The sequence below is a fragment of the Thalassotalea agariperforans genome, from assembly GCF_053470345.1.
The window spans coordinates 170,595-228,265 of the sequence record NZ_JBQMWH010000001.1 but is presented as its reverse complement, the minus strand read 5'-3'; the positions used below and the strand labels follow the sequence as shown (position 1 = coordinate 228,265).

At 38.5% G+C, this 57,671-nt stretch carries 39 protein-coding genes and 1 other RNA gene (2 of these 40 cut by a window edge); 26 read left to right on the top strand and 14 right to left on the bottom strand.

The genetic code is table 11. The features are described from left to right. Positions 1–521, bottom strand: the start of a protein-coding gene (locus tag ACSLUO_RS01115) for a sulfatase-like hydrolase/transferase (RefSeq protein WP_448245474.1). 892 nt of this gene lie to the left of the window's left edge; 521 of the gene's 1,413 nt are visible here — the first part of the coding sequence; the start codon lies at positions 519–521; the stop codon falls past the left edge of the window. Between the two features lie 326 nt (positions 522–847). Between ACSLUO_RS01115 and ACSLUO_RS01110 the strand changes: the two genes are divergently transcribed. The 7 genes from ACSLUO_RS01110 (at position 848) to ACSLUO_RS01080 (ending at position 13,531) form a co-directional block, all read left to right on the top strand. Then, the gene (locus ACSLUO_RS01110) at positions 848–2,032 is read left to right on the top strand and encodes a hypothetical protein (RefSeq protein ID WP_448245473.1); all 1,185 of its coding nucleotides are present in this window, start codon (positions 848–850) and stop codon (positions 2,030–2,032) included. Between the two features lie 306 nt (positions 2,033–2,338). After that, entirely contained in the window at positions 2,339–3,847 is a 1,509-nt protein-coding gene (locus tag ACSLUO_RS01105) for a sulfatase family protein (RefSeq protein ID WP_448245472.1), read from the top strand. A gap of 27 nt (positions 3,848–3,874) precedes the next feature. Continuing rightward, positions 3,875–5,683 (top strand): glycoside hydrolase family 43 protein, encoded by a 1,809-nt coding sequence (locus tag ACSLUO_RS01100; protein WP_448245471.1) that lies wholly within the window; start codon positions 3,875–3,877, stop codon positions 5,681–5,683. Between the two features lie 239 nt (positions 5,684–5,922). After that, positions 5,923–9,363 (top strand): glycosyl hydrolase, encoded by a 3,441-nt coding sequence (locus ACSLUO_RS01095; protein WP_448245470.1) that lies wholly within the window; start codon positions 5,923–5,925, stop codon positions 9,361–9,363. Between the two features lie 10 nt (positions 9,364–9,373). Further along, complete coding sequence (locus ACSLUO_RS01090; protein WP_448245469.1) at positions 9,374–10,300, top strand: hypothetical protein; 927 nt, start codon at positions 9,374–9,376, stop codon at positions 10,298–10,300. Positions 10,301–10,559: 259 nt separating this feature from the next. Next, positions 10,560–12,035, top strand: coding sequence for a BNR-4 repeat-containing protein (locus ACSLUO_RS01085; protein WP_448245468.1), 1,476 nt, complete (start codon positions 10,560–10,562; stop codon positions 12,033–12,035). 56 nt (positions 12,036–12,091) lie between these two features. Beyond that, the gene (locus ACSLUO_RS01080; protein WP_448245467.1) at positions 12,092–13,531 is read left to right on the top strand and encodes a sulfatase family protein; all 1,440 of its coding nucleotides are present in this window, start codon (positions 12,092–12,094) and stop codon (positions 13,529–13,531) included. A 131-nt stretch (positions 13,532–13,662) separates the two neighbouring features. On the opposite strand, the gene ACSLUO_RS01075 is transcribed toward ACSLUO_RS01080, so the two are convergent. Next, a complete protein-coding gene (locus ACSLUO_RS01075) occupies positions 13,663–15,831 on the bottom strand; it encodes an alpha-L-rhamnosidase-related protein (protein WP_448245466.1) in 2,169 nt (722 codons plus the stop codon). Positions 15,832–15,999: 168 nt separating this feature from the next. After that, positions 16,000–18,570: an endo-acting ulvan lysase-like protein gene (locus tag ACSLUO_RS01070; protein WP_448245465.1), complete on the bottom strand. Its 2,571-nt coding sequence runs from the start codon at positions 18,568–18,570 to the stop codon at positions 16,000–16,002. 239 nt (positions 18,571–18,809) lie between these two features. On the opposite strand from ACSLUO_RS01070, the gene ACSLUO_RS01065 reads away from it, so the two are divergent. The 12 genes from ACSLUO_RS01065 to ACSLUO_RS01010 all read left to right on the top strand — a co-directional run bounded on the left by ACSLUO_RS01065 (position 18,810) and on the right by ACSLUO_RS01010 (position 37,595). Continuing rightward, positions 18,810–19,865: an NHL repeat-containing protein gene (locus tag ACSLUO_RS01065; protein ID WP_448245464.1), complete on the top strand. Its 1,056-nt coding sequence runs from the start codon at positions 18,810–18,812 to the stop codon at positions 19,863–19,865. A gap of 76 nt (positions 19,866–19,941) precedes the next feature. Next, positions 19,942–23,031, top strand: a complete 3,090-nt coding sequence (locus ACSLUO_RS01060) for a PSD1 and planctomycete cytochrome C domain-containing protein (protein WP_448245463.1) — start codon at positions 19,942–19,944, stop codon at positions 23,029–23,031. 4 nt (positions 23,032–23,035) lie between these two features. Then, positions 23,036–24,568, top strand: coding sequence for a DUF1501 domain-containing protein (locus ACSLUO_RS01055; RefSeq protein WP_448245462.1), 1,533 nt, complete (start codon positions 23,036–23,038; stop codon positions 24,566–24,568). A gap of 17 nt (positions 24,569–24,585) precedes the next feature. Continuing rightward, positions 24,586–25,533, top strand: coding sequence for a c-type cytochrome domain-containing protein (locus tag ACSLUO_RS01050; RefSeq protein WP_448245461.1), 948 nt, complete (start codon positions 24,586–24,588; stop codon positions 25,531–25,533). 5 nt (positions 25,534–25,538) lie between these two features. Next, positions 25,539–26,186 carry a cytochrome b/b6 domain-containing protein gene (locus ACSLUO_RS01045; RefSeq protein ID WP_448245460.1) on the top strand — a complete coding sequence of 216 codons (648 nt, stop codon included), beginning with the start codon at positions 25,539–25,541 and terminating at the stop codon, positions 26,184–26,186. Positions 26,187–26,272: 86 nt separating this feature from the next. After that, positions 26,273–27,721, top strand: coding sequence for a sulfatase family protein (locus ACSLUO_RS01040; protein WP_448245459.1), 1,449 nt, complete (start codon positions 26,273–26,275; stop codon positions 27,719–27,721). A 17-nt stretch (positions 27,722–27,738) separates the two neighbouring features. Further along, the gene (locus ACSLUO_RS01035) at positions 27,739–30,582 is read left to right on the top strand and encodes a family 78 glycoside hydrolase catalytic domain (RefSeq protein WP_448245458.1); all 2,844 of its coding nucleotides are present in this window, start codon (positions 27,739–27,741) and stop codon (positions 30,580–30,582) included. Between the two features lie 318 nt (positions 30,583–30,900). Continuing rightward, positions 30,901–31,779, top strand: coding sequence for a substrate-binding periplasmic protein (locus ACSLUO_RS01030; protein ID WP_448245457.1), 879 nt, complete (start codon positions 30,901–30,903; stop codon positions 31,777–31,779). Positions 31,780–31,993: 214 nt separating this feature from the next. After that, a complete protein-coding gene (locus tag ACSLUO_RS01025) occupies positions 31,994–32,713 on the top strand; it encodes an ABC transporter ATP-binding protein (RefSeq protein ID WP_448245456.1) in 720 nt (239 codons plus the stop codon). Then, the gene (locus tag ACSLUO_RS01020; RefSeq protein WP_448245455.1) at positions 32,713–34,146 is read left to right on the top strand and encodes an ABC transporter permease; all 1,434 of its coding nucleotides are present in this window, start codon (positions 32,713–32,715) and stop codon (positions 34,144–34,146) included. Before ACSLUO_RS01025 ends, ACSLUO_RS01020 begins: the two co-directional genes overlap by 1 nt. Then, a complete protein-coding gene (locus ACSLUO_RS01015) occupies positions 34,146–35,429 on the top strand; it encodes a DUF3526 domain-containing protein (RefSeq protein ID WP_448245454.1) in 1,284 nt (427 codons plus the stop codon). The genes ACSLUO_RS01020 and ACSLUO_RS01015 overlap by 1 nt, the downstream gene beginning before the upstream one ends. A 105-nt stretch (positions 35,430–35,534) precedes the next feature. Further along, positions 35,535–37,595, top strand: coding sequence for a TonB-dependent siderophore receptor (locus ACSLUO_RS01010; RefSeq protein ID WP_448245453.1), 2,061 nt, complete (start codon positions 35,535–35,537; stop codon positions 37,593–37,595). 84 nt (positions 37,596–37,679) lie between these two features. On the opposite strand, the gene ACSLUO_RS01005 is transcribed toward ACSLUO_RS01010, so the two are convergent. From ACSLUO_RS01005 to ACSLUO_RS00995, 3 genes are all read right to left on the bottom strand, one after another. Next, a complete protein-coding gene (locus ACSLUO_RS01005) occupies positions 37,680–39,038 on the bottom strand; it encodes an alkaline phosphatase PhoX (RefSeq protein WP_448245452.1) in 1,359 nt (452 codons plus the stop codon). Between the two features lie 109 nt (positions 39,039–39,147). Continuing rightward, positions 39,148–41,010, bottom strand: a complete 1,863-nt coding sequence (locus tag ACSLUO_RS01000; protein ID WP_448245451.1) for a phytase — start codon at positions 41,008–41,010, stop codon at positions 39,148–39,150. Between the two features lie 97 nt (positions 41,011–41,107). After that, positions 41,108–43,906, bottom strand: a complete 2,799-nt coding sequence (locus tag ACSLUO_RS00995) for a TonB-dependent receptor (RefSeq protein WP_448245450.1) — start codon at positions 43,904–43,906, stop codon at positions 41,108–41,110. Positions 43,907–44,294: 388 nt separating this feature from the next. Between ACSLUO_RS00995 and ACSLUO_RS00990 the strand changes: the two genes are divergently transcribed. After that, the gene (locus tag ACSLUO_RS00990; protein WP_448245449.1) at positions 44,295–45,167 is read left to right on the top strand and encodes a GGDEF domain-containing protein; all 873 of its coding nucleotides are present in this window, start codon (positions 44,295–44,297) and stop codon (positions 45,165–45,167) included. Continuing rightward, complete coding sequence (locus ACSLUO_RS00985) at positions 45,167–46,240, top strand: helix-turn-helix transcriptional regulator (RefSeq protein ID WP_448245448.1); 1,074 nt, start codon at positions 45,167–45,169, stop codon at positions 46,238–46,240. Before ACSLUO_RS00990 ends, ACSLUO_RS00985 begins: the two co-directional genes overlap by 1 nt. Before the next feature lie 530 nt (positions 46,241–46,770). Here the strand turns inward: ACSLUO_RS00985 and ACSLUO_RS00980 are convergent. From ACSLUO_RS00980 to rnpB, 8 genes are all read right to left on the bottom strand, one after another. Continuing rightward, positions 46,771–47,058, bottom strand: coding sequence for a type II toxin-antitoxin system RelE/ParE family toxin (locus tag ACSLUO_RS00980; protein WP_448245447.1), 288 nt, complete (start codon positions 47,056–47,058; stop codon positions 46,771–46,773). A gap of 2 nt (positions 47,059–47,060) precedes the next feature. Next, positions 47,061–47,327 (bottom strand): type II toxin-antitoxin system Phd/YefM family antitoxin, encoded by a 267-nt coding sequence (locus ACSLUO_RS00975; RefSeq protein WP_448245446.1) that lies wholly within the window; start codon positions 47,325–47,327, stop codon positions 47,061–47,063. A gap of 117 nt (positions 47,328–47,444) precedes the next feature. After that, positions 47,445–47,678 (bottom strand): hypothetical protein, encoded by a 234-nt coding sequence (locus tag ACSLUO_RS00970; protein WP_448245445.1) that lies wholly within the window; start codon positions 47,676–47,678, stop codon positions 47,445–47,447. Between the two features lie 126 nt (positions 47,679–47,804). Beyond that, complete coding sequence (locus ACSLUO_RS00965; RefSeq protein ID WP_527241806.1) at positions 47,805–48,449, bottom strand: RHS repeat domain-containing protein; 645 nt, start codon at positions 48,447–48,449, stop codon at positions 47,805–47,807. A 9-nt stretch (positions 48,450–48,458) separates the two neighbouring features. Continuing rightward, on the bottom strand, positions 48,459–48,677 hold the full coding sequence (locus ACSLUO_RS00960; RefSeq protein ID WP_448245443.1) for a hypothetical protein: 219 nt from the start codon (positions 48,675–48,677) through the stop codon (positions 48,459–48,461). Beyond that, positions 48,671–48,892 carry a hypothetical protein gene (locus ACSLUO_RS00955; protein ID WP_448245442.1) on the bottom strand — a complete coding sequence of 74 codons (222 nt, stop codon included), beginning with the start codon at positions 48,890–48,892 and terminating at the stop codon, positions 48,671–48,673. The genes ACSLUO_RS00960 and ACSLUO_RS00955 overlap by 7 nt, the downstream gene beginning before the upstream one ends. 371 nt (positions 48,893–49,263) lie before the next feature. Continuing rightward, on the bottom strand, positions 49,264–49,404 hold the full coding sequence (locus ACSLUO_RS00950; protein WP_448246151.1) for an RHS repeat-associated core domain-containing protein: 141 nt from the start codon (positions 49,402–49,404) through the stop codon (positions 49,264–49,266). 1,094 nt (positions 49,405–50,498) lie between these two features. Further along, positions 50,499–50,890: RNase P RNA component class A (gene rnpB, locus ACSLUO_RS00945), an RNA gene on the bottom strand. Between the two features lie 509 nt (positions 50,891–51,399). Here rnpB and ACSLUO_RS00940 point away from each other — a divergent pair. The 5 genes from ACSLUO_RS00940 to ACSLUO_RS00920 form a co-directional block, all read left to right on the top strand. Beyond that, the gene (locus tag ACSLUO_RS00940) at positions 51,400–53,766 is read left to right on the top strand and encodes a TonB-dependent receptor (protein ID WP_448245441.1); all 2,367 of its coding nucleotides are present in this window, start codon (positions 51,400–51,402) and stop codon (positions 53,764–53,766) included. A gap of 42 nt (positions 53,767–53,808) precedes the next feature. Then, positions 53,809–55,107, top strand: coding sequence for a hypothetical protein (locus ACSLUO_RS00935; RefSeq protein WP_448245440.1), 1,299 nt, complete (start codon positions 53,809–53,811; stop codon positions 55,105–55,107). Between the two features lie 434 nt (positions 55,108–55,541). Then, a complete protein-coding gene (locus tag ACSLUO_RS00930; RefSeq protein WP_448245439.1) occupies positions 55,542–56,237 on the top strand; it encodes a tetratricopeptide repeat protein in 696 nt (231 codons plus the stop codon). A 118-nt stretch (positions 56,238–56,355) separates the two neighbouring features. Then, on the top strand, positions 56,356–57,450 hold the full coding sequence (locus ACSLUO_RS00925; RefSeq protein WP_448245438.1) for a sensor histidine kinase: 1,095 nt from the start codon (positions 56,356–56,358) through the stop codon (positions 57,448–57,450). After that, a protein-coding gene (locus ACSLUO_RS00920; RefSeq protein WP_448245437.1) for a response regulator transcription factor crosses the window boundary here: on the top strand, positions 57,447–57,671 show its beginning. Its footprint extends 390 nt past the window's final position; only the first 225 of its 615 coding nucleotides appear in the window; its start codon is at positions 57,447–57,449; its stop codon lies beyond the right edge, outside the window. The genes ACSLUO_RS00925 and ACSLUO_RS00920 overlap by 4 nt, the downstream gene beginning before the upstream one ends.

Below are 57,671 nucleotides of genomic sequence, written 5' to 3'. Positions count from 1 at the left end.
GTGATTCGAATTTTTTTACCGTCACGCCACATAATTTGCGGGTATTGTCTATGTCCCTCTAAAATAGAGTACATGCCATACCAAGTATCAAACCCCATTGCTAATGGATCTGTTACACCCATTTGTTGGCCAATAGAGTATTTACCAAATAACGCTGTGTCGTAATCTGCATATTTTAAAATGTGTGCAAGGGTAATATCTAAATGAGTTAATTCTACGGTGTTTGAATTATTTGCCATATAACGGCCATCTCGACCAGTAAATAATGAAACTCGAGAAGGTGAACATACCGTATTGCCCGCATAAGCTTGATCAAAACGAATGCCGTTTTCAGCCATTTTATCTAAGTTAGGCGTTTTAATCGGAGTTTTGCCGTAAGCACCGATTTGGTTAAATCCAAGATCGTCCGTTAAAATAAAAATAATATTCGGTTTTTCTTCGGCTTGGGTGAACGAGGCACAACCCACAGCTAATAAGATACTAGATAAAGCACCTAGTAGTTTTTGTTTTTTTATTTTCATTTTTACCTCTTTTATTTGTATAGATAACTTTATATAGCAAGGCAAATGAACATAATCATGTTCCTAAACGCCCCTCGATTTATAAAGCTTATATTGCCAGACTTTACCGGTAGTGACCCTCTATGTGATCTATGAATACCAGCTGCCAAAACGCCATTCACGCAATTTTCATGAGATATATTCGCGCGACAATTCTCAAGATTGTACCAGAGCAATACCGAAACAAAAAGACTAAAAATGACCAATCTTGATTAAAAACATTCATTTTTATACAATCAAATTAAATTCAAGGTTAATAAATTAACTCACTCAAGAAGATTAACGTAATGAAAATTATAAAAATAGCGCTTATATTTTGTTGTACCATCACTACCCTAGCCGTTGCAGCAAAAGCTAATAACCTCGCTAAAAGTTATCAAGAAAAAAATGGCGTAGTTGTTATTGAAGCCGAAGACTTTAGCGCTCAACATTTAGATACTAAAAGACGATGGTTGACCTTTTCTACCAATACACCACAACACAATTATCCTGATAATGACCATAACCATGCTATAAATGCTAGCAATGCTAGCTATATAGAATTATTACCTGATACTCGTACTAATCATGTTGAAACCTTAGTGCGCGGTGAAAATTTTACCGATATACCAGGTACTGCTGCAGTATTAACTTACCCTGTCTATTTTAAAACTGCGGGTACCTATTATGTTTGGGCGCGGGCATATAGCACAGGCAGCGAAGATAATGGTGTACATTTTGGCTTAAACGGCACTTGGCCAGAATCAGCACAACGCCTGCAACTATGTGAAAACAAACATCAATGGACTTGGTCTTCAGCACAGCGTACGAAAAAAAACCACTGCGGTATTGCCAATACAATTACTTTGAATATACCTCAACCTGGCGTGCATACCATCATGGTATCAATGCGCGAAGACGGTTTTGAATTAGATAAATTCTTATTAACTCAAGATAAAACCTACCAGCCACAAGGGCTTGATTTAGCAGCTACAACGGTTGAAAAGTCAGCTTTAGCTGAAAAAGAAACATTAAAAGGCATTACTCAATATAAAAAACTACTACGAGCAATAGATGACTTTACTATAGAGAACACCGGCACTATTCCTTTTTATCAACACAAGGCAAAACAAGCGTTAGCTATTAATGCTGTCAAAACTGAATACCGAAATAAATATGCCTTTGCTGAATATATCGTTACCGCAAAAGACGCTGGTACACACCAACTTACTTTAGTCACCTTAAGTGAAATCGACGGTGAGTGCCCTTATCAAATATTATTAAATAACAAAGTTATAGCTCGTTTTACTAACCCTGAAACCGAGGTTGATTATCAAGAGGTATATTTCAACATTGATAACGTTACATTAAAAAAAGGAGATGTTTTAAAAGTAGCCTCTATGGCTGTAACCAATGGCAAAATTCCTGAAAATGGTGGTACAGCCTTCGCCAGAGGACGATGGCGCGCGCTTGCTATTGGTACACAACAATAGTAATTAAACTATAGTTAACTAATCGCTTCTATATCCTTATTAACCATATTAAATTTAAGGATATAGAAGATTATTAATACACAAACCACTTAACTAAATAAATAAAAAATAGCCAATACTTACAATAAGATAACAATTTGAAAAGATAAAAAAGTTGAAAAATGATTTGTTTTGAGTTTATATGATTAGTTAAGTAGGTTAGCGTTAACATTTTTGGTAAATAGCGTTGTCATTATCGGCTACTGCCTAAGATAAACTTTTTATCAAATAACCTGACTTTAATTCATCAGATAATAGCGAAAAATAATGAAAAACTTATTGAATCTATATTTACAAAAGCGAGCAAGCCGATTACAAAAAAATAGTCGTTTAGCTGCTTTATTTATTAGCTGCGGTTTATTAACTGCTTGTGGTGCTAATGATCATAAAAGCCCTGATATAGCAGCTACACCAGCTAAAAAACCGAATATTATCTTTATCTTAGCAGACGATCATCGCTGGGACTTAATTGGTAAATACCACCCTATTATCCAAACACCAAACTTAGACAAATTAGCTAACAACGGCACAGTATTTAAAAATGCCTTTGTTACGACACCAATTTGTGCCACCAGCCGCGTGAGTATTTTAACCAGTTTAACTGAACGTACCCATGACTTTACTTTTAGTCGCCCAAAAACTGGCATCGCCGAAAGTAACAGCATTTACCCAAAAGTATTAAAAGATAATGGCTACCGCTCAGCGTTTGTTGGTAAATACGAAATCGGTTTATCAGGTAAAGCTGAAGACAAATTTGACTATTTTAAAGAACTATTACAAACCAAAACCGTTGAATACAAAGGTAAAGAAATTCCACAGACTTACCATATTGCGGAATTAGCAAAAGAGTTTATCGCACAGCCTGAAAACAATGAAAAACCTTGGGTAATGGCCGTAAACTTTTGGGACCCGCATGCTCATGACAGAGATTTAGAAGATCAATATCACTACCCTGCTGAGTTTGAAGATTACTACAAAGATATAACTATTCCGCCAGCTAAGTTTTCTCAAGACGATACCTTTGACCAATTGCCTGAATTCTTAAAAAGATCAATTGGCCACGTACGTTGGAAATGGCGTTACGACAGCGAAGAAAAATATCAAAGAATGGTTAAACGTCATTACCGTGCCATCACAGGTGTTGATAAAGCCGTTGGGATGATTTACGCCCAATTAGAAAAACAAGGCATCGCTGATAACACCGTTATTATTTATGCTGGTGACAACGGCTATAACATCAACGAACGTCAATTAGCTGGTAAGTGGTTTGGTTGGGAAGAAGACTTACGTATCCCATTAATTGTTTATGATCCACGCAATAAAGGCGCAAAAGGTAAAGAAAACAAAGCCATGGCGTTAAACATTGATATTGCACCTACCATTTTAGATTTAGCCGGTGTTAAAGCCCCTGAAAGCTATCAAGGACAAAGCTTAGTACCGCTGTTAAATCACGACAAAAATGTTACTTGGCGCAAAGAGTTTTTCTTTGAGCATATGTATCAACCTAAACGTGTATTTATTCCACCAACGGTTGGTATTAGAACAGATCGCTGGAAGTATGTTGATTTTTATAAAAACGATTTCCAACAACTTTACGATTTAAAAAATGATCCAAATGAACAGTTCAATCTTGCTAACTCAGCTGAGCATCAAAGTATTTTACAAGACCTAAGTAAACGCACCGATGCTTATATTGAGAAATATGAAAACCTAAGAAGTGAGCAAGTTAAACAACGAGATTCTTTTATCAATATTCGAAATGAATCTGCGCAATAAAAACCATTTAATTCTGGGGATATAAAAATGAACAGGACAACAACAGGTCTATTAAAACAAATCGGTGGCGTAAGTTTACTCCTAACCGTATTAGGCTGTAATTCACAAATTACACCACAAGATGAAGTAAGCACAAAAATACTTGAGCCAGCTAAAACAGGTAGCTTTGGCGACCAAGGCGACGGTACTTATATTAACCCAATACTCAATGCTGATTATCCTGATTCGGATATTGAGCAAGTGGGTGATACCTATTACATGATCACTTCTAAACAGCACATGTCGCCAGGTATGCCAATTTTAGAATCGAAAGATATGGTGAACTGGACTAATACCGGTCATGCTTTCCCGAAATTATCTTGGGCGCCAGAATATAACTGGGACCGAATGAATGGTTATTCATTTGGTACTTGGGCGGGTGATATCGCTTACCATGAAGGTAAATGGTACGTTTATCAAATTGACTATCAAAACGGTTTGTACGTAACCATGGCTGACGATATTGCTGGCCCGTGGAGCGAACCAATCAAGATGCTTCCACATGCTGAAGTATTAGATGATCCTGGTGTCTACTTTGACCAAGAAACCAAAAAAGCTTACGTGATCATTAACACAGGAACAAAACATAAGAGCCCTGATAATAAGATCGAAGGTAACGAAAACTACATTTATGAAATGAGCTGGGACGGCACTAAGATCCTAGACGAAGGTAAATTAGTCTACACCGGTATGGGCGCAGAAGCGGCTAAAATCTACAAAATTGACGGTACTTGGTATATCACCATGGCGCAATGGACCATGGGTGATAAATCAACTAAACCAGGTGTTAAAAACCCTAAGAATGACCGTAAGCAATTAGTGCTTCGTTCAAAAGAAAGTATCTATGGTCCATATGAAGTGAAAACTGTTATGGAAAAAGGCACCGAGTTTAACAACCGTAGTGCTAGCCAAGGTGGCTTTATGACAGCGCCAGATGGTTCTTGGTGGTACATGCATCAGTTAATTCAAAATGATGACATTCCATTCCAAGGTCGCCCGCAATGTTTAGCGCCAGTAACTTGGGTTGATGGCTGGCCAATCATTGGTATCGACGAAGACAGTGATGGTATTGGTGAGCCAGTTAAACGCCACAAAAAACCAATTAACGGTTTCCCGATTACCGCACCAAAATCAGATGATGATTTTTCATCAACAAAATTAGGCCCGCAGTGGGAATGGAACCACGACCCACGTGACAGCCACTGGTCATTAACAGAACGCCCAGGTTGGTTACGTTTAAAAGCAAGTAAAGTATTACCGAACAACAATAACCACGGTCCTAAAATCAACGAATGGACCAACAACGACGGTTCAGATGGTGATTTCTGGCGTGCGCCTAACACACTTAGCCAACGTATGATGGGTATTACTACTGGTACTGCCGTTGCTAAGTTTGATATTTCAGGCATGAAGCCAAATCAATTAGCAGGTTTTGTTCGTTACGGTGGTATCTTTAACTTATTAGGCGTACAAGTAGATGAAAATGGTAAGAAAAACCTTTTCTACATGAACGGCATGAGTGAAAAAACCGTTGGTATTGAGTTAACGGGTAACGACTTATACGTTAGAACATCTAACGCGCGTAACCAAGCGACTTATGAATACAGCTTCGACGGCAAAAACTTCAAAGCCTTTGGCCCTACGTTCACTATCGCCTTTGGTAAATGGACTGGTGACCGTTTAGGCTTCTTCTCTTGGAATGAAAAAACTGATGAAGATGCTGGTTATATCGATGTAGATTGGTTTACTTACGACTACGACGGCCCTAAAGCCGCTAAAGTTATAAACGTTAAATAACTTTAACTAACTACTCTCCCCTCAAAAGGGCTGCCTTCTACAAGGTAGCTCTTTTTTTTGTTTTATTTTCTCTTACGTTAAGTTGTCACATTTTTATCTAACAAAATATTTTTAGCGTTAGGGGTATCAATTTTACATTTTTGTGTCTTTTCTTCCTATCTTAAACAACGTATTTAATTTCTTCTGTTTGCACTGATTAAATTAAGAGCAACAGCTAGAATTTACTATGGATAACCACAATGAAAATATTACCTAAGCTCAAGCTGTTGTCAGGCCTGCTAGCACTTACAACATTATTAAGTTGTGCTGATAAAATCACTTCACCATCAGGTGTTCAATCATCAAGTCACGATATTAATAATATCGCCGAAATAAAACGTAATTTTCAAACACCACCCAATTCAACCAAACCGCTGACTTGGTATCATGTGATGAACAGCAATATGTCTGCTGCAGGTATCACCAAAGATTTCGAAGCCATGGCAGAAGCTGGGATTGGCGGCGTTTTATACTTTAATATTGGCCGTAATATTGCTAAAGGTAAGGTGCTATTTAATACCGAACATCATATTGAATTAATTGGTCACATGGCTTCAGAGGCAAAGCGCCTAGGTTTAAGTTTTGGTATTCACAATGCCGACGGCTGGTCTTCAAGTGGTGGCCCTTGGAACACACCTGAACATGGGATGAAACAAGTCACTTGGTACGAAACTGTCGTTAAAAGTGATGGTAAGCCATTAAATGTGCAATTAGCACAACCTATGACCATGTTAGATTATTACCATGATATTGCGGTATTAGCTTATCCATCATTGCCAACCGAATTAGTTGATGCGGAATTAAAACCCACCATTAGCGCATCTGATCCAGATTTTGATGTCACTGTCGTCAACAATATCGAAGTTGATAACGTTTCTTCAATCAAATCAAAAAACGGCCAACCGGTTTGGTTACAGTTTGCCTATGACGAGCCCGTCACTATCCGCTTTGCTAGTGTAGATATTAATTGGGGCAAACATATAAAATACGAATTTCAATATTCAAATGACGGTAAAAACTTTAAAAAACATGTCGATATGCGCATTAACCGTCCTGGACGAGTCCGCTGGGCACTCGATGCTGCATTTGAAGGCGTGACCGCCAAATACTTTAGAATTGTTGCCGATAAAACCTTAAATATATTTGAAGCCAGTTTAGCTTCAACCCCAAGAATGGGTAACTATTTAGGCCGCACCTTAGCCACTCATACCAATTACCATAAACTGCCACCGATTGGCGAACCGGAACCATCACACATTATTGATTCAAGTAAAATGATTAACTTATCTGATAAGTTATCAAAAGACGGTCAATTAACGGCAACATTACCTGCGGGTGATTGGACAATAATGCGCTTTGGTTATACCGCCAAAGGCACAACCAATATTCCACCAACCGATGAAGGCCGTGGTTTAGAAGTAGATAAATTTAGTCGAGCCGCCTTTAAAAACCATTATGACGCTTATGTCACGAATGTGATTAATAAAGTTAAAGAAGTCGCACCCGGTGTCATGCAATATTTAGAAATTGACAGTTACGAAGTGGGTGGGCAAAACTGGACTCAAGGTTACGATCAGCAATTTAAACAACAAAATGGTTATGACTTAACCCCCTATTTACCGCTTTTTGCTGGTAAATTTGTTGACTCAGTTGCCACCACCGAAGATGTCACTTGGGATATCCGCGGTTTCAGCAATAAATTAATCACAGAAAACTATTACCAATACTTTACCGAATTGGCGCATGCAGATGGCATGAAAACCTATACCGAACCTTATGGCCATGGTCCGTTTAATGAATTAGACGCGGGCAGTAAAGTCGACATTCCGATGGGCGAATTTTGGTTAAAACGTGATATTTATATGTTGGCATCCGCTATTTCAGTGGGGCATATTTACAATCGCAACATTATTTCAGCTGAAGCGTTTACCGCAACCAAAGATCATAACTGGAAATTTAACCCTGCTTACGCAAAGTTTGATGGCGACAAAACTTGGGCTTTAGGCGTAAATGAATATGTCTTCCATCGTTTTGTTCACCAAGCCAACACGCATGTTGTTCCGGGTATGACAATGGAAGCTTGGGGCGCACATATTGATGCCACTCAGCCATGGTTTTCAACCGCAGGTAAAGCATGGTTTGACTATCTTTCACGTGGTCAATATTTATTACGTCAAGGTCAACCTGTTTCTGATATTGCTTGGTATATTGGCGAAGCCGCACCAACCGGTTGTCCAGATAGACGCCTGCGTGAAAGCAAACATATTCCAACCTATGTTAATTATGATTGTTTAAACACAGAAAAACTAAATGAGTTAGTTTATCAAAATGGCCGTTATCAGCTTAACCACGGCGTTAATTACAAAATATTAATGCTTAAAAATCATGACACCTTATCTTTAGCAACGGTAGAAAAAATTCACCAGTTTGCTAAACAAGGCGGCGTTATTATTGGTGAGCCAATTAAACAATTAGCGGGTCTTAACATCACTACTGAGCAACAAGCTAGCTTTGAAAAAATGGTCGATTTTATTTGGTCTCAACCAACAACTCACCTAAATGCAAAAGGCGAATCTGAATGGCAGCAACTGTATCAAAAAGCAGGGTTTAATTTTGACTTAACCATCAAAAATCTTGACGATCTTTTTTATGCTCATAGAAAAACCGCTAACCAAGATATTTATTTCGTCTATAACGACAGTGACAAGCGTAAGTTATTTGATGCTAGCTTTGAAGTAACGGGCAAAGTGCCTGAGTTATGGGACGCTAATACCGGTAAAACCAAAAAACTAGCTGCATTTCAAAGCAACAAAGGGGCAACTAATGTCGCCTTCCGCTTAGAAGCAAATGAATCGGCGTTTGTGATCTTTAATGATAATGCCGAAGGTAAGGTAAAACTAAGCCCAGAAGTTATTAAAAATAACGATATTGAAGTGCTTTACAACGAAGAATTTGCGGTTGAGTTTGTTGCCGCAAACAATCAAAAGCTAACGCTTGATGTAAACGGTGAAACTAAACAGCTAGTGCTTGATGACATTCCAGCAGAGCAATTGCTTGCTGGTAGCTGGCAAGTCACGTTTGCAAAAGAGTACGGCTTAGATCAAACCTTTACATTCGATAAATTAATCAACTGGAAAGATTCGAACACCCCAGAAATTCGTGCTTATTCGGGCATCGCAACTTATGCGAAAACCTTTAATGTAGATGCTGAACTGCTCGCTGATAATCAGCAAGTCACTTTAGATTTAGGCAAAGTCAGCGACAGCGCACAAGTCTTTATCAATGGCAAAGAAGTCGGCACAGCTTGGCTTTACCCATTCACCTTGGATGTTAGCGCCTATTTGCAGGCTGGTGAAAATCAATTGACTGTAAAAGTGGCTAACTCATGGAGTAACCGCTTAATTACAGATGAAAGCCTGCCGGATAGCTCAGAATACTGGCAAGAAAATGGTACACACGTCCCTGTTATGCCTGATTGGTACAGCAACAATGAGCCATTACCTAACTTTGGTAAAAAAGGTCATCGTCGTACCTTTACCACCTACAAGTTCGTTAAAGCGGGTGATCCTCTAGTTGATTCAGGTTTATTAGGCCCCGTCAGCTTAAAAACGGTAAAAACCGTAAATTTTGGCCAAGAGTAATGGTGACATTATGAATAAATTATTATCACTAAAAATAAGCAGCATAATCGCCACATTAACTTTGATTAATGCCTGTAGCTTATCGAATCAGGATGTGACTAAAAATTCACAAACACTTGATTATATTAAATCAAGTGCGATCCCCTACAACCAGCTTGTTACAAAAATTGGCCAAGAGCCGACTTGGCAACAAGTATTAGCGACAGGGCAACTGAACCCGCTGGAGTCTTTCACCACCAAAGGCGTGACTGGTAAGAAAATTGATATTAACAATGCCCTGATTGAACAAGGGCCTTATGGCAATATCCCGATCGCCTCTGCCAAACGTAAAATGCTTATCCATGCCGTTGGTAACCCGAGCATTCCAGATGAAGATTTTCATAAATGGTCACGTTGGTATCAAGAAGACGGTAACACTCAAATATTCCGACTGTTCAAGGATGAAGAAAATGTCAGTAATAAGCGTAAAAAAGCCGCTCGTATCGAAGCCTTTAGTCCAAGCTATAGGTGGATGCCTGAGCCTAATGTGTGGCGAGAATTTAGTGCTCGCTTTACCGTTTTAAAATCAGCCGGTTGCGCAGCACCACATATGTGCTCAATTTTTCAAGCTAAAGGCAATAATGTTGATCACTGGTCTGTCATGCTACGCGTAGATGCTAATGGTGATTTATGGTTTTCACCTCGTCATGGCGCAGCCTATGTTAACAATCGTCCGGGAACACTTATTTCTATTGGCAAAAATGTACTCGGTAGACCTTTTGATATGAAAGTTAGAGACAATGGCTTGAATTACGAAATGTATATTGACGATAAATTAGTTGGTACCGGTGATTGGCCTAGAACGGAAGAAATTGGCTTTCGCTGGGGTATTTACTTAGGTAAATCAAGCGTTGTCGATGACATCATGGTACTAGTGACAGGCGTTACCATGAAGTAAGCCTAAAAGATAAATGACTTATAAGTGGCAGTTCAGACTCGATTAACTGCCACATATAGTCATTCATTTTGATGATAACAAGTTAGCACTATATCCCGACATAAAGAATAAGCTTGATATTGTTAAAGCATAACACCTCACCATTATGATTCAAAATGAAAGGTAATGACTAAAAATGGTTTTATATAAAATTTAAGAATGTTAGTATCAAATAAATCAATAATTGGCTAACTTTTAAAACAACTAAAATGGTAACCCTATGAATAAAATACTGACTAAGGTCACACTCGCTATTTCCATTTCTTTGAGTGTTTTCATTACTGGCTGTAATGATGAATCGGCAACGAATAAACAAACTGATCACCAACAAGCAACAGAGCAAATGGTTGATTATTTTGCTGATGATGCCTTAGGTAACCCTTTAGCTATCGTGCAACACCCTGCAGGTATTCACTATAAAGGGGTAACTTATGTTTCATATCAAGGGCCATTAGAAGATCCTTATGTAGCCGCATATAACCATGAAACTGCACAATGGCAAGGCCCTTTCAAAGCTGGTATCAGTGATATGGGCAAAGATCCAAGCAGGCCAAAAATTGATAACCACGGCAAACCAACCATGCTAATTGATGACCTAGGTTACATTCATATCTTTTTTGGCGGACATGGTGGCATTAAGGAAATACATGGAGAAAACCCATTAGGAAACCATCACTATGGTCGTAATATTCATGCCGTGTCTAAAAAACCTGGTGATATTACCAGCTGGCAAGAATTAGACACTATCCCAGTATTTGGTACTTATAACCAAGCGGTAAAAATGGACAACGGCGACATTTACCTATTCTATCGCCATGGTGCACATCGAAGTGATTGGGTTTATCAAAAATCTACCGATAGCGGCCGTACTTTTGCCGCACCAGTTTCTTTCTTAAAACATAAACGCCGTGATGATCTTAAAGCAATGGATAGCTGGTACGCATCCGTAAGCAAGGGCCATGGTGACGACATTATCATTACATTTGATTACCACCTTTGTTGGGATAACGGTGCTGGCATTAACGGTCGCGGCCACACCACTGAGCGACATGATGCCTATTACATGGCTTTCGATACCAAAAATGATACATGGCGAAATGTCACCGGTGAAACATTAACTATTCCAGTAACTCGTGAAGTTGCCGATGAAAAAACCTTGGTAGCTAGAACAGGTGACGGTAACTGGACATTTAATGGCTCAGTGCATTTAGATGAAGAAGGAAACCCACATATCGCCACCAATATTGGTAAAGATATCGGATTAAAATGGGGTGGTCCAAAACAAACCACATACTATCGTTGGACAGGTAAAGAATGGCTTGGCGGTAAGCCGGTGAGCACAGTTTCACGAACAGATAACACCGATTCTCGTGGTGACTTTATCGTGAAATCCCCAACAGAGGTAACGTTTGCTTTAGGTTATGAAGAAAAAGTACAAAGTGGTGATGGTAACGATGCTGTTATTGCCTACTTCAAGACAACTGACGGCGGCGAAAATTTCGTTAAAGATAAAGAGTTATTACGCCGTAAAGGTGCCACTTGGGCATTAACTGCAATTATTGAAAACGCACATCCTGAGGCACAAATTATTGTCGCTGAAAAAACAGCAGATACGCCTTGGAGCAAAGTTTACCTTGTTGGTGAAAATGGTCCAATTCCACGACCAGCTGCAGAAGCTAACATTCTGAAAAAATAATAAAAAAAATAATAACAATAACTTTCTAATAACTAGTTTAACAATAAGGAAAAAAAATGCGCTACCTCAAGCAAAACTCGGCGTTAGCCCTGTTCAAGCCTCGCTCGATACTTTCGGCTGTTGTCTGTTCAACCCTGCTCCTATTAACCACAGCTTGTGCTGATTCACCAACACAAACAGCTAATACTGAAGCTGCTAAAGAACAAACTCCACCCAATATTCTACTTATTTTATCTGACGATCATGCTTGGAACGATTACGGCTTTATGAGCCATGAAATTGTTAAAACGCCAGCATTAGATAAATTAGCAAATGAAGGTGTCACCTTTAAACGAGGTTATGTCCCAACATCACTTTGCCGACCATCATTAGCCACTATTGCAACAGGCTTGTACGCTTTTCAACATGGCATTACCGGTAATGATCCATCACGTAAATTACCCGGCGGCAAAGGGGGTGAATTATATGAACAACAACGCGAAGAAATCATTAGTAAAATAGATCAACTACAAACCTTACCTGAATTATTAAGAGACAAAGGTTATGTCTCATTTCAATCAGGTAAATGGTGGGAAGGTAGCTTCAAACGAGGTGGTTTTGATCAAGGCATGACTAGAGGCTTCCCTGAAAAAGGAGGTCGTCATGGTGACGACGGGTTAAAAATTGGCCGTGAAGGGTTAACTCAAGTCACCAACTTTATTGATCAGTCAGCTGCGGCTAACAAGCCATTTTTAGTATGGTACGCTCCATATATGCCGCATGCACCGCACACGCCGCCTGCACGTATTTTAAATAAATATACCGATAAAGGTTTACCTATTTCCATTGCCAAATATTATGCAATGATCGAATGGTTTGACGAAACGAACGGCCAGTTATTTGACCACCTTGAGAAAAAAGGTTTAAAAGATAATACCTTAGTTGTTTATGTTTCTGATAACGGCTGGGTAACCAACCCAACAAAAACAGGACGTTTTTTACCGCGTTCAAAACAAAGCCCTGGTGAAAGCGGCGTAAGAACGCCAATTATGTTTTCATTACCGAGCCAATTTAAAGCACAAATGCGCCCTGAAGTTGTCAGCAGCATTGATATTGTACCAACCATTTTAGGTGCCGCAGGTATTGATGTACCAAGCGAACTTCCGGGTATTAATTTATTTGCTAACATGAAAGAACAAACACCCATTAACCGTGACGCTATTTATGGTGAAGGCTTTGCTCATGACATGGATGACTTAAACGATCCTGAATCAACCCTTCTATACCGATGGGTAATAGCAGGAAAGTGGAAGTTAATTTTGAGTTATGACGGTAAAAATGTCAGCTATCAAGAATATCATAAAGATGTATTAGCTGGACCACGCCTATACAACCTGCTTGAAGATGAACATGAAGAAGTGAATTTGGCAGCAGAAAAGCCTGAATTGGTTGCCCGCTTATCGCAAAAATTACTTGATTGGTATCCCGTAAAAACCCGTAAAGTGTTAGCAAAATAACGTTACGCTACATAGTAATACCATTCCGTATAAGCTAATAAAAAACGCCGTGATGTTAATTTCATCACGGCGTTTTTACTTCAAATTACATTTACATCCTTAAAAACTCATGTTTTATTCTGTGAAAAACATTAATAAAACACTTCAACTTGATAGTTACCAGAGCTAAACAATCCTTCACCAAGCAAGCCAGTATTAGCATCAAACGCCATGACTTCGCCATTAACGGTTACCGTTTTTGCGGATTTACCTTGTGATAATGGCAAGATCACTTTCGCTTCACTGTTATGAGGAATCGTTATAGTAAGCTTCACGCTTTCACCGAGTACTTGTGTTGCACTTACTAATACAGCTCCTTTAATCGTTGGAATTTTACCTTCGGCAAACGTCAAATTAGCTAATTTAGGTGCTATTTCAAATTGCTTAAAACCAGCGGTTAACGGTTTAACACCTAAAACGTAACGGCCGACAATATTACCCGGTACTGCGCCCCAAGCATGGTTCCAGTCTTGGTTAGGTTTAAAGGCATCATCCCAAGCTTCTAAAGTAATGGTTGAGCCAACACGGATCATGTTGTACCAACTACGTTTAGTTTTAGCCGTCATTAAAGATAATGCATAATCTGGCTCATCGGCGAGGTATAAAGCCTCTAACAAGTACTGAGCAAAATAAACACTACCTGCCATGCCTTTTTCTTTGATCAGTTTAATCACGCTTGCTTGTCGCTCTGATGGCACTAAACCAAACGCTAGTGCCGCAACATTGGCATGAAAACCACTGTGTGTTGAGCCTTCACCATCAAGGTAAACACCTAAATCTTGACGATAAAACACATTATTAAATGCGCTGTATACTTGTTTAGCACGGGTATGATAAAACTGGTAGTCTTCCTGTTTACCTAAGGCTTTTGCCATGTCAGCCATTTGTGTTAAGTTCAAATAATGAAAGGCATTAATAACAGCGTTGACCGGTTTAAAGTCAAAGTTGTCACGTTCAGTTACTGGCCAGTCAACAATATCACGGTTTTTTGGAGGTCGAACTTTTTGATCAGGAAACGAAACCAACAAACCGTCCGCTCTGGCAAATTGCTCTAAGGTTTTTTCTTTTTTGAAAGTGGCAAAGTGATGACGCATTGATTCAGTATCACCTGTGTACATCCAATCTTGCCATGCCATCATAATAGAATGTTGTTTCCATTCGGTTGGCCAAGTTGGGTGTTCAAGTAAATATTCATGAGAGTATCTAGCTAGCGAGTATTCACTATCAACTAAATAATGTGATAATTGATTAATGTAAGCATCCGCTTCATAAGGAATACGTTCACGATCACCATCAACATAAACGCCAGCAAAACTAGTGGCTTTCATGCTGTATTTAGACAAATCCCAAACAGCATTTAAGGTGTCATCACTTGAAGTAAAATGTGCTGCGTGTTCATCAAACGGATAATGTACGACTATTTGTTGTGCATTGATCTCGCTAAGGGTTAAATCACCAGCATCAATTTCGATATAACGAAATGGCGCAATACGACCAAAACGCGCAGGAATAACAATGGCTTTATTTGGTTTAGTATTACGAATATCGCGTGGTGGATTAACACGGTAAACATCACTTTTTGCATTAACAGCTAATGGCACCGAATAATATCGAACACTTGATCGTTTATCTAAATCAGAAATAATGCCGTGCTCATTTCCACGCTCGCCAAAGTGAACGGTAATATCGCCCGCTTTATCACTGGTTAGCCCTAAATCAAGATAGCCAAAGGCACTTTTGCCAAAATCAATAAGGTATCGACCCGATGGCAATTTTTTTATCGAACTTGCCGGTACAGGCGTCGCTTCTAACGCATAACGTGTTGTACCGCTATCTAACTGATTAGCCATAGTTAAAGTTTGTGGTTGTGACCATGCGCTTTCGATCGCGTCTTGAGTGGAATTAGTTAACCAAACTTTAACCCGCCATTGGTAGTGCTGATTAGCTAACAAAGGCTGCCCCATGTACGAAATAGCCGTTGAACGTGCTGACTTCACTTTCCCTGAATTCCACATTACTGCCGGCTGATTACTATTATTTAATTGCCAAAGTTCTATTTGGTAGGCGACTTGTTGAGCTGGTGCTTGCTCGCCATATATCGCCCATGAAAATTCCGGTTCAGCGTCACGAATATTGGTTAATTTCGCCCCTTTTAACAACTCGGTACGTAATTCAGTAGGTTGATAAAAAACCGCTGAATTAAGTTTAGGAAGCTGCTGACAACCTTGTGCTAACACGCTTAATAAAATAAATTTAACCATGAGGTTAAATGTTAAAAAGCCTTTTTTATTGAACAACTTTTTGAGGAACATGTTACGGATAAATATCATATTTTTCCCTTTATTATTATTTACAACGACTTAAAAAAAGGTTGTTATCATCAAATATAATAACAACCTTTAATTTTAACTTTACCAACTACAACCCGATTAAAAGGTTAAATAACCGCTGTTACTGCCAGTATTTGCTTGTACTTTATAAGTTTGGTAGCTCAAGTGTTTACCACTACCTAAATACATTTCTGTTGGTTTTTGTTTGCTATCAAGTGTGATCACCGCAAATTGACCTTCGAAGGTAATGCCTGTTGATGGGTCTTGGTATATATCAGTAATATTTTCTTGTAACAGGATATATTGCGTCAGCTGCTTACCTTCAACATTAACTTTCACTTTCACCCCTTTAAAAACCCCATCGCTTATCAAGCGTTCAACCGATTGAACAGCATAGCTTTCACCTTCAGTTAGCGATTCATAAACCACTGCATACGGGTTAGTCCATGTTTCACCATGATGTCTTAACAAAAAGGTCGGCAACGGCTTTTTATTATAAGGTTCTGCTGCGCCATAAGCTTTTGGCGCTTTTACTTGGGTAATTTCAATATTTAAACCCGCCGGAATTAGCGCGCGCATTGCAATATCTTTATTACCTAATTTAGAGGCAGTAAATGTTGCTTCATATTGCTGTGTCGAAGCCGCTTTAGTTTTTACATCATCAAAAAAATGCCAGCCTGGGTGTTGATACGTTTTATGTTTTTCCCAAGAAATTTTTGCCGATGCTTGATAGCGATTTTCATCTTTTTTCAGCTTAACGCTATCACCATGAGAAGTGATTTCTAAACGGTCACCAATGTTATGATAAACATAGTCATGAAACTCTTGTTCGGTATCACTTTTTGCTCTAAAAATATCAAGATAGTAGCCCTTAGTTTCTGACAATTTAATTAACGCTAACGTTCTTTGATGTTGTGCTGGCGCCACTAAATTAAATTCATCATAAAATGATGAAGTTGAAAAAGAATGATTAGGTGAAACACCGGCATCACCGGCCGCAGGTTCCATCACTTCAGACTGCACTCGATTAATACCTAAATTAATCCAACCATCTTTAGAAGCAGAGGCGCCATTACTGATCACGGAATTATGCGCAGAAAACAAGCGATAATAGTTTTCATGAATATTGGTGGTATATGTACCTTTACCACCATCAATACCTAACACATAGCCTTGACCATAAAGTTCCATATCCATGCCTGAAGCATGACCATGAATATAAGAGCCACCCGCGACAAACCCCATTAAGCTATTTTTAACCGGGTTTTGTTGGCTGATATTGCGTTGAATATTCATACCCGCGTATTCTAAGCGTTTTGTACGTGGTCTAGGTGGTGTTACATCAACCTCGGCAGTGCTTTCAATTTTGTTTGCAAACCATAACAATTGCAGTGGCGTGTAATAAGGGCTAGCACCATATGAGCGGTTATGCAGATGACCGCGATCATAAAAACCTTTTTTAATACTTGAGGTTAAATAATTACTGAAGGTTTCTTCTTGTTGTTTGTTGCCATTTAGCTTTGCTAATAACAACGACATTTCAAAGTCCGCATAATCAATTTTATATGTGCGATGACCGTCACCAATATAAGGGTAGTCGTCATTAGGAAACTGCAAATTATAATAAGAAGTAAATGCGCCAGGAATATTGGGGTATTTTTGACCTAACTTTAAAGAACTATCGTAACGGTCTAATAGTGTCATTAAATAAACCGTAAAGCCGGCAACATGACGTGAATATTGAAAAGATTCAGGCCAAATATCCCCTTCTGTTGCAAAATGTTTAGCAACTGTGGCTAAAGAAGCCTGATGCTTAGTGTCAATATGGGTGTAATAAGGTAAATAGTGCTCAATGGCTTTTTTATCGTCTAACGCTAAAATATTATTAATTAAACTTGATGACTCTAATACTGGCCAGTTTGAATCTAACAAGCCTTTATTTAACGCCAACCAAACATAGGTTTTAAAAACATTTTGGCCTGCTTCAAAATCAAAATCCGTCAGGCTAGCTGAAGCTAAGTTGTATACTTGGCCACCCGCTTTTAAATAAGGAGCAACAAAATCATAAATAATCGGTAGTTGAGCGCCAATTACCCGTGCTTCATATAAATGGTCTTTTGGAAACATCCAACCAGAATTCATGCCACCACTTTTTTGCACTTCTAATTGCTGTAATGCATTAATAAAAGTATGAAGAATATCTGCACCACAAGTAGCATATTTAGTTTCTTGGGTAAGATAATACAATACGCCACAATCAACACCATCTTGTAAAGATTTCACCACTTGCGTTAGCTGTTCTTTAGTACCGCCGTTTTCAATTCTAAAAAACGGTAATGTCGGTGCTTTACTTTTATCTTTTTGCCAAATTAAAGGTAGGCTTTGCGTTAATTTTTCACCGCGCTGTTTTTCACCTTTAACCGCTTGCTTTTCAACACGATGTTTCAGTTCATCAAATAATGATTTAGCCCAAACTTCATTATCAATTTTTTCTAAAATTTGCGCTCGTTCTGCTTTTTTTACCCAAATAGCTGGGCGCTCAATTTCAGCTGCCACAGTGTTAACAGTAAATAATGAAAAAGCGGCAAGAGTTATTTGGGTGATTTTTTTAACAGGTCCCCCCTGTTTTAACACGCTAGGTAAGTGATGTTTAATCTTGGTTACTAACATTGTAACTTCCTATGGAATAAGGCTGTTGCTAATTTATTAACCGCAATTTAACACCAAAATAAACAACTATAAAGCAAAACCGCTCACTCAAACCTAACAAAAAACCAAAATATGACTTATATTGATTAATGTTTTTTTATGATAGGGGTATCAATTTTTATTTTTTTTGTCTCTTCTATACAACAACAAAAATAACACCAGTGTCTTAATAACAAATAAAATAATAATGAGTGAATACTATGATGATATTTTCGAAACACAAAATTGCGGCAAGTTTATTAGCACTAACCTCAGTATTAACTACGAATGTTAGCCAAGCCCATGGTGATAATACTGATCACCACAACGCAACAACCAATTACCAAGTATCACCCCATTGGCATGATCTAGCTAATGGTCAGCAAAAAATAGGTAAATCGCATGGTGAAATAGATGTGGCTAAAGACGGTAAATTTTATGTTAGTACCATGTCAGATAAAAACACCAAAGGAACGATTCGTATTTATTCAGCAAGTGGTGAATATTTATCAGATGTGCCTAATGCCCCTGATGATTTTCATGGTTTTGTTATTCATCAAGATCAATCGAAACAAGAATTTATTTATGGTGCGCAACTTAACAAAATGCGCTTAATAAAAATGAGTTTAGACGGCGAAATAGTTATGAATATTGATGCCGTTAAAACGGTACCAACGCAATATCATGCTAGTGGCCGAGATAAAAAAAATAGAATTAAATCACCTTTAAAACTGACTGCAATAGCGGTAGATGCAAACGATAATATGTATGTGGTTGACGGCTATAGCCTAGATTACATTCACAAATTTGATGCCAGCGGTAATTATCTAAAAACGTTTGGCGGACAAGATGCGCCTTATCAATTTCGTAACTGTCACAAAATTCACATTGACCCTCGTTTTACGCCTAATCGTTTAATGTGTACCGATCGGATAAATGGTCGTTTGGTGCACATGAATCTTAATGGCGAACTTATCGGTGATTACGCCACTAACTTACGCCGTCCTAGTGCGGTTGATTTTTATGGCGAACTTGCCGCCGTTGCTGAAATTAGTGGTCGCGTAAGCTTAATTAACAAACAAGGGGTAACGGTTAAGACTTTAGGTACCAATGACATCAAAGAAGAAATCAATACCAATGTAACAAAACCCGAAAAATGGCGTGAAGGTGTTTTTACCGCACCTCATGGTATTACCTTTGATCATCAGGGTAATTTATTTATTACCGAATGGAATGTTTGGGGACGTATTGTCCGCTACGACCTGCAAGCAAAGTAATTTATTTAATATACAGGTAAAGCACAATGAAAGTTGTGCTTCTTATAATAAAAAAACGAAAGTTCGGTAACAAAGTATGAAACGTAAACATGTTTATATAACCATTATTAGCTTGGTTTCCCCTCTATTATTAAGTGGCTGTTTTGAAAAAGAGAAAGCCGTTGAATCGACAATCTCATTCAATCACGATATTCGCCCTATTCTTAATAAAAGCTGTACAGGTTGCCATGGCGGGGTCAGTAAACAAGCCAATGTTTCTTTTATATATCGAGAAGAAGCCCTTGGCCGTGGTCACTCTGGCAGGTTAACCATAGTACCAGGTGATCCTGATGCTTCAGAATTAATCGCCCGTGTTGAATCTGACGACCCGAACATTCGTATGCCTTATAAAGGCGCTAAATTACCGGATCATGAAATTCAACTGTTACGAGATTGGATAGCACAAGGCGCAAACTGGCAAGAACATTGGGCGTTTATTCCCCCGAGCCCACAAACGGTGCCAGAGGTTGAAAATAAACAAGTCATTAATAATGACATTGACGCTTTTTTGGAAGCTAACTTAGCTGCTAATGGTTTGTCATTAATGCCAAAAGCAAACAAACAAACCTTATTACGTCGCTTATCATTTGATTTAATTGGCTTACCACCAACACCGCAAGAAATTGATGATTTTTTAGCGGATAACAGCACTAATGCTTATGAAAAACAAGTTGACCGTTTACTCGCTTCCCCCCGTTATGGCGAGCGCTGGGCAGCCATGTGGATGGACTTATCTCGATACGCCGATAGCCATGGTTATACCCGCGACGAAGAACGTGACAGCTGGCCTTATAAACAATGGGTGATTGAAGCGCTTAATGCGAACCAGCCTTATGATCAATTTATGATCGAACAACTCGGTGGCGATTTAATGCCAAATCGCAGTTTAAAAAATATTCTCGCCACCGGATTTCATCGTCAAACCCCAACTAATAGTGAAGGGGGAACTGATGATGAAGAATTTCGTATGGTCGCTGTCATGGACCGAAATGCCACCACTTGGTCAGTACTCAATGCCATGACCATGAATTGCGTGCAGTGTCATTCACACCCCTATGACCCCATTGAACACCATGAATATTATGCATCACTTGGCTTTTTTAATACCAGTAAAGACGCTGATTACCGCGAATATGATCCCTTATATAAATACGCAAAAAAGGACGATGAAAAACAACTCGCATTTGAACTACAAGAACAGCTTACCAAAATACGCGAACATGAAGCCAAGCAAGCGGTTGAGTTATCGAAACAAACTGAGCAGTCATCTCCTTGGCAACAACTTACCATTGAAAGTGCTCTAGGTGATGAATACCGAGGTTTAGCCGCTTTTGTTAAAAAAATGGAAGACTCTAATGCCAAGTTAGTTGAAGAAGGCAAACCGCCAAGCAAATATCATTTAACCTTAATTAAAGTAGGTAATGCGCGATTAAAAGAACTGGCAGATAACAATCAAAAGGTCAGAGCATTTGAAACTAAAAATGGCGAATATTTCGATGCCGGAAAATATGAATTACGCCTTTATTATCACTTTATAAGTGCGGCGGCTCAGCAAGAAAAATCTATTTCCGCGATCCGTTTAAATGCGATACCACAAAACCCAGAAAAAGCTCGCCATACACCTGAGCCTCATTTTCAGGCCGACGACGTAAAGTTTTATCTAGTCAAACCTGATGGCAGCAAAGTACAACTTGCCATTAAAACTCACATGTCGAACAGCACCGAAGTGATGGATAATCAATTATCCGCGCTAAGTAAGCTAAGTGGACTCAATAACAAAGAAGATAAAGGCTTAGAAGCTGGTAAAGGTGTCGGTTGGTTTGCTCATCGACTCTATTTACCTCGTTGGAGTGTTGCTGTATTAGCCGAGCCACTGACGCTTAAACCGGGTGAAAAAATTGAGGTTGAAGTTGAACAAATGCAAAAAGGCATTCGCGTTGATAGCTTACAAACTCGCTTGCACCGCGTACGTATAGAAACAACCAATTTTGACGGCTGGTCACAATATGCAAACAGCGATACCCGCACCGCCAATATTGATGAATATGGCAAGTTAAAAAAACAACTTAAGGCTATCGACGGTTACCTCATGCCAGTGATGTTAGAGCAAGACAACTGGGATAAACGTGCTATTGCTAAATTTGACCGCGGCAATATGACCAATAAAGTCGGTGATTTATTAGCGCCGAATACGCCAGCGATATTTCCTGAATTTAACCAACAACAAAATCGCTTAGGCTTAGCACAATGGTTTTTCAAACCAGAGCAACCTTTAACCGCTCGCGTTGCGGTCAATCGTTTATGGCATAGATTATTTGGTATTGGCCTTGTTGAAACCTTAGAAGACTTTGGTGGTGCTGGTAGTTTACCGAATCATCCTGAGCTTTTAGATTGGCTAGCCCTTAAATTTCAAAACGATTTTAAATGGGATACAAAAGCCATTTTAAAACTCATGGTCATGAGCCATGCCTACCAACAAGACGCTACCGTTCAGGCTGAACGCTACGAACTCGACCCATTAAATAAATGGTTTTCACGTGGACCAAGACAACGTTTATCAGCAGAAATGGTTCGCGACCAAGCTTTAGTTGCTAGCAACTTAATCGTCAATAAAATTGGCGGTGTGCCGGTTATGCCACCACAACCAGAAGGTATTTGGGGGCATAAAGGTCGTTGGCTACATTGGTGGGAAGACGCCACCGATGAAAATCGCTACCGCCGCGCAATTTATACCTTTGTTAAACGTGCTTTTATGTATCCAAGCTTTTTAACCTTTGATATGGAAACACGTGAAATTAGCCACCAGCGCCGTTTACCCACCAACACGCCGTTACAAGCTTTAGTGACCTTAAATGATCCAGTTTATCACGAGGCTGCACAAGCGCTCGGTAAAATAATGATGAACCAAGCCAAAACAAGTGATGATAAACAAGCGATTCGCTTTGGCTTTAAACGTGTTGTCTCTCGTTTACCAAAAGAAAAAGAAGTACAGAGCCTAACATTTGCCCTGCAAAAAGTATCAGAACAAATTCAACTTGATGGGGTATCAGGTGATGATGCACAAGCATCAACTTGGACGGCTATGGGCTCAATTTTACTCAATCTCGATGATGCATTAACAAGGTAAGATCATGAAAAATTTATTTAATTCTAATGTTCAATCTGCAAGCACCCGAAGCGCTCACATTGATAAAGTATTGCAACGAGAAATAGCGCAATTAAAACGTCGAGATTTTCTGAAAAAATCAGGTTATATGCTTGGCGGTGCCGCTTTAGGCTCTATGTTTGCCAATCAAGCAACGGCGGCTGGACAAACCTTAGACTTCACCCGTCCAATGGATGCGCCTTTATCTCCCCTACCACCACAATATGCTGCGAAAGCAAAACGGGTTATCTATATGCATATGGTGGGCGGCCCGAGTCAATTAGAGATGTTTGACTATAAACCAGAATTAAAAAAATATGATGGTAGAGACACACCACAATCGTTTTTAGAAGGTAAACAATTTGCGTTTATTTCCGGCACACCTAAGTTATTAGGCCCGCAATTTCCATTTAAACAACATGGTCAATCAGGTGCTTGGATCTCAGACAGGTTACCGCATTTAGCCAAACATGCTGATGATATTTGTTTCATTAAATCAATGAAAACCGATCAGTTTAACCATGCTCCTGCGCAAGTGTTAATGCATACAGGTTCCGCTTTATCCGGCAAACCATCTATTGGCGCTTGGGCCACCTATGCATTAGGTACAATGAACCAAAACTTACCCGGATTTATCGCGCTAACCTCAGGTTTAAATGCACCTGATGGCGGAAAACAGCTTTGGGGATCTGGCTTTTTACCAAGTGTTTACCAAGGTGTGGAATGCCGAAAACAAGGCGATCCTGTGCTTTATTTAAGTAATCCAAAAGATGTTAGCCGACCGCTTCGTCGTCGCATTCTTGATGCCATTGCCGATCTTAATCAGCAAAGTTATAACACAGTTGGTGATCCAGAAACCCTGACGCGGACTTCGCAATATGAAATGGCGTACCGCATGCAGCTAGAAGCATCTGATGCCTTCGACATTAACAAAGAATCAGAAACCACATTAGAAAATTACGGTGCTGAAGTTGGTAAAGCAAGTTTTGCCAACAACTGTGTTATCGCCAGAAGACTGGCTGAACGGGGCGTGCGTTACATTCAATTATTTGATTATGCTTGGGATCATCATGGCGTAGGAGAAGCAGGTTCAGTCGACCTTGGCATACGTAATAAGTGTAAAGATATTGATCGCCCAATGGCTGCCTTATTAGAAGATTTAAAACAGCGCGGCATGCTCGAAGATACTTTAGTGATTTGGGGCGGCGAATTTGGTCGCACACCGATGCGCGAAAACAGAGCCGGACAAGACATGCTTTTTGCTGGTCGAGATCATCACACAGATGCCTTTACCATGTGGATGGCAGGTGGCGGCGTAAAAGGTGGTTACACTCATGGAGAAACTGACGAACTTGGTTATGAAGTGGTAAACGACAAAGTTGAAATAGCCGACTTACACGCCACCATTTTATATTTACTGGGTTTTAATCATTACGATTTAAATTATCGCTTCCAAGGGTTAAATCAGCGATTAACTGGGGTTGAACACCCTCAAATTATTTCCCAGATTTTGGCGTAAAGAGGTTTTAAACAAAGATGAATTTCAAAACGTCTGAACAAAAGCTCAGCGCTAAAAGCTATTTTTGGCTGGTAGCTTTATTAAGCTTAATTTGGCTTTACTTATATATTCAAAGTAAACCGGCTTGGGTACAAAGCATCAAAGAGCAATTAGGGTTAAGCCCTGTATTAGTAGCTAAACAAGACTCTTTTTACAATAGCCGCATTGATCCTATTATGGAAAAATATTGTGCCGCTTGTCACGATGACAATAAAGCAAAAGGAGAATTGCGTTTAGACAGTTTTCGCCAGTTAACCTTTTCCGGTAAAAGTGGCGCTGATTTAACACTCGCTGAAAATAATTTATTACTTGAACGCATGAAGTTACCGGCAACAGATCGCATGGCGATGCCGCCTTTTGGTCGAGAGCGCCATACCGAAGATGAATTAGCCTTAATTGAGTTATGGTTATCAAAAGGTGGCTCAGGAAACTTAACCGAAGATGATTTTCCTGAAGCGCCAGCAAAAGCAAAAGTGATTAAATTTTATGATATTGACTGGCAAAAAATCGAAGCACAACGCTTAGCCTATAAAAAACAGGTTACAGAATTACAAACACAATATCCTCATGTATTGCACTATCAAGCGCGTACCTCACATTTATTAGTACTCGATGCTTTCGCAATGAAAAACCATTTTGATGATCAAATACTCACCCACTTTAGCCAAGCCCTAGCGCCGGTATTAATCGAGGTCAATTTAGCCAATAGCCAAATATCTGATGCTGCTATCGAACAGGTTTTAGCTATGAAAAATTTAACCAAGTTACAAATACAAGGTACCCACATTAGCCAATCAAAAATTAGTCAACTTGCAAAGCATCAAGCACTGAAAACGCTTGTGCTTGATGAAGCATTAGTCGATGAAAATCTTGCAAGACTATTTTCTCAGCAAGCAATCGAACTTATAAAAGTAAAACAAGGTTAAGTGATATGAAAAAAGTAAAAATTTGGGACGGAGCAACACGATTTTTTCACTGGGCACTTGTTTTAAACATTTTCGCTGCTTGGTACACCATTGAAAACAGACTAATAGATTTACACGAAATTTTTGGTCATTGCTTAATTGCCTTATTGGTATTTAGGGTGTGCTGGGGCTTGTTCGGCTCAAGTACAGCTCGTTTTAAGCACTTTATCGTCCATCCGATAGTTGCATTTCGCTATTTAAAACAGTCATTACGCTTACAAGTACATCACGAAGTTGGTCATAACCCCGCTGGTGGCTGGATGATTATCATCATGATCTTGGTGATTGGTTTTCAAGTGGTTTCAGGGCTGTTTAGCAATAACGATTTAGGCTTTAGTGGCGCACTTTCAGATTATGTTTCAAAAGAGATGTCAGACACGCTTACCCAATTACATGGCATTAACTTTGACATTTTATTAGCGATTATTTGGCTGCACTTAGTCGCGGTATTTTTTTATGTATTGGTGAAAAAAGACAACTTAATAAAAACCCTATTAACGGGTAAAAAACAGCTGACAAAAACGCCAGATACACCACTGTATTTTGCCCCTTTTAGCTTAGGCATTATTTTTATGTTAATTGCGGGCGTTTTTTCATATTGGTTATTTAAATAAGGGTTAAAATGGATAATATTTTTACAAAAATAACGACTCAGTTTAAAGAAAGTCATAAATCCTACAGGATAAAACTAGGTTTATTATTGTCCGCCAGCTTACTAACATCTGCCTGCCAGTTAACGGATAAAGACACTAAAAACCAAGTATCGAACCAGCAAGAACAACAACGGCCAAACATTTTATTTATTTTAGCGGATGATCACAGGTGGGACTTAATTGGTAAATACCACCCAATAGTAAAAACGCCAACACTAGATAAATTGGCCGATCAAGGCGTGTTCTTCAAAAAGGCGTTTGTTACTACACCTATTTGTGGCGCTAGTCGCGCTAGTATTTTAACTGGATTAACCGAACGCACTAGCGATTATTCGTTTCACCGTCCACCTGTATCTGAAGAAGATATGGCGATTACCTACCCTGTGGTATTAAAACAACACGGTTATACAACCGGTTTTGTTGGTAAATTTGGTGTTGAAACCTCTGGCAATATCGAGCAACGTTTTGACTATTTTAAACGTTCAAAAATGAAAAAAACCGACATTCACAAGGGTGTTGAGCGTCCACAAACCTACCACTTTGTTGAGCTTGCTAAAGACTTTATCGAACAAAATAAAGATAGTGGCCAGCCTTGGTCGTTATCAGTTAGTTTTTGGAATCCCCATGCCCTTGACCCAGATAAAGTAGATCAATACCACTACCCTGCTGAATTTGACGAGTATTACAACGACGTAACTATACCACCTGCGCCATTATCGTCGGCAGCAGATTTTGAAGCATTGCCTGACTTTTTAAAAACATCGCTTGGCCGAGAGCGCTGGCAGTATCGTTATAAAACCCAAGCCTTGTATCAAAAAATGGTTAAGCGTCATTATCGTGCCGTCAGTGCGGTAGACCGCGGTGTTGGTATGCTTTACGACAAGTTAGTTGAAGCCGGTATGGTTGAAAACACCATTATTATTTATACCGGTGATAATGGTTACTCATTAAACAACCGTCAATTGGCCGGGAAATGGTTTGGTTGGGATGAAGATTTACGTGTACCACTCATCATTTTTGATCCGCGTAATCGCAAAGCACAAGTGCGAGAAGAAATTGCGTTAAATATCGACATTGCACCGACTATTTTAGATTTAGCAGGTATCGAATTATCTAAGCGTTATCAGGGTAAATCTCTCAAACCTATTATGGCAGGTGAAACACCCGAATGGCGCAGCGAATTCTTTTTTGAGCATTTATTTTCGCCTAAAGTCTTCAAAATACCACCAACGGTTGGGGTAAGAACCGAGGATTGGAAATATGTTCGTTACTACCGAGATAAACATGAACAACTTTATGATTTAAAAAATGATCCCAATGAAGCAACCAACTTAGCGACTTCTGCCCAACATGAAAATATTTTAAACCAGCTAAGAAAAAAAACAGATGCTTACATAGATCAATATGAAGCTGAGCGTAATAATACGGTTAAACAACGTGCTTTTGATGGCAATAAAAAAACCGACTTTGTAAATGCTGATTCCAAAAATTATTAAAAACTATAGGTTTAAATATGTTCTCTTTCCAAACAGTAAACTGTTTAAAAAAATTAAAAACAATTCCTATTGGGCTATTGTTAGTTACTAGTTCATTAATGGGCTGTGTTCAACAAAATGAGACAAATAGCATAATAAATTCTCCAACGAACTTATTAACTGAAGGTAAAAACAAACCACTAAATGTCCATAACCAAACAGCACGACTGTCATGGCATGCGAATACTAAGCAACAAGCTTTTTATCAAATTCAGGTTGCTAGCAGCGCAGAAGTTTTAAGCCAAAACAATGCTGATTTATGGGATAGCGGTAAAGTTCAAGGTAAACAATCACTCAATATTGCTTACCAAGGTAAACCTTTAACAAGTAACGATAGTGCTTTTTGGCGTGTACGTGTTTGGCAAGTTGATAACACTAAGCCTAGTGCATGGAGTGCCGCCGCTTATTGGCAAATGGGCTTACTAAACAAAACCGATTGGCAAGCCAAGTGGCTTCAAGTTGCCACTCCAACAATTACTGAAATAACCCCTGAAGTTAATCAATGGGTAAGCTTAGTGGGCACGGTTGAAAAGGAAGAAGGTGGTTTTAAAACTCCAGCAATTGCCCCCTTAAAAGTGATGCCGACAGCCAGCTTATTTCGCCATGAGTTTGCTATTGATAAACAAATCACTTCAGCAAGATTACACAGCACAGCCGGTGGTTATTATGAGCTATTTATCAATGGTAAAAAAGTGAAAGACCGTATCATGGATCCTGGGCAAACTGATTTTGATAAACGCATTTTATACAACACCGATGAAGTTTCAGCGTTATTAAAAAGTGGTAAAAATGCCATTGGGGTTCACTTAGGGAGCGGTTGGTATGATGAAAATATTGCTTTTAGCCGTTGGAAAAACCCTGATGCCAAAAAAGCGAATGCCCAAAAACGCACTTATTCTTTTGGCCAACCAACATTTATTGCTCAGTTAGAAATTACTTATCATGATGGCAGTAAACAAATTGTAACGTCTAATGAAGAATGGTTAAGCGCTCCGTCGCCAACAGTGAAAGAAGGTATTTTTTCAGGTGAGCTTTATGATGCCTCAAAACATATCGCTAACTGGCATAATATTGATGACAAACAAAGCTTTACTAATTGGCAAGCAGCTAAAGTATTAGCAAATTGGCCTACCAATCAATTAGTACCACAATTGTTGCCACCAATTCGTCCAATAAAAGCGATGAAACCGGTAAAAATTATGCAACCAAAAGAAAATGTTTGGGTATTTGATTTTGGCCAAAACTTTACTGGTATCCCCACCTTACACTTAGATAAACTTAACCTAACAAAAGGCCAAGCGGTATTTTTAAAATTTGCCGAATGGCAGGACGATAAAGGTAACATTAGCCAGTTAAGTGGCGGAGGCTGGGCGACACAACTTAATGCCGTTGATGGCTATATCGCCTCAGATACACAAGCATTAAGCTGGACCCCAAGTTTTACCTGGCATGGTTTTAGGTATGTCGAAATCACTGGATTAACTGAGCAACCGCCATTATCAGCATTAAGCGCGCATTTAGTGCGCAGTGATGTTGAACGTATTGGACAATTTAAAAGTTCAGATGCTTTAGTGAATCGCATACATCACACCGCATTATGGAGTTATGAAAGTAACTTGATGAGTGTGCCATTAGATTGCCCTATTCGTGAAAAAGCCGGCTGGACAGGTGATGCCCATGCGGCGCTGATCACCGGTAATTACAATTTTAATATGCAAACCTTTTGGCCAAAATATTTAGGTGATTTTCAAACAGCCGAAAACATTGCGCCAACCGTTGTACCAGGCAAGCGTACCGGAGGTGGTAAAGTTGATTGGGCTGTAGCCGAAGTATTTATTGCTTGGGAGCATTATCGTCATCACGGCGACATACAGCTGCTAGCAAACCAATATCAAAGTTTAGTGAAATACATGGATTTTGGTCAAAGCCAAATGTCGGATTTTTTAATCAAAAAAGGCTATGGTGATTGGTGTGATCCTGTCCCTGCACCTGGTACCCCACGAGTTGGCGGCCGCGGCGTACCTCAATGGACAATACCTGCGATCACCAGTACCGCTTTATTTACGCAAGCTGCAAACTATATGAGTAAAATTTCACAAGTACTCGGTAATACAGATGCACAAGCGCAATATCAAACCTTATATCAAAATTTAAGCCATGGCTTTCACCAAGCATTTTATAACCCAGAAACCGGCCATTACGGCAGTCAAACAGCCGATAGTATGGCATTGCAATTTGGTATTACACCGGTTGAATTACGACAAAGTGTTGCCGATGCCTTAAATAAAGATGTTGTCGAAAAATGGCGAGGTCACTCTTCTGTAGGTGCCCTTGGCCAAAGCTATTTATATTTATCATTAAGTGATTATGGCTATACCGACACCGCATTTAATATTTTTAAAGCAAAAGGTTATCCGGGCTTTTCTTATTTATTTGATGAACTAAATGGCACAACATTATGGGAGCGTAAAGGCGCGTTTGACCCCAGCAAAGGCCGCGGGCCAGTACGTTCATTAAACCATCCGTTTCATGGCGGTTATGACGGCTGGTTTTATCAAGGTTTAGGCGGAATTAGACCAATGGAGAACAGCGTAGGCTTTCAAGAGTTTATCTTAAAGCCAGTATTTCCAACTGAGTTAGAGCATGCTGATGTTAGCTTCACCACTGGCTACGGCGAAATAAAAAGTACCTGGCAACGTCAAGATAACGCTATTTTATGGCAATTCGAAATACCGAATAACAGCAGTGCTTGGGTGATTTTACCCAAGCAAGAAAAACAACGTTACTCCGCGGGTAAATACTCCCTTGTCATCAACCTTTAACTTATTTAAAGTTAACAAAGAGCTGAGTACATCAGCTCTTTGCTTTACAAGCAAAGTTAATTTCGCAACAAATATAAAAATAACTTTACCCATCAGTAAATAGAATTTCTATCCGTTCAGTATATGTACCACTTTAGTAATGCAAAAGGGCAATCGCGATAGTAATACCATTCCGTATAAGTTAGTAAACCCTTGAATAAACTTTTTAAGCTAATAACACCCTTACTATATATTTATTGTAAAAACCAATCTAACCTAAATAGATACAGACTAAATAAGTGCTATTCATAAAATTTCGATAAAAACTAAGGTTAGACTATGATAAAAATTCAAAGAATTATTTTTCTAAAAATACTATTTTTAGTTTTATTTTCTGCGAATAATACTTGGGCTTTAGATACCGTAAAAATCACCAATAGTGAATCAATGGCTAACGACAAGCGCTCATTACATAAAAAGGAAATTATTAAGCGTGCCCTTGAATTAACAACGCCAGAATATGGCGCTTATGCATTTCAAACAATGAATGTGGTCATGAATAGGCATAGAGCATTACCTATTGTTATTCAAGGTAAAATCAGTAATATTTATGTCGCTGCAGCTTCAGAGGAATGGGATAAAAAAACCATCGCAATTAAAATTCCCGTCCGAGCAGGGTTATTAAATTATCGGCTATTATTAGTTAATAAGAATGACTTACCAACCTTTGCTCAAGTGAAATCCTTAGATGATTTAAGAAAACTAACAGCCGGCCTTAGAGCAGGCTGGGTAACATCTGACGTTTTTAAAAAAGCCAATATTCCCCTTGTAGAAACACAAAATTTTGATGGTTTATTCTCCCTACTCAATATGCATAGGTTTGATTATATTCCGCGGGCAATATACGAAATTTTTGATGAATTATCAGCCCGTCAAAGCTTTTTACCTAATGTGGTGATTGAGCCAAGTTTAGCGATTTACTTGCCTATGCCAACCTATGTTTACGTGTCACCAGCAGAGCCTCGCCTTGCAAAAAGATTAGAAAAAGGCTTAAAAATAATGCTCAAAAATGGCGAATTGCATCAAATATTACGTAAATACTATGCCGATGATATTGAGCGCGCTAATCTCAAAAATAGAACAATCATTAGAATTCATAACCCATATTTTAAAGACCAACATTTATTATCAGATGAATCGCTTTGGTATCCGCTTTAGTTAAAATAAGGTAGCCAAAAAGAAAACACTAACAAAACCTCCAAAACTACAGATAAGAGCAATTCCTCCCTATTAGACAAAGTCTAACTGTCTATAATCAACAAATTAAATTTACAGCACAAATGATACGTTATAACATATCACCACCATACTAAATTAGTAAGTTAATGTTAAAAACTCAAAAATAAAGTTATAACATAACAAGAGAGAAAGAATGCAAGAAGAAGTAATTGTAGGCTCATCACTGTGTGTAAACCTTAATAATCAAACAATACTAGACGATGTTAACTTTAGTGTTGGCAAGGGTGAGATATTTGCCCTACTTGGCGGTAACGGTGCAGGAAAATCCACAACATTAAAAACATTTTTAGGCACCATTACGCCTATTAGCGGTAACGCTAGTGTAATGGGGTTATCAGTTGAAAAAGACATTGCGATAATTCGACGTAAAGTCGCTTACCTACCTGAATCAGTCATGTTATACGGACACTTAAGCGGCATAGAAAACATAAAATATTTTCTGTCACTAGCAAATATCACAAGAACAGAGTCTGACATTGCGCAAGCTTTGAAGCGTGTCGCACTGCAAGAAAAAGCGTGGCGACAACTCATGTCTAACTACTCAAAAGGAATGCGTCAAAAAACGGCAATCGCTTTAGCGTTGCTTCGCGAAGCGCCAATTTTATTCCTTGATGAGCCAACTTCTGGGTTAGATCCAAACGCAATTGATGAATTTAACCAACTGATTGCAACATTAGCGGCAGAAGGTACAACAGTATTTATGGTGACTCATGACGTTTATGGCGCTTGCCAAATAGCCCATCGTATTGGATTACTCGATCATGGAAAAATAGTAGGGATGTTTGAGCGCGGTGATCATTCCAATATTGATACTGAAAAAGTGCACGCGGCTTTTTCAGCGAGAAATAAGTAATGAGTGTAATTAATCAAATAACAATTGACGAATGGCGTTTTTGGCATCGTACTAGGCTAGCAGCAACCGTTATCATCATCGGCACGTTTTTGGCTATTTTTTCTGCCGTGTTAAATACCATAAAAATGCAGCAGGCATCACACGAACGAGAGCATCTGCAGCACACCTCTGAATCTCAGTTTTTAGCACAGCCTGATCGACACCCGCATAGAATGGTGCATTACGGGCACTACGTATTTCGGGCTCCTTCACCGCTAAGCATTATTGAACCTGGCGTAGATGCCTTTACCGGTACCTCGATATTTCTCGAAGGCCACAAACAAAACAGCGCAATGTTTGCAGACCAACGTCAGGCATCAGGCATGACACGTTTTAGCAGCTTAACACCGAGTTTTTTATTACAAGTGCTTGTGCCACTTTTTATTATTCTCATTGGTTACGCCAGCATCACAAGAGAAAAAGAAGCCGGTACCCTCAATATCATGATCACGCAAGGTGTTAATTTATGGCACCTAATATTGGGTAAATATGTCGCCCTTGTCACCAGCGCATTACTTATGTTGATGCCTTTAATCATTGCTGCCATTTGGGCAACCTTTAACGGAGAATCAATCCTTGTCACTAGCAGCTTTGTAGCTGGTTACATCATCTACATAGCCGTATGGAGTGGTATTGTATTATCTGTTTCAGCATCGAGTGGTAACAGTAGTAAAAGCTTTGCTATTTTGGTGGGAATATGGATTTTATTTTGTATTTTAATTCCTCGTATTGGTAGTTCTAGTGCGTCAGCAATAGCACCATCACCCGGCAAGTTAGAAGCCGACTTTGCCGTAGTAGAAGAATTACGCAAGTTAGGAGATGGACACAACGCTGCAGACCCTGCATTTGAACAGCTCAAGAAGAATCTACTGGCTCAATACAATGTTGAAAAAGTTGAAGATTTGCCTATTAATTTTCGTGGCACTGTTGCCCAATACTCGGAGAAGAAGCTTACCGACGTACTTAATACATTCGCCGAAAAACGAATGGATGAAGAATTAGATCAAGCTAAAATTGCTCGTCTCTTTGGCTGGTTAACACCGACGACAGCATTACGATCTTTCTCTATGACTCTTTCCGGTACCAGTTTAGAAACACATCATAGATTTCTTCGAGAAGCCGAACAACTTAGGTTTAACTTTGTGCAATCGTTGAATAAAGCACACCAAGACATACTTTCCTACGATGCAGATATCAATCGCAGCAAAAATAATGAGAGCAATAAAGCTGCAAGAATCGACGCGAATAATTGGCAAGTATTATCTTCATTCTCATTTAAACCCGACTCAGCTGTAAAGCGCTTATTAAGCAGCTTGCCTTATATCTGTCAGCTACTTTTTTGGATCGTTGCAATAAGCCTTACATTACGACTTACCATTAGGAGAATCCGCTAATGGCATTATTTTCTGATATTTCTAGAGAAGTGAGTTTTCTAGCTAAACAGCGATATTTACTTATCCTATTTAGTATTGCCTTTATGTTATCTATATTTACTGTGTGGTCTGGTATCAGCGAGTCCAATGCTCAGTTAAATACCATTGAAAGGCTACAAGAAAAAGACAGTATCGACCGCAGCAATGTACTTGCAAAGCAGTCAGATTATGGCAGTGCTGCCTATTATAGTTTTCACTTAACGTATTCTAAGCCTTCATCAATTGCATTTGCAGCGTTAGGGCAACGGGATATTTACCCATGGAAACATCGCGTTCGTATGTTGGCACTTGAAGGACAAATATACGAAACCGACGCCGCTAACCCTGAATTATCGTTTTTAGGGCGTTTTGACTTCGCTTTTTTAGTAAGCGTATTACTACCACTTTTTGTGATTTTACTACTTCATGATCTTCGTTCTTCTGAGCGTGAAGCTGGACGCTACGACTTATTAATCACAACGGCTAGCAATCAAAAATATCTGTGGTTATCCCGATCTATAGCTTTGTGCACAGCTCTCGCCATTGCGGTTATCACTCCTTTTGTTATCGGTGCTTTTATCGCTGAAGCGCCAATAATGCCTACTGTTCAAATAATACTTGTGGTGATAGGCCACCTAGTATTTTGGTTGGCGCTCACTTTGTGGTTTACATCTTCAAAAATGGCAATAAAACAAAGCTCGCCACAAATTGCATCGGTGCTATTGTCAATTTGGTTACTGGTTAGTGTTGTTATTCCTGTTGGCAGCGACTTTATCATTGACGAAATGGTCGATAGCCCTAATGGTGGTGAAATTGTATTAACGCAGCGGGAAGCGGTAAATGACGCATGGGATTTACCCTTTTCTGCAACATGGAATGAATTTTTAAAGCACCAGCCTGAATTGAAAAATAGCACCCAAATGAACTCGCAATTTGAATGGAAATGGTACTACGCCTTTCAGCAAGTTGGCGATCAAAAAGCCAGTGCATTATCAGCGGCTTACCGTAATGCAACGTTCAAAAAAGATAAATTAGCTAATTATTTCGCCATCATTTCACCGCCAATGCTAGCACAGAGAATGATGTCGTCGATCGCAGAAACAGATACTCATGCTGCCATGCGTTACGAGCAAAATATACGTGATTATCACTATGCATTAAGACAGTTTTATTACCCTCTCTTATTTGGAAAAAGGGCATTTAATGCAGAGAACATGAGCGAATTACCTCAGTTCTCTCAATGGCATGAACCGTCAAAACCATAAATTTAAAACAAATATAAATGATTAAGGACCAAAATTAACATGAAAAGTCATTTTCACAAACGAAGGCTAAAGCATTTAAGTCTTTGTATAGGTGCCGCTCTATCAATGCCTGTTATAAGCTACGCTGCAGATGGAGATAGTTCAGCTAAAAGTGATACCGAAGTTATTGAAGTAAAAGGATTACGCCAAGCATACAGGGGAAATGTAGAGGATAAAGATCTACCACAAGCTGTTTCTAAAATTTCATTTGAAACATTAGAATTAACAGGCACTACTAACTTACAAGACTCACTAGCATTAGTTAGTAGTGTTACCAGACAAAATGATTTTGGTGGTCTATGGGACATGTTTGCCATACGAGGGTTCGCTGGCGACGAAAACTTACCTTCAGCCTATTTAATTAATGGTTTCAGCGCAGGTCGCGGCTTTAGTGGAAACCGTGATATTTCAAACGTAGAAGTTATCGATGTACTAAAAGGCCCAAGTTCTGCCCTATATGGCCGTGGCGAGCCAGGAGGTACCGTCAATATCACCACTAAAAAACCACAATTTGATGAACAAGGATACATCAAGTTAACCGGCGGTAGTTTTAACACATATAGAGCAGAAGGTGATTACACCAATACTTTAACGAAAGACTTCGCTTTTCGTATCAATGGTGCTTATGAAGATTCAGAAAGTTATCGAGATACAGTAGAAAAAAAGAAAACTGTTTTAACACCTTCATTTTTATATCAAATCAATGATAACACTGTACTTAGCTATGAATTAGAATACCTTGATCAAGAAGCTGATATGGATCGCGGCGTTGTATTTGTAAAAGACAAACCATTTTCGAATTCAAACTTCTACGGTGAACCCGCTGACGGTCCTGTTGACATTGAAGCAATTGGCCATCAACTAGAAGTGCAGCATAATTTATCAAACGGATGGAATTTTAATGCTGGTTTGAGCTACCGTGAGTCTTCATTTGAAGGTAGTGTATCAGAGCCCCGCTGGTATGACGCCGATGAAAATTATATTGTTCGTCAACGACGCTTCCGAAACTTTGACGCAGAAGATTTATCTGGACGTTTTGAATTTAGTGGTTCAACAAAGCTCTTTGGTATAACACATAACCTGCTTATTGGCGCTGATGCTTATGACTACGAATTAGATCGTGTCATTTTACGTTACCGTCATTCAGGAGCAGAAGCTGATGGTGAAGATGCTTTTGCCATAGATTTTGACAACCCAGTTTATCGAAATACTCTGCCAATCATGAAAAACAATACCTCAGATCTTGAAGAACAAAGCGGTCAAGGTGTTTATATTCAAGATCAACTTGACCTATCAAGTAATTGGAAAGCCATGTTCGGTGTACGTTACGACCATTTTGAGCAAGATATTACATATCGTTTAGACAACAACCGTCAAACAAGCACATCAAAATCGTACATAAATCCACGTTTTGGTCTAGTTTACAGCTTGTCTAATGATACACGTCTTTACGCTAGCTACTCAGAGGGAGCACGCCCTAACTCGGGTGTGAATGCCGATGGCAATGGCCACGATCCTGAAGAAAGCAAGTCTTATGAAATAGGGTTGAAGTGGGCACTGCCTGATACTGGCTTTAATGGCAGTGCTGCCTTGTTTACTACCGAAAAGAAAAATATTCTTGCGAGTAGCCCAAATGGTAACGGTACTACAGCAGCAATAGGCAAAGCTGAAAGCAAAGGCTTTGAACTCGATTTATCGTATGACTTAACACCTGACACCATATTTTCTATGTCATATGCCTATGTAGATGCACAAAATGCGAAAAGAATAACGCTTTGGGATTGGTATGTTATTGATGAAGGTGCCCGTTTAGGAAATGTACCTGAGCATAGCGGTCATTTAATGGTGCGCCAATTTGTTGAATTTAACGGCTATACAGGCAGCGGTGGCGTTATTGTTCGTTACGTTGGTGCTCAACTTGGTGACTTTCTTGAACAAGATTTCGATTTACCAAGGCACACCCTTGTAAACTTATTTGCAAATGTAGCGCTAACTAACAATATTGAATTAAACCTCAACATTGATAACTTGCTAGATGAAGAATACTACGCAAACTCATATTTTGAAGCTTGGACAATGCCAGGAGCACCACGCTCAATTAAAGCTAGTGTAAAATATTCTTTTTAAATATACCTACTCAATAAACCCTAACATTGCTGTTAGGGTTTATTGAATTAGTGAGTCTGATCGATAAGTTAACTTTTATCAAAACTAACTATCTGTTTTTAATATTTTATGCCAAGGGCCTCGTATTGCTAGTGTTTTTGTTGGTGAATACACATTAACAAATAAGATATTTCCATCAGGAGAAAAACAAGCACCAGCTGGCTCAGTTTGAGTGCGTAATCTAGCAAAATTGTATAATTCGCCATTAGGTGTAACACCTCTTAGGTGATTGTCAACAGTGTCTGTATAGGCATCTTCACATACTAATAAATGCCCTTGTGGTGTTACAGTTAGGTTATCACCAAAATTAAACAGAGAGTCATCTTCACTTTCTAAAAACAATTGAATACGACCGCTTTGATTATCTGTTGCATTCGGCTGATAACGAAAAATTTGCCCGAATTTTTTATTGCCGCCGTTAGTACAACAAAAGTACAATTCACCATCAGCCCAATGTATTCCTTCACCACGAGCAAACAATGCTGCACCTTTTTCAAAACCTTGAATGCGAAGATCATCATTTGGACTTTCTGGATCAGTAATATCAATCCATTTTGCATCAAGCCAGTTAAATAACTTAGCATTAATATTCACCCAGTTGCGACTATCAAACTTGGGTTTATCTTTAATTACCAGCGCTTGTAGCTGGCCACCTTCAGCAAGTTTTCCATAAGTATTAGGGATAAATCGATAAAATAACCCATCACCTTTGTCTTCGGTGAGATAAACAATACCTGTTTTAGGATCAACCGCTGCCGCTTCGTGATTAAAACGTCCCATCGCTTTTAATGGTTTGGCATTAACCAAGCCTGTTGCATTGGCCGGCACTTCAAAAATATAACCGTGATCTTTGCTAATTTCGCCGTCTGCTTTTGCTAGCGTTTCTTCGCAAGTTAACCAAGTTCCCCAAGGCGTAACACCTCCTGAACAATTACGGATTGTGCCAGTAAGACTAATAAATTCACGTTCAACCTTTTGCAGTTTGGTATTATAAATAAGATTGCTGGTGCCGCCGGGTAATGCAACTCCATTAGCAAAAGTATCATAGGCTTTTGCTGTTTTATGCTGCTGAATTGATTTAGGTTGTTTAGCTAAATGTTCCGGCTTAAGTTCATGGTTACGAACAAGCACAACACGACTCTCATCAAGTGGAAAGCACCCCATACCATCAGCCCTATCAGGTACAGCCATACCATCACTCATCAGTTGATTGAATTCTGAGATAATTTTGTAGCTAAACCCTTCTGGCAAGTCTAATAACCCCTTTGGGTCTTCAATAAGTTTTCCATAACCTTTACTTAGTTTTGTGAAGTGCTTGTTTGATTTTGAACCTAAGCTACAGCCGGTTAAACCAGTAAAGGCAAGTGCCGTTAACCCTAAGGTAAAATCTCGTCTTGTTACCATTGTTTATTCTCTCATTTAACTCGATGATTTTTGAAAATACTTGCAGAAAAAGCAGCTAACTATATTAACTGCTTTCACATTATTAGCTACAGTTGCTTAATAGCATTATTTACATCGATGGCACTCTTTTAGCAATCCACTCCCTTAGCAGACTACCACTGACCAATTTAAAGTTTTGTGCTGCTTGAGGCATAACATTGTGCCCATCTTGCACTACCAATAATCCGTTCGGTAATTCTGCCCCTAAAAATTGACTAGTAACGGCTAAACCGTCGGTTTCAGATGCACCGTCAATCATCTCTGGCCAGTTAGCACCAACTTCAAAAACTCCTAGATATTTATATTGATTATCAATGGCATAAACAGAATATCGGTTATTGCCCTGGCTTGAGACCACCAAATAACGCTTATCCAAATATTGATATAGGCTCATACCTTCAATATCTGCAGCAATTTCATTGTGTAAGCCGGCAATAAATTTATCTGGTGTATTGCTATCAATGTGTTTTAGCCATACCCCTTTAGCTTCTTCACCGTAGAATAGTCGTTGGGTTTCATCATCACTAACACACCCTTCAGGTTGACTAGCAACCGTCCATTCAAGCGTTTTTTCTGCGGTAACTGTGTCACCATTGAACTGAAAATCGTAACGTTGAAAACGGCCATTAGTATCATTTATCCATGCTGTAATTTGACGTTGATGCTCACTTAAACAAAAACCATAAGGGTCTGTTAAATCTGTTTTTATATTCGTAAGGTGTGTCGGTAAGCCGGTTATTTTATCAATAGCAAATACACTGATACTTTTAGAAGTACGATTGCTCGCCGCGGCAATATCAAAACTTTTGCCATTAACCATAACATCATATCGAATATCGATGTTGTTAATACGACCTACAGGTAAGCTTGTCACTAATTTTCCTGATAAATCATACACATTCAGACCATATTTTTTATCTGTTGTGTATACCAAGCTAGCTTCAGGTGTTTGTTTGTTTACCCATATTTCAGGATCATCTGCTGCATCACCAAAACTTAATACTGACTCAGTTTGGCCATAAGGCAATAAACTTTCTACTGGCTCTGCTTGAGGAAAATCGGTATCACCTACTTGCTCAATTTGAACACTCAAAATTCTTTTGCTGTTGTCATCATAAAGGTTCGTGACAAGCGTATCGCCCATACGAGTAACTTGAACTGTTTTAGGTGCGACATTTTTTGGTAATTTTTCTTGCGTTAATTGCTTGCTTGCTTGATCCCATAACCACACAACATTTTTATCTGGAGAAACAATAGCAACATCACCTTGTTCAGTAGTATCTACATATTCAACTTCTAATCCTTTTTCCAATTGAATAAGCTCGCGAGTACGCTCATGCTCTGGGTTGCTAGAGTATCGCCAGATACCAATATTTTCTTCGACGATATAAAGTGATTCAGCGTTTTCGCTAACCGCACAAGATTTCACATTTGGTCCAACGGGAAAGCGTGTTATTTCAGTTAATTGCCAAACCTGATTTCTTGCTTGATACACGTTGTAGTGAACAACCTGACCTAAAACATCAACCGTGAATATGTCAATGCCATGTGACGCAGCACTTAAACATAAAGCATCAATCGCACTATTTTTGGGTTTAAATCGCTGCTTAATATCAAGCTGTTGCTCTTTATGATCAATTTCAATGAATAACAATTCCCCCGTATTTGTGTCTAAAGTGGTGATCACACCTTTATTTAGCGCATTGGGCAATTGACGATAATCTAGATGTTCAGCTGGTTGTTGTATCTGTGCAACAACCACCAAATCTTCATTCAATAGCTTAATACCTTGGGATTCGCTAACAGCAATTTGCTGACGGTTACCCTCAACAGCATTAGGCACTAATTGTAAAAATTCGATATCTATTGATATCGCGACTTGTTTAACATTGGCATAACTAAAAAATGGCGATATAAGGACTAGAAAACTCACTAGCCAAATTGCCTTAAAATTCATATTCATTACGTTATTTCTCTTACTCATTCAACAGCAAGGCAAACATAACATTTACCTTGCTAGCCATTACTTATTACAACGAGTTAATGGTAAAACCTAACTCAAACGACGCGCCATATTCTTCATATTGATAGTTGTATGCCCTATCGCCATGGTAAATATATAAAGGTTCGTCGGTTATATTGACGGCGTTAAAATACACTTGCATGGTTTCGCTAAAGTAATATTTAGCCGTGAAGTCGACTTGAGTATGGGTGTCTTCATAAACAGATGAATCATTGTCGACAAACTGGAAGCTTTCACTTTTGTATGAAGTACTTAAGCGGGCGCTGAATTTATTGTTTTCATACCCCAACATTAAGTTTGCTAATGTGTCAGCTTGATTTGGTAAGTCATTATCAGTATCAACAAAGGTACCGTTTGCACTAATAAATAATCCAGAGTCAAAGTTTTTTGTCCACGCTAATTCAAGACCAGTTAATGACGCATCTCCACCATTGATTGGTTGAAAGACCTCTTCATAACCGTCCCACTGACCATTATTTTGCACTTCAGCAAGCACAACATAATTACTGATATCCTTATAAAATAGGCCCGCAGACAAAACGCCAATATTACCTGGGTAATATTCAATTGAAAAATCAATATTGTTTGACTCAAAAGCTTCTAAATTTGGGTTACCTACTTCAGCTTTTCGTTCAGTTTCAATTACACCATCATCTTCAGTTACTTCACTTTCAATTAATTGATATGCAGCTGAATCGCCAAAGGTTGGTCGCGCAATAGTTTGTGTAAAAGCAAAACGAGCAAGCAGTTTTTCTGACGCTTGATATTTAACATTTAAGCTTGGTAGTAAGTGAGCATAATCTTTGCTGACACGCCATGGCGTAATATTAACGCTTTCATCATCATTAACACCATCTTCGATTAGCTCAACACGATTTCCCGTAGTTTCAAAACTGGTATCTTCATAACGAAGACCCGTGATAACCCGCCACTTGTCAATATCAAGCGTGATCATCGCGTAAGCAGCAGTAACATCTTCTTCACTAATATAAGAGCCCGCGTTTGAATCGATCATAGTATCAAGTTCGTTGATTTCAAACTGACTCCTATTGCTATTAACATAACTCGACAACCCGCTTTGGCTAATACTAGGGCCAAAATCTCCCAGTTCATAACGAGGAGAGGCGGTTTCAAAATTAGCCGCGGTTACCTCGTCAAAGCCACCGTCGTAAATAGTTACATCGACGTTATTCGATTTTTCACGTGACTGATGCTTGAAACCAAACTTGAAAATACCGTTGTTGTTATTCCAAACAAAATCACGACTTAGATCGAGCTTGATGCTAATTTCTTCATCTTTAGCATGGTTATTTTCATAAGCTATCTCATCAATTTCAAAATTAGTGAGATCATGGGCTGCTGCACTTTGAATTAAACGTGGCACATCGCCTGTTGATTGATAACCAAGAAGCAAGCCTTCGCCAGCAAAAGCCACATCAATACGGTTTGGCTCATCTTCCTGTGACTTTGAAAAACCAACATCGTATTCAACTAACCATTGATTTAGTTGGTTTGAACCACCGAATACAATCGATAAAATTTCTTGTTCTTCGTAACGATCTTTCGTACCTCGTTCCATTTCAGCGTCAATAAATTGTGCGCTACCTTGAGTATAAGAGCTAGAATCTAAGGCACCATCAGATAATTTATATTGGTTACTGGTTCTAAACTCATCATCTGAAAACTGACTATACAAGGTTCGTAAGTAATATTTATCGGTTAGAGAGGTGTGCAAATCAAAGTTTAAGGCAATTCCAAGGCGTTCACGAGTAATAGCATAATGGCGTTGCTCAATTTCTTCAGCGCCAAAAGTTTCAAAATCTTCTCCTGTTACTGAATCTTCGTATTCAAAGTCGCCCCAGCCGCTACCTGTTTCAATATTGTGAGAACCAAACTTACGTTCAAACCAAGAAATAGCACTAGCAATACCAAGTTGTGAACCACCAGAGAGTTGAAAAACATCGGTGAAACTACCTGATAATTTAGGGCTGCTTTCTTCCATCAATTCATTGTAAGAGCCTTGAATTGTTGCGCTATAGCTTTGCTCTTGCTTATCAAAAGCACTTAAGCTTTTTACTTCAACAGAGCCACCAACTGCATTAGCATCCATATCAGGTGTAACCGTTTTACTCACTTCTAAACTTTGAATCAGCTCAGAAGGAATAACGTCCATGGCAACACTTCGAACCCCTGATTCTGGCGAAGGAACATTAACTCCATTGATAGTGACGTTATTTAAATTGGGGTCGATACCACGAATAGCAACAAAACGCCCTTCACCTTGATCACGTTGAATTGACATACCCGGTAGGCGTTGCAACGCTTCTGCTGCATTTTGATCAGGTGACTGACCTATGGTGTCAGCACTAACCACTGACATTAAATTGTCGGCATTACGTTGGCGGTTAATTGAACCTGCTTGGCCTGCACGTTGACCATATACGATGACATTTTCGATACTACGAATGTCAGAACCTATAACAAAGCTTTGCTGAATCTCTCCATCAGTACCAACAGTAATACTTTTAGTCACTTTTTCAGCGCCTAAATAGTTTATTTCTAACGTATATGTACCTTGAGGCACATTACTGAAACGGAAAGAACCGTCTCGAGCAGTGATCGTTGTAATGTCTAACTCTATCAGGCGCACTTTCGCACCTTCAAAATATACCGAATTTGACGCGTCAGTTATACGGCCAGAAAAATTAGATTCAGCCGCTAGCGCAGTAGTGTTGAATAAAGCAGCACCACAAGCTATCGCTAGTGCAGAGTATTTAAACTGCTTCCACGGAGTTAATTTGGTCATTCTCGTATCTCATCATTTTGTAGTTGACGACAATTTTTATTGTCGCGGGTTTAAGAAACGTGAAGACGCTAACCAATAAAAATGACAGTAATATTTCACTCACTTCATCAACGGGCGGATTTCAATCAAATATCACTCGAATATCATTATTTTTTAAGATGAATGAGCTAATTCAACCTTGCATTATCTCGCGGTTATTCAAGGAATATTGTTGAATATATTTAACTTTATCGCTTTGCTGTAAAAAAGTTGTAACTCTTGTGAGCTAATATGACCCTTCCGCTGAGCCCTACAAATTTTTATGCTAATCAGCACTAATTACTTGAATAGTTATTTTATGAACTTTGCTTTTTTACCTTTTCACAAAACTCTTATTAATAGTTTATTGATGACTATTGCCATCGTTTGCTTTGGTGCATATTCCTTTGGCCAATTAAAACCAACCAGTGAAATCGATTTTATTGATATAGCTGGCGAAGGGGGCATTACATTAATGACACTGATATGGATATTTTTCACACTGGTTAGCCGCCCTTCGGGTCGGGTCACAAATTTATTATTTATCGGTTTGTTATTTACCCACGTGTCGGTATTACTCGACTTTCTCGATGAATTTTTCATTTATCCCGACGATCACTGGCTAACCGCGATTGAAGCACTACCTGCTCCATTAGGTATGGTATTAATGAGTATCGCTTTATATCAATGGCACCAAGAGCAAACGGCTATTAATCATCAACTTAGTCGAACAGAGCGCTTTTATCGAGAACATAGCTTGATTGACTTTACTACGGGCTTATACAGTGCTGAATACATGAAACAGCAAATAAAGCTTGAAATTAATCAGGCAAAGAAGCAACAAACATCATTCTCGTTAATGATGTTCGATCTTCGCCACTTCGCTCAATTTAATCATGATTATGGTTATCAACATGGTGATTTAATGCTTAGAGAAGTCGCGCAATTAATTCAAATGAATATTCGTGATGGTGATATTGCCTGTCGATATGCTAGCGATCGCTTTATTGTATTAATGCCCAATACCCTGGCAGTGACAACCAAGGAAATTGAACAACAAACAAAACGTGCCATTGAACATCTCGCCTTTAAACATGGCCAAACAAGTGAGGCAATTTACCCTAAAGTGATCACCTGTAATCATCAGTACCGAGGTTGGCACAGTTACGAAGAAGTGTTGTATGACATCAATAATCATTTAAGCGCTGCAAAGCAATTAGCTAAAAAACCGTGCTGTGCCTAATGCCATTCTTTGAACAACATGAAAAATCGCTAGCAATACCACTTTGGGTGATATTATTAGTTGATATGGCTAAGCAACGTCATATTCCGCCAGATAAATTACTCAAAGGCAGTAAATTATTTTTAAGTGATTTATCCAACCCAAAGTTAAAAATTTCTCATCAGCAATTTTCTCGGGTAATAGAAAATGTCAGTAAATACTTACCTCATAGTGATAGTGCATTTTTATTAGGTAGTCGACTTTATCCAAATCATTTAGAATCGGCTGGTCAGATAATAGTACATGCTGAAAACTTAAGCGATATAATCGCCGCTGCTCGGCATTTTCATTATCAAATTTTTCCTTTTCTATTTATGCGTAATGAGAGTACTGAGCAATATCAATATTTCATTTTTAATCAAGCTATTAGCATAGAAAACATTAACCATTATCAATTTATTTGTGAGTTATTCTCCAGTTTAATCATCTCAATAGCTAAACAAAAACAACTTCCTCTCAGTCGCTTAACCATTAAGTTTCCTTACTCTGCTCCTCGCCATATAGAGCAATATCAAGCGTATTTACCCTGTAAGTTTGAGTTTTCACCAAGCACTAATGCCGTATCAACCTTTAACACTCAACCAGTTTATCACTTACCACTACAGATAAAGTTTGATAATGGATTATTAATGTTTCCACTTGCAAACGGAAACGCAGACTTGATTAAACATTACCAACAAAAAGTGCCTTCAATCACACTTAAGGTAGGATTTATCCACTATGTGATGCAACAAATGATCAAAAAAGTGCGAAATAAACAAGAAATTAATGCTGATTGGTTAGCAAACCACTTATCAATCAGTAATGCCACGTTAAAAAGAAAACTAAAGCAACACAATGTGACTTATCAACAATTATTCGACATGGTGAGACAACAACAAGCAGTGTTCTTATTAACTGAACAAAATTATAATAACGAAAAGATCGCTGAAAACCTCAATTTTTCTGATATCACCAATTTTCGCCGCTCTTTTAAACGTTGGACGGGTTTTACACCACAAGCTTTAAAAAATTTAAATCAACACCCAAGTTAACTTCACCACTACAGATAAATATTTGTTCATTTATTACTTCAACAAAAACCGGCTTAAGCGGATCTGATAAACTATTTTATAGATCTCATTCTCATGTGGCTGTTTATACAAAAGCACAAAAAATATATTAAAATTTAGAGGGGGTAGAAATATCTCATGAATATATCCCCCCAAACAATACGGCACTTACTATAAAGAATCGTTAAAAACAGTACTATAAATTGGTTCTATAGAATATTTTCAATAATACAAAAACTTACTGTCTTTAAAATTTTATTTCCCTTACATCTAACCTTGCAGCACTTTGTGATTGAAGCGATGAAAATATGAAAAGATTTTAGAAAACCGCTTGCAAAAGCAAGCGCTTACTAAAATTATCGAATCGACCGATAAGCCGCTGGATTTGTTATCTGTGGAGTGGACAAATAGTCTCGCCCAAAAAAGAAAAACCCTAACATTGCTGCTAGGGTTTATTGAATTAGTGAGTCGATCGATAAGTTAACTTTTGTTATATATTTAACACTATGATTTTAATCGATGTTTAATAAACGTTCACTTCGCCATATTCTAATAATAAAAATAGTATCATCGCCTAATTGATAAACAACCCGAAACGGCTTATGAATTAATTCTCGGATATTTTTATCTTGGAATTCAGGAACTATTCGCCCGATTTCAGGGTTATGAGGAATTGTTTCAACATGTGCGATTATCTCTTTGATAAATGTTTCACCAACATTTGGAACAAGCTGTTCAGTGTAATATTCTTTAAGATCTTCAAGGTCACTAAACGCCGATTCAGTAAACTCTATTTGCACAGCTATAGCCCTAACTTAGCTTTTAGGCTATCAAGGCTTTGTGTTTTACCTTCTTTTACCTCCAGCATTCCTTTTGCTACGGCTTTAACAAATGCTAATTCTTCTTGCGTATTTTCATATTCATCAAGCCCTTGTACTACAGCAACACCACGACCACGACTCGTCACTAATACTGGCCTATGAGTATCTTTGGCATGGTTAACTATTTTTCCCGGATTCACTTTAAGATCCGACAATGGAATTACATCTTCAGAAAATTTAGGTTGCATAATAAACACCTCTACATATTTAGCACCAGTTTACAGCACCTATTTAAGTATTACTATAATGTTTATAAATTTCAATTGGACAAAAACGATGTAACTGGATAATAAGGCAAATTCATCTTATTCACTTTCATCAGCATTTCTTTTATAAAACGGCCAGATTATTAAAAAAGCTGCAACACCTAAATATACAAAAACAGTAACAAAAAACAGTATTGGCTTATCATTTTTGTAAACCATGGAGTTAGAGGAAGTCGCCCTCCCCCCTAAACTGTCAACACACCCGTCAATAAGTCCCGAAATTCCCTTAGACAAAAAATACATGCCTAAAACTACTAAAATTAACTTTTGCATTTTTGTTGTTTTCCTTCTAGCTTCAGCAACCTATCACTTATTAATTGACTCATAAGCTCTTTTAAATATTTAGGTATTTCACCTTTAGTCACTATAAGTTTGTTAAGTGAATCTCCGATAATCCCACTACTTACCGAGTAATGCTGCCAAGATAGCCTGAGAATGATCTAAATTCTTTGTTCCATTATTAAGTTGACCAGCAATATTTCCTAAATAATTAATCCCACCTACTAGAGCTGTTTTTAATAATGTCATAGTTGCAGGGTTTAAACCGACAACGCCTGTCGCTCCACCTATCAAAGCCCCCTTAAGAATACTACCAAATGTTGCATTAGAGTTACTCGCAGCTTCCAAAGCACCAATAGCTGCACCTATAGCACCACTAACAATGTTAAATAAGAACTTACCTGTAGGATCTATAAAATTAACTGGATCACTAAACACATAACCATAAATATTCGAATCCCCACCCGCAAACCTTATTGGATCTTTTGATGTCCACCTGCCCGTACTAGCATCATAATCTCGAGCACCAAAACGGGTTAATTTTGCCTCTTGGTCATACAAACCTCCCACAAAACCAAACGGTTGGAATCCAGGGTTAGTATCACTAATGATAATACCAAACTCATCATAGGTTATTTCTTGAACTACAGTTCCTGTATCAGCATTAACAATTAGCCTTGGCGAACCAAGTTGATCAGTGATACATAAATATTTAACTCCGCCTTTAACCATGTAGTCAGGCACATTGATTTTACTGACATAAATTAGCTTTATTTATTTTTTCATATAAAAAGATCCAATTATCAACCAAAGACCAATCGCAAAATGTATTATTATAGTCACCATGAATTCTATAGGCCTTTCATCTTGTCGAACCATATACCCTGAAGCTGCAACAGTACTTCCTAGAGCATCTATTTCACCAGCAAAGTAACCAATAACTCCTTCATAAATTAGATAACTGCCAATAAAAATCAAAATTAGCTTTAACACTTTTTCTTACCTTCAAGTTCTAATAACTTACTATTTAAAAATTGAGCCACCGCCTCTTTAAGATATTTCATTAACTCACCTTTTGAAGGGATTTTATCGATCACATCCCCTGTAATTCCACTCATGCCCAATAAAGCGGCCAAGGTAGCCTGAGAATGATCTAATTTTTTTGTTCCATTATTAAGTTGACCAGCAATATTTCCTAAATAGTTCACCCCACCAACTAGAGCTGTTTTTATCAGGAAATATTTAAAATCACAGTTATTATTAATATTTGAGCAAATATTAATAATATATACCTAAGCATCTGTTGCTTATTGTTTATAGCATCATAATTAAAAATATATATATAAACTTTATGCGTAATTAATAACATCAGATAGCCAATTAATAACCACTCAATAACAGAAAGGTCATTTCTCGAAGCTAGCACAGCAATAAAGGTATAAGTTGGCAATAAAGCCAAAAACTTAACAAACTCGTTTAAATATATAGAATGTTTATTTTGCATTCACACATTGGCCCTGTCGTTAAAAAAATCACATAAACACCCTGTTATTCTTTGATCTTTTCTAAATGGTGATTTTCAATTACCCCTTTGGTTCACAATAAAATTAACCGGATCACTGAACACATAGCCATAAATATTAGAATTCCCTCCCGCAAACCTTATCGGGTCTTTTGAAGTCCAACGTCTCGTATGGCTATCATAATCTCTCGCTACTATGAACTAGTTTACTCTTTAGGCTTACATCTAAATAAAAACACTAATAAAACAATAGCGCCAATCCGTATCACCATATCAATAAAAAACTCAATCGGATTATCTTTATACGTAATCGTGTAACCATTTAATGATCTTCCTGAAGCTATTCCTGATAGATTACCGTTAATAAGCCCGTTAGATGTATCAAATAAAATGAACAGTATTAAGGCAAAATATAGAGGTCTAATCATTTTTTACTTCTTGATTCCCAATCCAAAATGGCACTTATAATACGCTGCCTCCCGTACTCTGAACCATAGTGTACTGCTTCACCTAATTCCTTTTTAACTGCTTCAAGAATATAACTTATCCCCAACAATTGCAGCTAGAATTGCCCTTGAATGATCTAAGTTGTCTGTACCTAAGTTAAGTTGCTGTGCATAATCACCAAGGCCATTTACTGCCATTACAATCAGACCTCTGATAATTGTATAATTTAAGGGGGTTAAACCAACGGCGCCAGCACCACCACCAATAATAGCCCCTTTAGAATACTACCAATTGTAGCATTAGGGTTATTGGCGGCATCTATACCTCCAAGTAAAGCTCTTATATCACTACAAACAATATTAAAAAAAATTTACCAGTAGGATCAATAAATCGACCTATATGCCGCTGTTTTTTTATCGAAATAGTGGACAAACATATCGACGGATAAGCCGCTGGATTTGTTATCGGTGGAGTGGACAAATATTCTTGCCCAAAAAAGAAAAACCCTAACATTGCTGCTAGGGTTTATTGAATTAGTGAGTCGACGGATAAGCCGCTGGATTTATTATCAGTGGAGTGGACAAATATTCTTGTCCAAAAAAGAAAAACCCTAACATTGCTGCTAGGGTTTATTGAATTAGCGAATCGACCGATAAGCCGCTGGATTTGTTATCAGTGGAGTGGACAAATATTCTTGCCCAAAAAAGAAAAACCCTAACATTGCTGCTAGGGTTTATTGAATTAGTGAGTCGACGGATAAGCCGCTGGATTTGTTATCAGTGGAGTGGACAAATATTCTTGCCCAAAAAAGAAAAACCCTAACATTGCTGCTAGGGTTTATTGAATTAATGAGTCGACCGATAAGCCGGGTTCTGTCGTGGACAATCATTCGTCTAGGCCTTAAATCGCTCTAAGGCTCAAGCAACCTACCCGGTTCCAACGCGAGCCGCGCCATAAGGAACCCTATTTGGTCTTGCTCCGGGTGGAGTTTACCCTGCTGCGAACTGTTACCAGTCGCCCGGTGCGCTCTTACCGCACCCTTTCAGCCTTACCTGTGAAATTCCGAAGAATAACCATCGGCGGTCTTCTCTCTGCTGCACTTGTCGTCGGCATTACACCGCCCAGACGTTATCTGGCACCCTGCTCTATGGAGCCCGGACTTTCCTCCCCTTAATCTGTCTATTTTATGCCGAAACATAAAATACAACGATTAAGCAGCGATTGTCTGGTCAACTCGGGGCGCATTCTACCTTAAGCAAAGCATTAAACAAAAGAATATTACCTTTTTCATCAAAAATAATGGAATTACTCTCTCACCAAAGTTAGCTCGTTGCCGAAAATCCAATTAACTTATCTTTGTAGTGCCATAACAAAATCAAGTCTTACATTATTGTAACAAAAGGTTACTTTATCACAGCTTAAAAGCTTAAAGTCACTACTATATTCTTTTAATATAACAACAATTGTTTTTACATCAAAACGGTTCAATAAATTGAGTTATCGCTTACCTTTATTACCTTGAATAAATTATTTTTTATACTGTGTTAATTCAGTTGATGTAAAAGTTCTCATCAAAAAAATTAAACTTAAATAGCAATTTATTAATATCATCGCCTATCTCTTGCTCTGTTTGGTTAATAATTAAAAAATTATATCCTCTACATCGTCATCTCTATTGCTAACAAATATGTTATAACGTAACATACCTAACAATTGTTACATTATAACATTAACGTAAGAGGAATCATGAAAAAGCTCCCCAAAATTATTAGTGTGTTACTTGCTATTTCCGCTAGCGGCAACCTATACGCTGAACAAGTTCAAGGCACTATTGTAAACGGTCAAGGTAAAATTGTTGCTGGCGCTACTGTCAAAATAATGGGTACGAATAAAGTTTCAGCGACCAATGAACAAGGCGTATTTACCTTAGATGTAAAACCTGGGCGATACGAATTACACATAGTGGCTGATAATTTTGTGCATAAGAATGTTCAGGTCAATGTCATCGACAATACACCGGTACAATTGCAAGTATCGCTTGATAAATCAGCGATTGAAATTATTGATGTACATGCTACCCCTTTTCATAGTTCAAATATTGAATCAGCTTTACCAATCACTGTATTACATGGCGAAGCTTTACGTATGCGCCAAGAAAACACCTTGGGTGATAGCTTAAGCAAAGAAGTCGGTATTCATAGTAATTTTCATGGTGGCGTTGCAAGTACACCTATTATTAGAGGCTTAGATGGGCCACGAGTTTTAGTTACTCAAAATGGCTTAGATGCAGGCGATGCCTCACGTATTGGCCCTGATCATGCTGTTTCAACAGAAACATCAACCTCAGAACGTATTGAAGTTTTACGCGGCCCAGCAACTTTATTTTATGGTAGTGGCGCTATCGGTGGTGTTGTAAATTTAGTGGATGAAAGAATTCCACGCGACACCGATACCAAAGCTGAATGGTTAGTTGAGCATAACAGCAATAATGAACAAACATTAGCATCGGGCTCATTGAATACTGCCGTTGGTAATGTTGCTATCCATGCCGATGGTTTTTACCGAGACAGTGAAAACTACCAAATACCAGAGAAAAATGGCATTGATGAAGTCGAAAATTCTGCCGCTGAATCAAGTGGTTTTACTTTAGGTACCAGCTATATACTCAACAATGGTTTTGTTGGTGTATCTTACCAAAATCTAGATCAAACATATGGTATTCCAGGTCATAGCCATGGCGATGAAAATATCGCTGTAGAAGCCGATTTAACACAAGAACGTTGGCAACTACTGAGTGAATTAAGTTTTGACAATAGCATTATCAAATCAATAAACACTAAACTTGCTTTCACCGATTACACACACAGTGAATTAGAGGTAGGTGTAGTAGGCACTACTTTCGAGAATAAAACTTTAGAAGCTCGCGCTGAAATTCTCCACCAAGATTTTTGGGATTGGCGTGGCGGCTTAAGTGTTCATTATAAACAAAGTGATTTTACCGCTGAAGGTGCAGAAGCATTCACACCACCTTCTGAAACAAATTCGATAGCATTAGCTTGGTTGGAAGAACGCCATTTAGGTGATGTGTTATTACAACTTGGTGCTCGCATTGAACGTACCGAAATTACCGCAAACACTGTTAATTTACCTGAAATTGAAATAATGGCGGCATTAGATGCTCATGATGAGCACGATGATCATAACCATTCTTCTCAAGAAGTTATTCGAAATTTTAATGTTAAACATGTATTTACACCGGTGAGTTTTTCAGCGGGGTTAGTGTGGGATTTTGCCGACAGCTACAATATTGGTTTGTCACTATCACATTCAGAAAGAGCGCCTTCTGCGTCAGAACTATTATCTTTTGGTCCGCATATAGGAACAGGCTCCTATGAAGTTGGAGCGTTGTTTTCATTACAAGAAGATCTACATCATGAGCAATACTTTGGCTTAAATGAAAATGATCTCAAAATGGAAACTGCTAATAATATTGATATCAGCTTACGTAAGTTTAAAGGTGATTTTGGCTTTATTATCAACGCCTTTTATAACCAAATAGACGACTATTATTACGAACAAGCGACTGGATTATTTACCAGTAATGAACACGAGCATGCTCACGACGAACATGATCATGACGAACATGGTGATGAAGTTAGCACATTACCACTTTATGTTTTTTCAGCACAAGATGCGACATTACATGGCTTTGAAGCACAAGCTGTTTGGCAAGTAACTGATGAGTTTTCATGGAAAGTTCAAGGTGACATTATTCGAGCAAGCTTAAATGCAGGAGGTGATCTACCACGTACACCACCGGCACGTATTGCCACTGAACTTAGCTATCAAGGAGATCGTATTTCTGCTGACTTATTTATCAATAAATACTTTGAACAAGATCACACCGCCGCTCTAGAAAGTTCAACTGATGGCTATGTGATGATTGATGCCAATGTTAATTACCATTTTACCTTAGGCCAACATGATCTCTCGGTTTACCTTAAAGGTAAAAACTTAACCGATAAATATGCTCAGGTTCACACCTCATTTTTAAAAGAACTAACTCCGCTTCCGGGTCGTTCTATTGCCATTGGCATTCGTGGCGAATTTTAATTTTCGATTATTAAACATAAATAAATTTACTAAAGGAATAACATGAAAAAGTTTACTTTAAATACTCTAGCCATAGTATGCGCAGCTGTTTTAGGAGGCTGTGGAGATGCTGAAACCAACATTACTGAACTCCCTTCAACCATTATCGACCATGACGATGAACATAACGAAGAATTAAGCAAAGGGCGCTTAGCTATTGCTGCCGCTGATCAAGCAATGGTATATATTTTTGATTTAGAAGATAACAGCTTAGTTGAGTCTGTTACGCTAACTCACCCTGCAGAATACTTATATGCCAGCCCAGAAAACCGTTTTGCCGTTGCTGTGCAACGCTCGTATGATATGGTGGAATTTATTGATGGTGGCTTATGGCAAGAACTGCATAACGATCATTATGATCAACATATTGATGATCCTGTTTTAACCAGCTTCTCGTTAACAGATATTAAACCAACACACTTTGTACCTCGTGGCGAACAAGTCGCCGTATTTTTTGACGGTAATAAAGATACTGGTGCTAACGCTAGCTTAAGTATTTTAACAGATGAAAGTATCAGCGAAGAAAAAGTTGTTGCTACTCATGATTTTAGTACTTATATGCACGGAACAGCAGAAATTCGTGGCGACTACGTTGTTACGACTTTACGTGATCCTGACACAGAAAGTAGCTTACCTGAGCAAATCGTATTATTAGAATTACATGACGATCACTTCCATCAAGAGCAAATATTTGAAACCACTTGCCCTGCCCTTCACGGTAGTTTTCAAAATGATACTCATGTTGCGTTTGGTTGTAGTGACGGTGTTTTAGCCATTGAACAACAAGGCAGTACTTTTACCGCTCAGAAAATTGCCAACCCAGCAGATATGCCAGCTGGTGCGCGTATTGGCTCATTAACAGGTAGTGCCGAAAGTAATATCATGATTGGTACTGCTTCATCTACGTTTTATTTAATTGATTTAGCTCTTCAAAATATCACACCATTTAACTGGCAAGCAGAAGATGGTTTAACGTCTATGACTTATGGCTTTGATGGCGCTAATGAGCACATGTTAATACTCGATAACCAAGGTTATTTAAACCTATTCGCAGCAGAAGAAGACTGGCAATTAGAGCAGAGAATTCATGTATTTGATGATTTAGCCGTTGATGCAACACCTTCAATTATCGCTTCTAAAGCCGATGAATTAATTTATATCATCAATGCTCAAGAAGTAACAATCGTTGACTTACATGAAGGCGAAGTTACAGGTCATTTTGACTTAAACTTCACACCAGGGAAAGCTGCATGGCTTGGTATTGCACAAGAGCATGACGAGCATGAAGGTCATGAGCACTAATCTTTCCTGTTATTAAGCTCATTGCAGAGTTAGTACCTTTTACCGATTCTGCTTTATCATAAAAGCGAAAGCTAAACCTTATTAAAAGCCTTGATAGTAATATCAAGGCTTTATTATTTTAGTTTGATGAATTGAGGGATAAGCCACTAATGATTGATGACAAAAACAATCATTCATCTAGCGAATTCCAACACAGTCACTCCAAAACCTTATTATAATTGTCGTCAGCATTACCTTGTCAACGTTACGCTCATTTTCATTCAACCTAATCCAAGCAGCCGAATATTACCTTTATCATCAAAAAATAGTGACATTTGTCATCCTCAAATCATGACAATCGTCTCTAACAAAAGTTGGCGCGTTGTCGGAAACTAAATCCCGTAAACAAATACATTTAAATCAACTTAACCACATAAATGAAAAAGGACATCATAATGAAATCATTATTAACAATTGGCGTATTTATTAGCAGTGCATTAATTTCCACAACTGTTTTTGCTAACCAAAGCGAAATAAATACCATTGAATTAGCGTCAATGCAGTTGAATGAGCAAACACTTAGCCAAGCCATTGAATCAAACCAAGGTTATACACAAGCCTTAGCAAATTACCGTTTAGCACTTAGCCAAAATATTCACGGCAAGCAACAAGCTGCCATAACAACGCTGCATAACGCCATTCAAAATTTAGAAAAGGTGGTGAGTGAAAACTCAAATGATGATGAATCATGGGCATTATTATCACAGTGTTATGGTTTAAAAATAGCTTTTCAACCCATGTTAGGTGCAACCTATGGTCCAAAAGCTGGCGAAGCGCTGCAAAAAGCACAAACGCTTAACCCAAATAATCCGCGAGCAGCATTATTTAAAGGCATTATGTTATTTAATACCCCTGAAATGTATGGTGGCAGTAAAACCTTAGCCCTAAAAGCGTTTGATCAGGCCATTAGCTTATTTGCTGACGATAAAAATTCAGGTAAGCATTGGGGTGAGGCGGAAGCTTATGTTTGGCGAGGATTGTCTTATCAAGCAATCAACAATAATCCGCAAGCAAAAGCAGATTTTGAAATGGCCTTGCAACTATCACCTGATTATTCTTGGGCAAAAATGTTATTAAAAAATCATTCTTAAACTTTAAACAACAGGTAAGGTTATCGCTTTGTTATAGCCTTTTCTCTTTTTATTCATTAACCTAGCGAATCTAAGCTCAAACGCACAACAAGCTTGGGTTCGCTAAAAAGGATTTATTGTGACTACATTCAATTATTGTATTGCCGACAGTAACAAACCCTACTGGGTGTGGGGGCCATTGCTATTTAGCGCTTTTTATTTTTTACCGCTGCTCGTAAATTTTTCTCAATTTTCATTTAATCAGGTAATGAATATTGTCTGTCTTTATGTCGGCTTTTTATTATTGTATCGCCAAGCAGTTTACGCAAAAGGCGAGCAAGTCATTATTTGGTTAATTGCTTTAACTGTTTTAGTATCGCTGGGTACATCTATTACTTATGGCACCCAATCCTTATTTGGCTATATTGCGTTTGTTGCTGGATTTAATTTAACCTTCAAAAAAAGCAGTTCCGCTTTAATCCTACTTTTTATTGCTATTTTATTAAGTGCTTATTTTTTTACTGACTTTAATGCCTACTTTTATTTACCGGCATTATTAATTTGCCTTGGTTTATTTGTTTTTGGTTCAGCAACCCAGCGTGATATAAAACACAGAATAACCGAAGCACGAAGCCAAGAAAAAATAGAACAATTAGCCACTATTGCCGAACGCGAACGAATAGCCCGTGATCTACATGATTTAATAGGTCATAGCTTGTCATCAATAGCGTTAAAAGCTGAGTTGGCCGATAAATACCTTGGCCTTGATCAGCAAGAACATGCCAAACAAGAAATTAAGCAAGTTGCCCAGTTAAGTCGCGAAATATTAAGTGAAGTAAGACAAGCGGTTTCTGGCTTAAAAAAATATAATTTAAGCGATAGTTTAAATAAACTCATTGCCGAATTACATCAGCAACAATTTACTGTGCAATGTGATAATTCGCTGCCTGCCATAAATGCCCAAGTTGAATCAACTCTAACACTGATATTAACCGAAGCGATCACTAATATTTTACGTCATAGTAACGGTGATGCTGTCAGTATTGTTTTATCTTCGGCTAACCAGCAAATTAACTTAGCTATTCATGACAATGGCAAGTGTGGTAACTTTGTTCAAGGCAATGGTTTACAAGGTATAAGTGAACGTTGCCAGCAATTAAACGGCAATGTCAGCATTGATACAGAATCGGGCTTCGCCCTCAATATAATATTACCGGAAAACGAAAACCGATGATCAATTTACTTGTTGTTGAAGATCAAGGATTAGTGCGTGGTGCTATCTGTGCGCTATTAAATTTACATGCTGAGATCAACGTAATTGCAGAGGCTGAGGATGGAGCCAAAGCGTTAGCCATTATTGAAAACTTAGCCAATACTCAGCAAATTGATATTGTACTAACTGATATTGAAATGCCGCATTTAACCGGTATTGAATTAGCCGAAATACTCAATAAA

Coding starts and splice junctions, on each gene's coding strand:
- ACSLUO_RS01110 (WP_448245473.1), top strand. CDS start 848: ATGAAAATTATAAAAATAGCGCTTATATTTTGTTGTACCATCACTACC.
- ACSLUO_RS01105 (WP_448245472.1), top strand. CDS start 2,339: ATGAAAAACTTATTGAATCTATATTTACAAAAGCGAGCAAGCCGATTA.
- ACSLUO_RS01100 (WP_448245471.1), top strand. CDS start 3,875: ATGAACAGGACAACAACAGGTCTATTAAAACAAATCGGTGGCGTAAGT.
- ACSLUO_RS01095 (WP_448245470.1), top strand. CDS start 5,923: ATGAAAATATTACCTAAGCTCAAGCTGTTGTCAGGCCTGCTAGCACTT.
- ACSLUO_RS01090 (WP_448245469.1), top strand. CDS start 9,374: ATGAATAAATTATTATCACTAAAAATAAGCAGCATAATCGCCACATTA.
- ACSLUO_RS01085 (WP_448245468.1), top strand. CDS start 10,560: ATGAATAAAATACTGACTAAGGTCACACTCGCTATTTCCATTTCTTTG.
- ACSLUO_RS01080 (WP_448245467.1), top strand. CDS start 12,092: ATGCGCTACCTCAAGCAAAACTCGGCGTTAGCCCTGTTCAAGCCTCGC.
- ACSLUO_RS01075 (WP_448245466.1), bottom strand. CDS start 15,831: ATGGTTAAATTTATTTTATTAAGCGTGTTAGCACAAGGTTGTCAGCAG.
- ACSLUO_RS01070 (WP_448245465.1), bottom strand. CDS start 18,570: ATGTTAGTAACCAAGATTAAACATCACTTACCTAGCGTGTTAAAACAG.
- ACSLUO_RS01065 (WP_448245464.1), top strand. CDS start 18,810: ATGATGATATTTTCGAAACACAAAATTGCGGCAAGTTTATTAGCACTA.
- ACSLUO_RS01060 (WP_448245463.1), top strand. CDS start 19,942: ATGAAACGTAAACATGTTTATATAACCATTATTAGCTTGGTTTCCCCT.
- ACSLUO_RS01055 (WP_448245462.1), top strand. CDS start 23,036: ATGAAAAATTTATTTAATTCTAATGTTCAATCTGCAAGCACCCGAAGC.
- ACSLUO_RS01050 (WP_448245461.1), top strand. CDS start 24,586: ATGAATTTCAAAACGTCTGAACAAAAGCTCAGCGCTAAAAGCTATTTT.
- ACSLUO_RS01045 (WP_448245460.1), top strand. CDS start 25,539: ATGAAAAAAGTAAAAATTTGGGACGGAGCAACACGATTTTTTCACTGG.
- ACSLUO_RS01035 (WP_448245458.1), top strand. CDS start 27,739: ATGTTCTCTTTCCAAACAGTAAACTGTTTAAAAAAATTAAAAACAATT.
- ACSLUO_RS01030 (WP_448245457.1), top strand. CDS start 30,901: ATGATAAAAATTCAAAGAATTATTTTTCTAAAAATACTATTTTTAGTT.
- ACSLUO_RS01025 (WP_448245456.1), top strand. CDS start 31,994: ATGCAAGAAGAAGTAATTGTAGGCTCATCACTGTGTGTAAACCTTAAT.
- ACSLUO_RS01020 (WP_448245455.1), top strand. CDS start 32,713: ATGAGTGTAATTAATCAAATAACAATTGACGAATGGCGTTTTTGGCAT.
- ACSLUO_RS01015 (WP_448245454.1), top strand. CDS start 34,146: ATGGCATTATTTTCTGATATTTCTAGAGAAGTGAGTTTTCTAGCTAAA.
- ACSLUO_RS01010 (WP_448245453.1), top strand. CDS start 35,535: ATGCCTGTTATAAGCTACGCTGCAGATGGAGATAGTTCAGCTAAAAGT.
- ACSLUO_RS01005 (WP_448245452.1), bottom strand. CDS start 39,038: ATGGTAACAAGACGAGATTTTACCTTAGGGTTAACGGCACTTGCCTTT.
- ACSLUO_RS00995 (WP_448245450.1), bottom strand. CDS start 43,906: ATGACCAAATTAACTCCGTGGAAGCAGTTTAAATACTCTGCACTAGCG.
- ACSLUO_RS00990 (WP_448245449.1), top strand. CDS start 44,295: ATGACTATTGCCATCGTTTGCTTTGGTGCATATTCCTTTGGCCAATTA.
- ACSLUO_RS00985 (WP_448245448.1), top strand. CDS start 45,167: ATGCCATTCTTTGAACAACATGAAAAATCGCTAGCAATACCACTTTGG.
- ACSLUO_RS00975 (WP_448245446.1), bottom strand. CDS start 47,327: ATGCAACCTAAATTTTCTGAAGATGTAATTCCATTGTCGGATCTTAAA.
- ACSLUO_RS00970 (WP_448245445.1), bottom strand. CDS start 47,678: ATGCAAAAGTTAATTTTAGTAGTTTTAGGCATGTATTTTTTGTCTAAG.
- ACSLUO_RS00940 (WP_448245441.1), top strand. CDS start 51,400: ATGAAAAAGCTCCCCAAAATTATTAGTGTGTTACTTGCTATTTCCGCT.
- ACSLUO_RS00935 (WP_448245440.1), top strand. CDS start 53,809: ATGAAAAAGTTTACTTTAAATACTCTAGCCATAGTATGCGCAGCTGTT.
- ACSLUO_RS00930 (WP_448245439.1), top strand. CDS start 55,542: ATGAAATCATTATTAACAATTGGCGTATTTATTAGCAGTGCATTAATT.